Genomic DNA, 55910 nt, shown 5'->3' with positions numbered 1-55910 from the left:
CTGGGTTTCACTGGCCTGGCGATCCGTGAGTTCGACGGCGTGCCTTCGCGCTTGTCCGAACAGGCGTTGCGCTTTGCCCAGGCCAAGAAGTGGAGCCCGGACCTGTTGGCGTGCATGGCCGACAAAGATACCCCCGATGAACGCTTGTTCTGCCATTTCGGCCCCAAAGGCCAATCGGTTTCAGCGTTGGTATGGGGTGACAGCCACGCTACCGCGCTGATACCGGCACTCAAAGAAGGCGCTGATCGCCACGATATCAGCCTGGTCGAAGCCAGTTTTGCCGGCTGTATTCCCCTCGATGGCCTGGAAAATATTGCCCGCTGCGCGCATTTCAACCGTCGCGTCGAGAAGGCCATGGCCGAGCAGACATTCAGCGATGTGGTGTTGGCCGCCCGCTGGAGCCTGTATGTGTATGGGCAAATGTCCGGTGACAAGGAGCATGCGCTCAAGGACCCCGGCACCGGCCAGTACGTGCGTGCCGTCGCCGAACAACGCTTTGCTCAAGGCCTGCGCGAGCGCATCCAGGGCTTGCGCGCTGCTGGGCACAAGGTCTGGCTGGTCAAGGAAGTGCCGCTGCAGGAAATCATCGTGCCTTACCGTCTCAGCCGCCTGGCCATGATGAACCGCCCCGTGGACGGTGAAGGGCTCGCCGTGGCCGAGCATGTGAAGCGCCAGGCGTTTATCACGCAATTGTTTGATGAGTTGGCAGCGGCCGACAGCGGTGTCGCGGTGCTGGACCCTGCGCCATTACTGTGCGGCGCCGATGGGTTGTGCCGCGTCGAACTCAATGGCCGCGCACTGTATACCGACGATAATCACCTTTCAGACGTCGGCGCGCGACACATCGAAGCCTTCCTGGAGCCGTTGTTCAGTTCTTTGCAATCACGCGGTTTGACGGCCAATTAAGCTGCCAGCCGCCCTCAGAGCAGGTAGGATGTACGCCTATTTTACGGGTGGCATGGTTAATGAAATTCAAGGATCTTCGGGATTTCGTGCAGCAACTTGAGCAGCGCGGAGAGTTGAAACGTATCCAGATGCCGATTTCTCCGGTGCTGGAAATGACTGAGATTTGCGACCGTACCTTGCGCAACAAGGGCCCGGCGCTGTTGTTCGAAAACCCGACCGGCTTTGATATCCCGGTGCTGGGCAACCTGTTCGGCACTCCCGAGCGCGTGGCCTTTGGCATGGGCGCCGAGTCCGTCAGCGAGCTGCGTGAGATCGGCAAGCTGCTGGCCTTTCTCAAGGAGCCCGAGCCGCCCAAGGGCTTGAAGGACGCTTGGTCCAAGCTGCCGATCTTCCGCAAGATCATCGCCATGGCCCCCAAGGTGGTCAAGGACGCGGTGTGCCAGGAAGTGGTCATTGAAGGCGATGATGTCGACCTGGCCATGCTCCCGGTGCAAACCTGCTGGCCCGGCGACGTCGGCCCGCTGATCACCTGGGGCCTGACCGTCACCAAAGGCCCGAACAAGGACCGCCAGAACCTCGGTATCTACCGTCAGCAAGTCATTGGCCGTAATAAAGTGATCATGCGCTGGCTGAGCCACCGTGGCGGCGCCCTCGACTTCCGTGAGTGGTGCGAGAAGCATCCCGGCAAGCCATTCCCGGTTTCCGTGGCCCTGGGTGCTGACCCGGCGACCATCCTCGGTGCAGTCACGCCCGTACCTGACAGCCTCTCCGAGTACGCCTTCGCCGGCTTGTTGCGCGGCAATCGCACGGAGCTGGTGAAGTGCCGCGGTAATGACCTGCAAGTGCCGGCCACCGCCGAAATCATTCTTGAAGGCGTGATTCACCCAGGTGAAATGGCCGATGAAGGCCCGTACGGCGACCACACCGGTTACTACAACGAAGTCGACAGCTTCCCGGTGTTCACCGTCGAGCGCATCACCCATCGGGTCAAGCCGATCTACCACAGTACCTACACAGGCCGTCCGCCCGATGAGCCGGCCATCCTCGGCGTGGCGCTCAACGAAGTGTTCGTGCCGATCCTGCAAAAGCAATTCCCGGAGATCACCGACTTCTACCTGCCGCCCGAGGGCTGTTCGTACCGCATGGCCATCGTGACCATGAAGAAGTCGTATCCGGGGCATGCCAAGCGGGTAATGCTCGGTGTGTGGTCGTTTTTGCGACAGTTCATGTACACCAAGTTCGTTATTGTCACCGACGACGACATCAATGCCCGGGACTGGAACGACGTGATCTGGGCCATCACCACGCGCATGGACCCCAAGCGCGATACGGTGATGATCGACAACACGCCCATCGACTACCTCGACTTCGCGTCGCCGGTATCGGGCCTTGGCTCAAAGATGGGCCTGGATGCCACGCACAAATGGCCGGGCGAAACCACGCGTGAGTGGGGCCGGGTGATCGTCAAGGATGAAGCCGTCACGGCGCGGGTCGATGCGATCTGGAAAGAATTGGGAATAGATTGATGCGTGTAACCCTGCAACCTTCCGGTGCTGTGCTGGAACTGGCCCCTGGCGAGCGAATCCTCGAGGGCGCACGCCGCCTGGGCTATGAGTGCCCCCAAGCCTGCCGTAATGGCGTGTGCCATGTCTGCGCGGCGTTGTTGGTTGAGGGCCGCGTAAGGCAGGCCGGGGAGGAGCGCGATCATGGTGAGTTCTACACCTGTATCGCTGAGCCGCTGGAGGACTGCGTGGTGTTGTGGGATGGCGTTCTGGCGCCGGGAGAGTTGCCGTTGCGCCAATTGTCGTGCCAATTGATCGAGTGTGTGCAAGTGGGTGGCGATGTGTGGCGTGTGCGCCTGCGCGCCCCGGCAGGCAAGGCGGTGCGTTACCACGCCGGGCAATACCTGATGATCGAGCGGGACAGCGGCGAGAAATCTGCGTTCTCCCTGGCCTCGGCGCCCCATGCCGGACGGGAGTTGGAGTTGCATGTGCTGGCACGGGAAGCCAGTGCGCGCAGCCTCATCGAGCAGTTGCAGCGCAACCAGATGGCCCGCGTTGAGCTGCCGTTTGGTGACACTCACCTGGCCGAATTGCCGGATGGGCCACTGGTATTGATGGCAGCCGGCACCGGCATGGCGCAGATGCACAGCCTGATCGAGCATTGCCGCGCTTCAGGCTTCAAGCACCCGGTGCATCTGTACTGGGGCGTGCGCCTGCCGGAAGATTTTTACGAAATCGAGCATTGGGACCAATGGCTGCATTTACCCAACCTGTTCCTGCACAAAGTGGTCAGCGACCTGTGTGGTTGGGAAGGGCGCTGTGGTTTGCTGCATGAAGCGGTGTGCGAAGACATTGCCGACCTCAATAGCGTGTACGTCTACGCCAGCGGTTCGCCGGCGATGATCTACGGCACCCTGGACGCACTGGTCAACGCCGGCATGGATGCGCACCGGATGCGCGCCGACGTCTTCGCCTACGCCCCAAGGCCCTAATGTGGGAGCTGGCTTGCCTGCGATGACGGCCCCACAGCTGACGCCTATCTACCTGACGTCCTGCGAGCAAACTGTGTGAGCGGGCTTGCTCGCGAAGGCGGCCTGGCAGTCAACACGGTTGGATTGTGTGTGTATCCATTGCTGCGGTAACGGCCGCTTAGGGTTCCGCCCTGACGGCGGGTCACTTTGGAAAAGCCCCAAAGTAACCAAAGGGCTCTTGCCCCACCACTCGGCACCTCGCCTGGGCTCGGTGTGCCCGTAATCCGCCAGTGATTTGGGGGGCCGCCGCCACGCGCCATCCATGGCGCGGGGCGGCTAAACCGGCATCCCTGCCGGTTTACCCCCCCCCAAATCCCTGTCGAATTCCGGCCAGCGTGGTTTGACGGGGCGCCTGAGATCACAAGCAGATCAAGAGCAAGATCAAGAGCGACTCGCTTCGCATCGTGGTTACCGTCTGCTGTTAAAGCCCCACAAAGTTGTGTAGATACCTATGCTGCGATAGCGGTGGGTCAGCGCCTCATTTGATGACTGGCACACCGCTATCGCAGGCAAGCCAGCTCCCACCGGGGACTGTGCTGTGTCAGAAGCGCACTCCAGTTGTCACCATTGCCGCGTTGAACCCGAGCAATACCAACTCAGCCGCCACCGGCCCGTAATGCGTGCCCACCGATGGAATGATCACCGGCGCCACGCCGAATCGGTTCAACGGGATCTTGTCGCGGTACTCGCCGCGATAGCCCTGGAGCAGCCCGCCGGTCAATTTTGCATACACCGGATAGTCGGCCATGTCATAGCGCTTGCCCACATAGGCGTAGTACGAGCGCTGGCGGAACGAGTTGCGAAAAGTCACCCCGCCGTACAGCAGGCCCGATGCCTCGTTGCGTTCCAGGCCGATCAAGTCCTGATTGTTGTTGTGCTCTGGGTCTGGCGCGAAGTGCCGGGTGTAGACGCTGGTCTGGGCGTACCAGAAGCCTTTGTCGTCGTTGGCGGGTGGGGTTTCGCTCGCCAGGGCGGTGGTGGCTTGGGCCAGGAACAACAGCCCAGGCAATCGAAATTTTTTCATGGGGCGACCTCGATAGTCGATGTGATGAACGGCTAAGTGGGTCGTTGTGTGCGCGCTATTTTGACGGCTTGGCGCCCGCCCAGGCTGAACCGGGGCTGACAGTAGCGGGATTAACCGTGCAGATCCTGACGAGTGGTGGGCGTTGATTATGCCCAGTGGGACTTTTTCGCCGTACGGTTACAGCGCTGCGTTTTATTACGGTAAAGTCGCTTACAACTGGTAACACACAGGGGGCGCACCGCATTTCGCCATGACCGTCATTGAAACCGATCTTCTGCAATTGGCTTACCCTCCGCGACTCGATCTTGGGCCGCAACTCACCCACGAACAGTTAATGAGCTCGATGCAAGCCACCATGGCTCGGCATAAGGGTGGGCCGGTGTGGCTATTTGCTTATGGTTCGCTGATCTGGCGCCCTGAATGTTCATCCACCGAACGCGTACGGGCGCGGGTCCACGGTTATCACCGGGGCTTGTACCTGTGGTCCCATGAGCATCGGGGTACGCCGGAGTTGCCGGGGTTGGTGTTCGGGCTGGATCGCGGTGGTTCCTGCAGCGGGTTTGCCTACCGTTTGCCGGAAGACCAGTTGGAGGCCTCGCTGTATGCCCTGTGGCAGCGCGAGATGCCTTACCCCTCTTACCGGCCGCACTGGCTCAGCTGCCGATTGGAAGATGGCAGTACCGTGCAGGCGTTGGGGTTTGTGTTGGAGCGGCATTTGCCCAGCTATGCCGGCAACTTGCCCGATATCGTGCTTAACCATGTACTGCAAAGCGCTTGCGGGCGTTACGGCACCACTCGCGATTATGTCGAGCAGACCGTGAACGCCCTGCGTAGCCACGCCATGCCAGATAAAAACCTGGAGGCGCGGCTCAAGCGTTGTGCCAAGGATTGTCCGGGCGGTTAGCGCGCCGAGCTGACACTGTTGGTGTGCCACAGCGTAGGGATCAGGAATGCGATCGCCAGTACACAGGCGCTGATCAGCAGTACAAAACCGCCGTCCCAGCCGAAGTGGTCAACCGTGTAGCCCATGGCGGCACTTGCGGCTACCGAACCACCGAGGTAACCGAACAAGCCGGTGAAGCCTGCTGCGGTGCCGGCGGCTTTCTTCGGTGCCAGCTCCAGCGCCTGCAGGCCGATCAGCATCACCGGGCCGTAGATCAGGAAGCCGATGGAGAACAGCGCAATCATGTCGATCATCGGGTTGCCCGGCGGGTTGAGCCAGTAAACCAGGGTCGCCACGGTCACCAACGCCATGAACACGATGCCGGTCAGGCCGCGGTTGCCACGGAAGATCTTGTCCGACATCCAGCCGCATAGCAGCGTGCCCGGAATACCTGCCCACTCGTAGAAGAAGTACGCCCAGGACGACTTATCGACGGTGAAGTGCTTGGCTTCTTTCAAGTAGGTCGGCGCCCAGTCCAGTACGCCGTAGCGCAGCAGATAGACAAACACGTTGGCAAAGGCGATGTACCAGAGCATTTTGTTACGCAGCACGTATTTGACGAAAATTTCCTTGGCACTGAATTCGTCTTCGTGGCTGGCGTCGTAGCCTTCTGGGTAGTCGTTCTTGTATTTCTCGATAGGCGGCAGGCCCACCGATTGCGGGGTGTCGCGCATGGTGATGAAGGCAAACGCCGCCACTGCCAGGGCCACGGTGGCCGGCACGTAGAACGCTGCATGCCAGTCGTTGAACCACGCCATGCCCAGCAGGAACAGCGGGCCGATCAAGCCACCGCCGACGTTATGCGCCACGTTCCACACGGACACCACGCCGCCGCGTTCTTTCTGCGACCACCAGTGCACCATGGTCCGCCCACTTGGCGGCCAGCCCATGCCCTGGGCCCAGCCGTTGATGAACAGCAAAATGAACATCATGGTCACGCTGGACGTTGCCCAAGGTGCGAAACCGAAAATGAACATCACCCCCGCCGAAACCAGCAGGCCAAAGGGCAGGAAATAGCGTGGGTTGGAGCGGTCGGACACCAGGCCCATCAGGAATTTGGACAAGCCGTAGGCAATCGCAATCGCCGACATCGCCAGGCCCAGTTCGCCACGGGTGTAACCCTCGTCGATCAGGTAGGGCATGGCCAGGGAGAAGTTTTTACGCAGCAGGTAGTAGCCGGCGTAACCGAAGAAAATACCCGCGAAGATCTGCCAGCGCAGTCGTCGGTAGGTACTGTCTATTTTTTCTTCAGGCAGGGGCGCCTGGTGTGCGGCAGGACGAAAGAAAGCAAACATTCAAGAGCTCCAAATTTCTTGTTTTGACTGCGGATGCGAATATTACAGTTTCGTTACCGAAAATAGCATCGCCTCTTATCCGCAAACACAGGAAACGCGAGCAATTGCATGTTCTTTTACGAACATGTCGCTAATAGATAAGTTGTGGGCGTGATTAGGTCCTAAGACCACTGAGTAACCACTGTGGGAGCTGGCTTGCCTGCGATGGCGATCTTTCAGGTTCATCTGTAGCAGCTGACCCACCGCTATCGCAGGCAAGCCAGCTCCCACATGGATTGCATTTCAGGTGTGTTATCGGGTTTGGACAACTATTTTACCCACCGCCTTGCGCTGCCCCAGATCATTGATCGCCTGCGCAGCCTGCTCCAGCGGATACACCTGCGACACCAATGGCTTGAGCTTGCCCTCGCCATACCAGGTGAACAATTGCTGGAAATTCGCCGCATTGTCCTGTGGCTGGCGCTGGGCAAACGAGCCCCAGAACACCCCGACCACCGCTGCGCCCTTGAGCAACGCCAGGTTCACCGGCAGTTCAGGAATACGCCCACTGGCAAAACCTACCACCAACAGCCGACCGTTCCAGGCAATCGAACGGATGGCCTGGTCAAACAGGTCGCCACCCACCGGGTCGTAAATCACATCAGCGCCGTTGCCATCGGTCAGGCGCTTGACCTCATCCTTGAGGCTGGCTTCGCTGTAGTTGATCAGCTCATCGGCACCGGCGGCCTTGGCGACTGCGAGTTTGTCGGCGCTGCTGGCGGCGGCAATCACCCGGGCGCCCATGGCCTTGCCAATCTCTACGGCAGCCAGGCCCACGCCGCCGGACGCGCCAAGTACCAGTAAGGTCTCGCCGGGTTGCAGGTGGGCGCGTTGTTTCAGTGCGTGCATGGACGTGCCGTAGGTCATGCTGAAAGCGGCGGCGGTATTGAAGTCCATGCTCGGCGGGATTGGCAGCACGTTATAGCCGGGCACCGCGACCTGCTCGGCAAAGCTGCCCCAGCCGGTCAACGCCATCACGCGGTCACCGACTTTCAGGTGGCTGACTTTCTCGCCCACCTCGCTGACTACGCCCGCCGCTTCGCCACCGGGTGAGAACGGAAAAGGCGGCTTGAACTGGTATTTACCTTCGATGATCAGCGTGTCCGGGAAATTCACCCCGGCCGCATGCACGTCCAACAGGATTTCATTCTTCTTGATCGCCGGGCTGGCGATCTCTTCCAGCACCAGGGTTTCGGCGGGGCCGAAGGCTTTGCACAGCACAGCTTTCATCGGACTATTCCTTTTGGCGTCGTGGCCGATAAGTGTAGGAGGGTACGCCCGTGGGTCAACGAGCATGCCCACGCCTGATAAGCCCCCATAAGCTTGTGCTCAGCCTTGCTAGCGTTATGCTACCCGGCAACCGAATTCGAGGAATGAACTGTGAAAGCGTGGATCCTGTTGATGCTGGCCCTGACCTTGCCGATGGCAGCCCAGGCCGAAGAGGCCAAAGAGGGCGAGGCGCCGAAGGTCAGCTATATCAGCCTGAGCCCGCCGTTCGTGGGCAATTACGGCCTGGATGGCACCGCGAAACTCAAGGTCTACAAGGCCGACATTGCCCTGCGCGTGACCGGAGAAGAAGCGGCGAAGCTGGTCAAGGCCAACGACCCCTTGATTCGCAACCAACTGGTGGCGCTGTTTACCCAGCAGACCAATGAGACCATGAGCAGTGTGGAAGGCAAGGAGAAGCTGCGCCAAGAGGCGTTGAAGCAAACGCAGCAAGTGATGAACGATGAAACCGGCAAGCCGGTGGTGGAAGACCTGCTGTTCAACAACCTGATCATCCAGTAGGAGCGAGCTTGCTCGCGAAAAAACGTCAACGATAACGCGTGCTTCCTGAGTAAACGCGGCGCCTGTGAGTTTTTCGCGAGCAAGCTCGCTCCTACAAGAAGCCGGGGCCAGTTAAAGCAGATGAAGGACCGCTGCCCACTGCTCCGGTGTGACCGCCATGACAGAAAGCCGGCTGCCCTTCTGTACCAGCGGCATTTCAGCCAGCGCAGTTTGCTGCTTTAGATAGCCCAGGCCCAGCACTTTGGGGAAGGTCTGCACATGGGCGACATCGATCGCACTCCATGGGTTTTTCTCCGGCGTGGCCTTGGCGTCGAAATAGTGGCTTTCTGGTTCCAGCGCAGTGGGGTCCGGGTAGGCGGCCTGAATGATTTTGCCGATGCCGGCAATCCCAGGCTCCGGGCAACTGGAGTGGTAAAAGAAAAACTCGTCGCCCACGGCCATGGCGCGCAAAAAGTTGCGCGCCTGATAGTTGCGAACCCCGTCCCAGCGCGCTTCGCCGAGCTTTTCCAGGCCGTTGATGGAGAGTTCGTCGGGCTCGGATTTCATCAGCCAGTAGGCCATTTTTGGGCTCCTGAAATAGGCATTGGGCAAGTTGTCGGGCAATTGCATGACAAACCGACAGTCGGTTGGCGTCAAGGTTTGCGTGTTGGTTCACGTTACCGCAGAATGCGCGCTTTTAAGCTTGACGCAGCTGCAACGGACTACTTTGGAACGTTGTTGTCATCGTGTACGAGGTGCCTGAAAGGGGGGCAATCGATGCAACGTAAGCCGGATTTACTATGGATTTTGGTTATTTTGTTTGGTCTGGGCGTCGTGACCACCGGTTATGCCCAAAGCCTGTGGTCGAACAAGACCGATGCACCGGTTGAACTGGCTCAGCAGCAGCCACAACCGTTCAAGCGTTAACTCAAGCATTCACTAAGGCGCCGCTGTTTCCAGCGGCGTTTGTGCGACATACCACTGCTTATCGGTCACCGTCCCCGCCAACGGCACATCCCAGCTTGCCTGCGCCAGGCGTTCGACTTTCTGGCATTCATGGGCCAGCCCCAGCAGTGTTGGCTTGCGCCAGCTCTGGCGGCGGGCAAGATAGGCCAGGCTGCGGTCGTAAAACCCGCCGCCCATGCCCAGGCGGCCACCTGCATCATCGAACCCCACCAACGGCAACAACACCAGGTCCAGCGCCCAGACTTGGCGTTGGCGATGGGCATTGACCCGTGGCTCAAGGATGTGAAAACGGTTGGGCAGCAACTTATCCCCAGGCCGTACGCGCTGGAACACCATCTTGGTGCGCGGCCAGGCGCTGAGCACCGGTAGGTAAGTGGCTTTGCCGCGGCGCTGGGCTGCACGCAGCAGCAGGCGCGGATCGATTTCACCGTCCGTGGGCAGATATAAAGAGATATGTTTGGCCCGGCGAAACAGCGGGTGCTGTGCCAGTTGCCGGTACAGACCGTGAGCGGCCTGGCGCTGCTCGCTCGGCGTGAGGGCACGGCGGGCTTTGCGCAACATGCGTCGAAGTTGCGGACGGGAAAGCGGCGCAGGTTCGGTCATGGTTTTCCGGCTCATAAAACAATGCCAGTCCGGAGACTGGCATTGAGTTTGGGAATTCAGGCTCCCCGACAGAGCCGCTGTCGACTTAGCCCTTGAACCCGAAAGTTCAAGGTGGAAGAAGCAGTAGGCTTTAAGGCTTTCCGTCTAGCGGACATGCACACCAGCCCAACGTGCAACTTCCAGGGTAGTGCGAATCGGCTCAGGGACATCGCCGACTGGCAAACACGCCAGGGAGTGGGGCGAGTATACCTTAAACCTGCTCGGCAATCAGCCCTTGGGTGTGTCTGAATCGGTGGAAAGCACCAGATCCACGCGATCGAGCAGGTCACGCACCTGCTCGCGCGTCGAGCCGCTGGCCTGTACGTCAGGGCGCTCCTGCTTATGCAGCAGGTCGTGGGTGATATTCAGCGCGGCCATCACGGCGATGCGGTCGGCGCCGATCACTTTGCCGCTGCTGCGGATTTCGCGCATCTTGCCATCCAGGTAGCGGGCAGCGCTCACCAGGTTGCTGCGTTCTTCCTGAGGGCAGATGATCGAATATTCTTTGTCGAGGATCTGCACGGTAACGCTATTGCTTGAACTCATGAGTCTTGCTCCAGGGCCTTCAGGCGCGAAATCATCGATTCGACCTTACGCCGGGCGATTTCGTTTTTTTCAATGAGGTGAGCGCGTTCCTCGCGCCAGGTCTTTTCCTGAGCTAATAGGAGTCCGTTTTGACTCTTAAGTTGCTCGACCCGATCAATTAGCAGTTCGAGTCTGGCCATCAGCGCTTGCAGGTCGGTGTCTTCCATTGGGTTCCACTGGATTTGTCTGATGAATGGCAACTGCAGGATAAACGATCTGACGCCCTCGATAGTCTTGGTGCGTCTGCCGGTGCTAGGATACAGCGCTCCATTCTAGACATTGCGCCGTCTGGCGCCTAGCTCACCATGCCCATTCAGAACTCCCCGTACGATGCTTTTTCCAAACTGCTGAGCGCCAGCGGCCATCCATGCTCGCCTGCTGAACTGCATGGCGTGCTGTTGGGCCGCAGTTGCACCGGTGTCGGCTTTGATGCCGACACCTGGTTGGCCGATGTGGCCGAGCTGCTGGAAACCGAACCCACCGACAATGTGCGCAACGCATTGATCGGCCTGCAAGAAATGGTCAAGGGCGAGCTGACCGGTGATGACGTCACCGTGGTCCTGCTGCTGCCTACCGACGACGCCCCGCTGGCTGACCGCGCCGCTGCGCTGGGCCAATGGTGCCAGGGTTTCCTCCACGGTTTCGGCGTGAATGCCGGCGGCCTGGAGCTGAGCACCGACGCCAAGGAAGTGCTACAGGACCTGGCGGCCATCTCCCAGGTGCAAGACGCCCTGGAAGAATCCGAAGACGGCGAAGGCGACTACATGGAAGTCATGGAATACCTGCGCGTCGCGCCGCTGCTGCTGTTCACCGAGACCCGCAAGTCCGCTGAGCCCGCCGCGCCCAAGCCGTCGCTGCACTGAGAAAGGAAGCCCATCTGCCCATGATCCATATCCCCAAAGCGGAATACACCCGGCGTCGCAAGGCGCTCATGGCGCAGATGGAACCCAACAGCATCGCGATCCTGCCGGCCGCCGCCGTGGCCATCCGCAACCGCGATGTCGAGCATGTCTACCGCCAGGACAGCGACTTCCAGTACCTGAGCGGTTTCCCCGAGCCCGAAGCGGTGATCGTGCTGATGCCCGGTCGCCAGCACGGCGAGTACGTGCTGTTCTGCCGCGAGCGCAATGCCGAGCGCGAGTTGTGGGACGGCCTGCGTGCCGGCACCGAGGGCGCGATCCGCGACTTTGGCGCGGACGACGCATTCCCCATTACCGATATTGACGACATCCTGCCCGGCCTGATCGAAGGTCGCGACCGCGTGTACTCGGCCATGGGCAGCAATGCCGAGTTCGACCGGCATGTGATGGAGTGGATCAACGTGATCCGTTCCAAAGCGCACCTGGGCGCCCAGCCGCCGAACGAATTCGTTGCCCTGGATCATTTGCTTCACGATATGCGCCTGTATAAATCGGCGGCAGAAGTGAGGGTGATGCGCGAGGCGGCGCGAATTTCCTGTGCGGCCCATGTGCGGGCGATGCAGGCCAGCCGTGCCGGTTTGCATGAGTTCAGCCTGGAAGCCGAGCTGGATTACGAGTTTCGCAAAGGCGGCGCGAAGATGCCGGCCTATGGCTCCATCGTCGCCGCCGGGCGCAACAGCTGCATCCTGCATTACCAGCAGAATGACGCGGTGCTCAAGGACGGCGACCTGGTGCTGATCGACGCCGGATGCGAGATCGACTGCTACGCCAGCGACATCACCCGTACCTGGCCGGTCAATGGCAAGTTTTCGCCCGAGCAGAAGGCGATCTACGAGATTGTGCTGGCCTCCCAGGAAGCCGCCTTCAAGCAGATCGCGCCGAACAAACATTGGAACCAGGCCCACGAGGCGACCGTGCAGGTCATCACCGCCGGCCTGGTGAAGCTGGGGTTGTTGCAAGGTGACGTTGACGAGTTGATCGCCAGCGAAGCCTACCGCGCCTTCTACATGCACCGTGCCGGCCACTGGCTGGGTATGGATGTGCATGATGTGGGCGAGTACAAAGTGGGCGGTGAATGGCGCGTGCTGGAAGTGGGCATGGCCTTGACCGTGGAGCCGGGCATCTATATTTCCCCGGACAACCAGAACGTGGCAAAGAAATGGCGCGGCATTGGCGTGCGCATCGAGGACGACGTGGTAGTGACCAAGCAAGGCTGTGAAATCCTGACCGGCGGGGTGCCCAAGACCGTTGCCGAGATCGAAGCGTTGATGGCGGCTGCCCGATGAGCCGGGTTCACCTGGCGATTATCGGCGGCGGCCTGGTGGGCGCCAGCCTGGCTCTGGCATTGCAAGCGGGGGCCAAGGCGCGGGGCTGGAAGATCGTGCTGATCGAACCCTTTGCACCGGGCGACAGCTACCAGCCGAGCTACGATGCGCGCTCTTCTGCGCTGTCGTTTGGCGCACGCCAGATTTACCAGCGGCTGGGCCTGTGGCAAGCCATTTCCCGGCGCGCCGAGCCGATCAAGCAGATCCACGTGTCAGACCGTGGGCGTTTCTCCACCGCGCGCTTGTCCGCGATGGAGGAGGGCGTGCCGGCCCTGGGTTATGTGGTGGAAAACGCCTGGCTCGGCCAATGCCTGTGGCAAGGCTTGGAAAAGGAGGTGGTGAGCTGGCGCTGCCCGGCAGAAGTCACGCGCATGGAGCCGCTGCCCGATGGCTATCGCCTGACCCTCAACGATGAAACCGTGCTGGAATGCGACCTGGCGGTACTGGCCGATGGCGGCCGCTCCGGCTTGCGTGAGCAATTGGGCATTGGCGTGAAAACCCGGCCCTACAACCAGAGCGCGCTGATCGCCAACATCACCCCGAGCGAAGCCCACAATGGCGAGGCGTTCGAGCGCTTTACCGATGAAGGCCCCATGGCCTTGCTGCCGCTGCCGGACAACCGTTGCGCGCTGGTCTGGACCCGCATCGGCATGGACGCCCAGCGCCTGGCCAGCCTCGACGAGCGTAGCTTCCTGAGCGAATTGCAGGGCGTGTTCGGGTATCGCCTGGGCACCCTCAAGCAAGTGGGCGCGCGTCACCTGTACCCGTTGACCCTGGTGGAAGCCGAGGAACAAGTGCGCTCGCACCTGGCGGTCCTCGGCAATGCCGCCCACAGCCTGCACCCGATTGCCGGGCAGGGGTTCAACCTGTCCCTGCGCGATGCCAATGCCTTGGCCGAAGCCCTGTTGGCCGGGCCGGCGGTGCCGGGTGACTTGGCGACGTTGCAAGGCTATCGCGAGCGTCAGCGCCTGGACCAGCAACTCACCGTAGGCTTCTCCGACCAGGTCACGCGCCTGTTCGGCAGTGCTCAGCCATTGGTGGCGCTGGGCCGCAATATGGGCTTGCTCGGCCTCGACCTGTTGCCCCCGGCCAAACGCTGGTTCGCCCGCCAGGCCATGGGCCTGGGTACGCGTTCCGATGTTTGAAGCGGACCACACCTTTACTTGCGGCCTGTGCCGCACACGAGACAAGGCTTGAATATGGACATGCGCGCAGATGTGCTGATTGTCGGGGCCGGAATGGTCGGAAGCGCCCTGGCGCTGGCGTTGCAGGGCAGTGGCCTGCAGGTGTTGCTGCTCGACGGCAGCCCATTGAGCGTCAAGCCGTTTGAGCCGGCTGCGGCGTTTGAACCGCGGGTGAGCGCATTGTCGGCGGCCAGCCAGCGCATTCTTGAGCGCCTGGGCGTGTGGGACGGCATCGTCTCGCGGCGTGCCAGCCCCTATGGCGAAATGCAGGTATGGGACGGCAGCGGCACCGGGCAGATCCACTTCTCGGCGGCCAGTGTGCATGCCGAGGTGCTTGGGCATATCGTCGAAAACCGCGTGGTGCAGGATGCCTTGCTCGATCGCCTGCATGACTGCGACCTTGGCCTGTTGGCCAATGCGCGCCTGGAACAGATGCGCCGCTCTGGCGATGACTGGTTGCTGACCCTGGCCGACGGCCGCAAGCTGCGTGCACCGCTGGTGGTGGCCGCCGACGGTGCCAACTCCGCCGTACGCCGCCTGACCGGTACACCTACCCGCGAATGGGATTACCTGCATAACGCCATCGTCACCAGCGTGCGCAGCAGCCAGCCGCACCAGCGCACCGCGTGGCAACGCTTCACCGACACCGGCCCGCTGGCGTTCCTGCCGCTGGTACGCGATGGGCAGGAAGACTGGTGCTCGATTGTCTGGTCGACCACGCCTGCTGAGTCCGAGCGCCTGATGGCGCTGGATGATGAACGCTTCTGTCGCGAACTGGAACGTGCCTTCGAAGGGCGCCTGGGCACCGTGGTCAGTGCCGACCCGCGTGTGTGCGTACCGTTGCGCCAGCGCCATGCCAAACGCTATGTGGCCGAAGGCTTGGCGTTGATCGGCGACGCCGCCCACGTCATCCACCCGTTGGCGGGGCAGGGCGTCAACCTGGGCTTCCTCGATGCGGCCGTGCTGGCCGAAGTGCTGCTGGCAGCGAACGAGCGCGGCGAGCGCCTGGCCGATGTGAAAGTGCTGAGCCGTTATGAGCGACGTCGCATGCCCCACAACCTGGCGCTGATGGCGGCAATGGAAGGTTTTGAGCGCTTGTTCCAGGCCGATCAACTGCCGCTGCGCTGGTTGCGCAACGCGGGTTTGAAAATCGTCGACCAGATGCCCGAAGCCAAGGCAGTGTTCGTGCGCCAGGCACTGGGTTTGACCGGCGATCTCCCCGAACTCGCTAAACCCTGACCTGACAATACAACCCTCTGTGGGAGCCGGGCTTGCCCGCGATGAGGCCGTCAGCGCCAGCGCATATTCTGGCTGTGCAACATCTGGTAACGCCTCCACCAAGCGTTACCAAATGTGAGTCCTTATCATTTGCCCTCCATTTGCAAATGAGAGACCGCACCCATGTTGGCACCCAAGCGCCTCCTGACTGCCCTGGCACTCACCCTGATCGGCAGCACCACCGTGCAGGCGGCCGACGAAGTCGTGGTCTACTCCTCGCGTATCGACGAGCTGATCAAGCCCGTATTCGACGCCTACACCAAAAAGACCGGCGTGCAGGTCAAGTTCATCACCGACAAGGAAGCCCCGCTGATGCAGCGCATCAAGGCCGAGGGCGAGAACGCCACTGCCGACCTGCTGCTGACCGTTGACGCCGGCAACCTCTGGCAGGCCGAACAGATGGGCATCCTGCAACCCTTCACCTCCCCTGTCATCGACAAGAACATTCCTTTGCAATATCGCTCATCGGCCCACGCCTGGACCGGTTTGAGCTTGCGTGCGCGGACGATCGCCTATTCCACCGACCGGGTAAAACCGGGCGATCTGACCACCTACGAAGCTCTGGCCGACAAGCAGTGGGAAGGCCGCCTGTGCCTGCGCACGGCGAAAAAAGTCTACAACCAGTCGCTGACCGCCACCTTGATCGAAACCCATGGCGCGGCCAAGACTGAAGAAATCATCAAGGGTTGGGTGAATAACCTCTCCACCGACGTGTTCTCCGATGACATCGCCGTGCTGGAGGCCATCAACGCCGGGCAGTGCGACGTGGGTATCGTCAACACCTATTACTACGGTCGCCTGCACAAGCAGAAGCCAGACCTGGCCGTGAAGTTGTTCTGGCCGAACCAGGGCGATCGCGGTGTGCATGTGAACCTCTCCGGCATCGGCCTGACCCAGCACGCACCGCACCCGGAAGCGGCCAAGGCGCTGGTGGAGTGGATGACCACGCCTGATGCACAGAAGATCTTCGCCGACGTCAACCAGGAGTTCCCGGCCAACCCGGCGGTACCGCCATCGGCGGAAGTGGCGACCTGGGGCAAGTTCGTGGCCGATACCTTGCCGGTGGAAGTGGCAGGCAAGCGCCAGGCCGAAGCGATTCGCCTGATGGATCGCGCTGGCTGGAACTGAGTACAATTTGTAGGGGCAAGCCCTAATACCTGTAGGAGCGAGCTTGCTCGCGAAAAACTCACAGATACCGCGTTTATTCAGGAAGCACGCGGTATCGTTGACGTTTTTCGCGAGCAAGCTCGCTCCTACAGGCATCAGGGTCTTCCCCTCCCACACTGTTTTTTGTCTGCCTTCAGATAGCCTGTTTACAGAGAGTTTGCTCTTGGCCCACCCCGCCCAACGTCGCTGGTACCTGCCGGTCTTCAGCGTCGCCGCCCTGGTGCTGTTGCCGCTGAGCGTGCTGCTGCTGTCCTGGCAAAGCATCGACCCCCAGATATGGGCGCACCTCTGGGACACCCAGATGCCCCGCTTGCTGGGCAACACCTTGACCCTGGTGCTCGGTGTCGGCCTGGGCGTGACGCTGCTGGGCGTCAGCCTGGCCTGGCTGACCAGCCTGTGCGAGTTCCCCGGGCGGCGCTGGCTCGATTGGGCATTGATGTTGCCCTTTGCAATCCCTGCCTATGTGCTGGCCTTCGTGTTCGTGGGCCTGCTGGATTTTGCCGGGCCGGTGCAAACCCTGCTGCGCGAGTGGTTCGGCACCGGGCTGCGTTTGCCACGGGTGCGCTCCACCAGCGGCGTGGTCATCGTATTGGTGCTGGTGTTCTATCCCTATGTCTACCTGCTGGCGCGCAGCGCATTCCTGGCCCAGGGCAAAGGCTTGATGGAAGCGGCGCGGGTACTGGGGCAATCGCCATGGCAAGCGTTCTGGCGCGTGGCATTACCAATGGCGCGGCCAGCGATTGGTGCCGGTGTGGCCCTGGCGTTGATGGAGACGCTGGCGGATTTTGGCGCGGTCTCGGTGTTCAACTTCGACACCTTCACCACCGCTATCTATAAAACCTGGTACGGCTTTTTCAGCCTGTCCAGCGCCGCGCAACTGGCCAGCCTGCTGCTGCTGGTGGTGATGCTGGTGCTGTATGGCGAACGGCGCGCGCGCGGGGCCAGCCGACCGAGCAATGAGCGCCCGCGGGGCAAGGCGTTGTACCACTTGCGCGGGTTCAAGGCCGTGGCGGCCAGCGCCTGGTGCAGTCTGGTTTTCGCCTGTGCATTCGTGATTCCGATGCTGCAACTGGTGGCGTGGTTCTGGCAGCGTGGCCGCTTCGACCTGGATGAGCGTTACACCGGGCTGATCGTGCATACCCTCTACCTGGGCGGGATCGCAGCGCTGATCACGGTCAGCGTGGCGCTGATACTGGCCTTTGCAAATCGTCTGGCGCCGACCCGCGCGATTCGCTCCGGTATCAGCCTGGCCAATGTCGGCTATGCCTTGCCGGGCTCGGTGCTGGCGGTGTCGATCATGCTGGCGTTCAGTTACCTGGACCGCGAGCTGGTGGTGCCGGTCTCCGGCTGGTTGGGCGGGGCGGGCAAGCCTTTGCTGTTGGGCAGCCTGTCGGCACTGGTGCTGGCGTATCTGGTGCGGTTCCTGGCGGTGGCCTACGGGCCGCTGGAAAACAGCCTGGCGCGCATCCGTCCGTCATTGCCCGAAGCGGCACGCAGCCTTGGGGTGAGCGGCCCACGACTGTTTTGCAAAGTGTATCTGCCGTTATTGCTGCCGGGCGCGTTGAGCGCAGCGCTGCTGGTGTTCGTGGATGTGCTCAAGGAAATGCCGGCCACCTTGCTGATGCGCCCGTTTGGCTGGGACACCCTGGCGGTGCGGATCTTTGAAATGACCAGTGAAGGCGAATGGGCGCGGGCGTCTTTGCCGGCGCTGACCCTGGTGCTGGTCGGCTTGTTGCCGGTCATCGGGCTGATCCGCCGCTCGGCTCGGCAAATCGGTTAGGTGCCAGTCCTACGGCTTGAGGCTACAATGCGCGGCATTCGGTGCGCTCCGTCTTTCGGATCGACCTGCTGTATGTGGCTGCGGGCCTTGTAATACAAGGTGTTCGGCGCAAGTGGCAGCTCTGCGCGCCTTCGCCAAGCCCGGAAGGAGAAACCCATGGGACAGCGTACGCCTCTGTATGACCTGCATCTCGCCCTCGGCGCGAAAATGGTCGATTTTGGCGGTTGGGATATGCCTTTGCATTACGGTTCGCAAGTTGAAGAACACCATCAGGTGCGACGCGACTGCGGGGTCTTCGATGTATCTCATATGACCGTGATCGATGTCACCGGCCCCCAGGCCAAGGAATGGCTCCAGTACCTGCTGGCCAATGATGTCGACCGACTGCACGGCTGTGGCCGAGCGTTGTACAGCGCCATGCTCAACGAGCAGGGCGGGGTGGTGGATGACATGATCGTCTACCGCACCGAAACCGGTTACCGCCTGGTGGTCAACGCCGCCACGCGCGATCAGGACATGGCCTGGATGCAGGCGCAACTGGGCAGCTACTCAGTGCAACTGCATGAGCGCTCCGAGTTGGCCATGCTCGCCATCCAAGGCCCCCACGCCCGGCAGAAAATCGCCGAACTGGTGACCCAGTCCCGTGGCATCCTGATCCATCAGCTCAAACCGTTCGAAGGCCGGGCCGACGGCGACTGGTATATCGCCCGCACCGGCTATACCGGCGAAGACGGCCTCGAAATAGTGCTGCCGGCCGATCAGGCTCCGGGCTTTTTCAACGACCTGGTAGGCGCTGGCATTTCCCCCATCGGCCTCGGTGCGCGCGACACCTTGCGCCTGGAGGCCGGCATGAACCTGTATGGCCAGGATATTCACCAGGCCGTCTCGCCCCTGGCGGCCAACATGGCTTGGAGCATCGCCTGGGAACCTGTCGAGCGTAACTTCATTGGCCGCGCCGCGCTGGAAGCAGAAAAAGCAGCCGGCGTGCAGTTCAAACTGGTCGGGCTCGTCCTCGAAGAACGGGGTGTGCTGCGTGCTCATCAGGTGGTTCGTATCGCCAATGTTGGCGAAGGAGAGATCACCAGTGGTAGTTTCTCGCCTACGCTAAGCAAATCCATTGCACTGGCGCGTGTGCCGACGGCGACTGCCGACCGGGCCGAAGTGGAAATCCGCGGCAAGTGGTATCCGGTTCGAGTGGTCAAGCCGACCTTCGTGCGCCATGGCAAAACCTTGATCTAACCAATTCCGGCAGGCCAAAGGCCGCTGACATTTCATCTTGAGGACACAGACTATGAGCAATATCCCTGCCGACCTGCGTTTTGCCGAAAGTCACGAATGGGCCCGTCTGGAAGCTGACGGCACCGTGACCGTCGGGATCTCCGACCATGCACAGGAAGCTTTGGGTGATGTGGTGTTTGTTGAGTTGGCGGAAGTGGGTGCCAATTTTGAAGCGCAAGGCCAGGCGGGTGTGGTTGAGTCGGTGAAAGCAGCCTCGGATATCTACTCGCCGGTTGCCGGCGAAGTGATTGCTGTCAACGAAGAGCTGAGTGGCAGCCCTGAGCTGCTGAACTCGGACCCGTACGGCGCCTGGATCTTCAAGCTCAAGCCAAGCGACAAGGCCGACTTGGACAAGTTGCTGGATGCCGCCGGCTACAAAGCCGCCATCGGCGAATAAACCCCATAGTTGCAACGACACAAATCAATGTGGGAGCTGGCTTGCCTGCGATTGGATCACCCGGGTATCACCGATACACCGAGGTGCCAGCATCGCAGGCAAGCCAGCTCCCACAGTTGATTTGTTGTGATCAGTCTCTTTTCAATACAGCTTTAACCGCCGCAACAGCCCGCTCCACATCCGCCTCTGTCATCGCCGTGAACATCGGCAACGACACGATCAAACGCCCAACACGCTCCGCCACCGGGAACATGCCTTCCTTGAAACCCTGTGCCCGATACAGGCTCAGCAGGTGGATCGGCGGGTAGTGGTAGCCGATACCCACCCCGTGGGCCTGCATCTGCTCCATGAACGTTGCACGGGCCGGCAGGCCATCCTGGCGCTCTGGCAACACCAGTTGGAACAGATGCCAGTTGCTGTTTTCGAAGTCGGCCGGCGGCAGTTGCGCGCCGTATTGGGCTTCGAAATCGCTGCCCAAGCATTTGAAGTAGTGACGTGCCAGGTTCTGACGATGGGTGGTGATCTTCTCGATGTGTGCGAATTGCCCCAGGCCGATGGCGGCGGCAATGTCGGTCATGTTGAACTTGCCCCCCAGCACATCCACATCCAGGCCATCGAAGCCGCTGCGGGTGACGCCTTGCAGGCGGTACTTCTCGGCCAGACGGGCCTCCTCGGCATTGTTCAACACCAGGCAGCCGCCTTCGGACGACGTGATGTTCTTGTTCGCCTGGAAGCTGAAAGACACGAAGTCGCCGGTTGCGCCGATACGCTCCCCATCCCAGCTGGAACCCAGGGCCTGGGCAGCATCTTCGACAATGCGCAGGTTGTACTTGTTGGCCAGCGCATAGAGCATCGGCATATCCAGGGGCAAGCCGGCCAGGTAGACCGGGATGATCGCCTTGGTGCGCGGGGTAATGGCGGCTTCCACCTGGGCCAGGTCGATATTGCGCGTCACCGGGTCGATGTCGGCAAAGACGGGAGTGGCGCCGACTTCGAGAATCACGTTGGCCGTGGCAACCCAGGAAATTGGCGTGGTGATGACTTCATCCCCAGGCCCGATCCCGGCGATGCGCAAGGCGATCTCCATGGTGCAGGTGCCCGAGTTGAAGGTGCGCACCGGACGGCCGCCAAAATACTCCGACAACTGTGCTTCGAACGCCTGCACCTTTGGCCCGCTGGTGATCCAGCCGGAACGCAGAACATCGCCGACCGCCGCGATGGTGGCTTCATCAATGGTCGGTTTGGAAAACGGCAGGAAAGGCTGTTGGCTCATGACGAAGAAGGCATCCGTTTCAGGTAGGCGATGAAAAATACACGTGTCAGTGGGGCATGTTTGCACGCTGAGACTGAATATAGCCTGTCATCCATGAACGATTCGTCATGCCGCAGGCAAAAAAATGCCGCTTGAAAAAGCGGCATTTTTTATGAGGGCAGTTGTTACTCGGTGACAGCATTCTTCGCCAGGATGGCGTTAGCCAGTTCCATGTCCGTGGCTTGGAGGCCAGGGTTATCGGCGCGGACCTTCTGCATGGCCGCTTCCAGGTACGGGCCGCGAATGCCGCCATCGCTGGCGACGAAGCTGCCCGCGTCGTCCTGGGCGGCGACCACCAGCTTGTGGTCCTTGAACGTCAGGTAAGTCGAGCCAGTGGTGGCGCCCGACGAGATGACATTACGCCAGAAGCTATCGGCCATGGCTGAGCCGACAGGTAGGGAAAGCACAGCGAGGGTGGCGACAGCATATTTGAGACGCATGATGGGTGACTCCGGTGGGTTATCTGTACGTTTTGATTGTAGTTAACCCGATCCAGTTCCATCACTGACTAAACAGTTTCAACCTTTAAAATCACCCCATCCTGCCCAACCACGCGGACTTGAGCGCCCACGGGGGCGTCGGCACCGGTGACCATCCACACGCCATCGCCGACTTTGACCTTGCCGCGACCATCCACAATGGCTTGATGCACCACGAAAATGCGCCCCACCAACTCTGAACCGCGCTCGTTCAACCCCGGTTGATCGCTGGCCTTGGCGCTGCTGCTCTGGCGTTTCCACCAGTACACGGCGGTCAGTATCGACAACATCGCAAACAGCAGCAGTTGCCATTCCAGCCCCAGCGGTGGGAACAGGAACTTGATCACGCCCACGGCAGCGGCGGCAATGCCCATCCACAGCAGGTAGCCTCCGGCACCGAACACCTCGAGAATCAACAGTACGGTGCCCAGTGCCAACCAGTCCCAGAACGACAAATGCAGCAAAAAGTCCCACATGGTGTTGGCCTCAGCCTTTCTGGTTGCCGAAGGTTGCCTTGACGATTTCGCCGATACCGCCCACGGCACCAATCACCTGGCTGGCTTCCAGCGGCATCAAAATGACCTTGCTGTTGTTGGCCGACGCAAGCTTGCCCAGGGCGTCGATGTATTTTTGCGCGACGAAGTAGTTCACCGCCTGCACGTTGCCCGACGCAATGGCTTCGGACACCACTTGTGTTGCGCGCGCTTCGGCTTCGGCCTGGCGCTCGCGTGCCTCGGATTCCAGGAACGCAGCCTGGCGGCTACCTTCGGCTTCAAGGATTTGCGCCTGCTTTTTGCCTTCCGCTGTCAGGATCGCCGATGCCCGCAGACCCTCTGCTTCGAGGATCTGTGCACGCTTGATTCGCTCGGCTTTCATCTGGCCGGACATGGCGGCCATCAGGTCGGCGGGCGGGCTGATGTCCTTGATCTCGATACGGGTGATCTTGATGCCCCATGGCGCGGTGGCTTCATCCACGGTGCGAAGGAGTTTCTCGTTGATGCCATCACGCTGGCTCAGCATGGCGTCCAGCTCCATGGAGCCGAGTACGGTACGGATATTGGTCTGCAGCAGGTTGCGGATAGCATGTTCGAGGTTGTTGACCTCATAGGCGGCCTGGGCGGTGTTGACCACCTGGAAGAAGCACACGGCATCGATCTGCACGGTGGCATTGTCGGCAGTGATGACTTCTTGAGGCGGGATATCCAGCACGCTTTCCATCACGTTGATCTTGCGACCGATTCGGTCCATGACCGGGATGATGATATTCAGGCCGGGTTTCAAGGTGTTGGTGTAGCGGCCGAAACGCTCGACGGTCCATTGGTAGCCCTGGGGCACCACTTTGAACCCCATGAACAGGATGGCGATGGCCAAGCCCACGAAAAGAAGCAGTACGGTTCCGATCTGCATAGCGATTCCCTATCTGAAGGTGTCAGTAAACGACATTAGGCCGATTGTAACGGTCTGGTCACGGATAAAGACGGTTTCATGGCCCAACAAACAAAGGATTTGTTTCTGAATCCCCTGGCGTGACCCGTAATACCTCCGTCATCGTGGTCAGCCCGGCCTTCACTTTCTCGATGCCGGCCATGCGCAGGCTGCTCATGCCCTGCGCCAGTGCCCCACGGCGCAGGGCTTGCACGTCCGCTCCCGGGGTGACCAGCGCCTGGAGGGCTGGGTCCATGAGCATGATTTCATACAGCCCAGCCCGGCCTTGATAACCGCTGTCACGGCATTGCGCACAGCCGACAGCATCAAAGCCGCCAGCGTCCTCCTGGCCCACGGGGCGCTTGCAGTGGCTGCACAGAACCCGCACCAGGCGCTGCGCCATCACGCCTATGAGCGTGGCTTTGATCAAATAGTGAGCAATGCCCAGCTCCTGCAGGCGGCTGATGGCGCTGGGCGCGTCGTTGGTGTGCAAGGTCGAGAGCACCAGATGCCCGGTCAGTGCGGCCTGGATAGCCATCTCTGCGGTTTCCTGGTCGCGGATTTCGCCGATCATGATGATGTCCGGGTCTTGGCGCAGCAGGGCGCGGATGCCGCTGGCGAACGTGAGGTCGATGTTGTGCTGGACCTGCATCTGGTTGAAGGCCGGCTCGACCATTTCAATCGGGTCTTCCACCGTGCACAGGTTGACCTCCCGGGTCGCCAGTTGCCTGAGGGTGGTGTAGAGGGTGCTGGTCTTGCCTGAGCCGGTGGGGCCGGTGACCAGGATGATGCCGTGAGTGCGTCGCGTCATGGCGTGCCAGCGTTGCTGGTCGGCGTTGGACAAACCCAACTGGTCAAAATCCTTGAGCAGCACCTGCGGGTCAAAAATTCGCATCACCAGCTTTTCGCCGAATGCCGTGGGCAGGGTCGAAAGCCGCAATTCCACCTCGATACCCGCAGGGTTTCGGGTCTTGACGCGGCCATCCTGGGGTTTGCGTTTCTCGGCCACGTTCATGCGCCCCAGGCTTTTGAGGCGGCTGACCACGGCCATGGTGACCTGCGGCGGAAGTTGATAGACGTCATGCAGCAGCCCATCAATGCGAAAGCGCACCCGGCCCTGGTCGCGGCCGGGCTCAATATGGATATCGCTGGCCCGTTGGCCAAAGGCGTATTGCAGCAGCCAGTCGACGATGTTGACGATATGCGCGTCGTTGGCATCCGGCTCCTTGTCACTGGCGCCGAGGCTGAGCAAGTCGACATTGCCAGGCACCGTCATCTTTTGATCCGCACCGCTGACGGACTTGGCCAAGCGGTAAAACTCGTTGATACAGCGCTGGATATCCCGGGGGTTGGCAACCACGCGCTTGATTGTGCGTTTGAGTACCTGGCACAGCCCGGCTTCCCAGGTGGTGATATGGGGTTGGGCACTGGCGACCGTCACGCTGTGGGCATCCACGGCGACTGCAAGAATGCCGTGGCGCTGGGCAAAGGCGTGGGACATCAAGGGCACCACGGCCGCCACGTCGATCTTCAACGGGTCGATGCGCAGGTAAGGCTGGCCGACCTGGCGGGCCAGCCATTGGGTCAAGGTCTCCAGGCAAGGGCCCTGGGCTGCGATGCATTCCAGGGGATGCTGGCTGCCGGACGCTGGCGCAACCTTTTGCGCCACCTGCGCCGTGATCAGCCCTTGCTCGACCAACGCCGGCAACAATTGCTGCAGTTCCAAGGGGTGATCGTGAGCGGCGACGGACATGCAGGTTTTCCTGGGCGGCTTGGGGTGTAATCCCAGGCTAGCCAACCGCTGAAGATCTGGCGCGCGCGTGTATTGCAGGTTTTTACTGCGCCATCGCCGCCAGCGCTTGGGGCCGCTCGGAATCAGCCGACCACAGCTCCAGGGTGCAGACGCTGATCAGGTTTCGAATCTTTTCACCGATCACCTGGGCGCGGTGCCAGCTCAGGCCGGTCATCACGATATCGATGCTCAGCAGGTCGGCTTCCCGGTTCACGCTGACCTGGGTGGGCGTGAGCAATTGCAGCGCGAAGTAGTTGAGCACCCGGCACAGCACGTCCGGTTCGGCCTCGGCGACGATGTGATAGTGCGCCTGGCAGTGGCTGCTATTGGCCGCCCACGCATCGACGCGGGTGGCAGGGTAGGCGGTTTCGACGGCGTGCATGCTGACTCTCCAAATTCGACTGGAGGAATTTTTACATTCGCCTCGGGAGATTTCTTATCTAAGATGAGCCTGTTTGGCGATAAATCGACTCAATCAATTCAAGATCAGCCTATTAACAGGTACGTTTATGCACAGTGAGTTGGACGCCTACGACCGCCGCATCCTGGCCTTGCTGCAAGAGGATGCCTCGCTCTCCAGCGCACAGATTGCCGAGCAGGTCGGCCTGTCGCAGTCGCCGTGCTGGCGGCGCATTCAGCGGCTCAAGGAAGAGGGCGTGATCCGCGGCCAGGTCACGCTGCTGGACCGCAAGAAAATCGGGCTCAACACGCAGATTTTCGCCGAGGTCAAACTCAACGCTCACGGTCGCTCCAATTTCACCGAGTTCACCGAGGCGATTCGCGGGTTTCCGGAAGTGTTGGAGTGTTATGTGCTGATGGGGGCGGTGGATTTTCTGCTACGTATCGTCACCTCGGATATCGAGGCGTATGAGCGGTTTTTCTTCGAGAAGTTGTCGATGGTGCCGGGGATTCAGGAGGTCAACTCGATTGTGGCGCTGTCGGAGATCAAGTCCACCACCAGCCTGCCATTATTGCGCTTGTAGGAGCGAGCTTGCTCGCGAAGATCGTTAACGATAACGCGGGAAGCCTGGCTCCCCACATCGTTCTCGGGTTTTTCGCGAGCAAGCTCGCTCCTACAGGTAGAGGGACTTACAGGCGCAGAAGTGTCTTCCAGGCACGATTCTGATACACCGCAATCGCCTGGTGCATACGCGCATCCAGGGATTCATCGGTAATCGGCTGGTTGGCCAGGTGCGCCAGCTTGTTCAGCTCGCCGTACAAGCGGTCCAGTTCAGGAATGTCCACCACGTGGCGTGCATGGTGCAGCCAGGCCTGGATGCGTTCGATGCGCGGCAGTTGCTCGGCAAGATCTTCCGGCTGCTGCTGGTAGCGCTGCAGTTGCAGGGCGACGGCGTCGTCGGCCAACAGGCGTGGCAGCCAGTTGGTGATTTGCGCAGCGCCCTGGCGGTTGCCACGCACGTTACGCTCGGCCGTCCAGGTACGGGCCAGCAGCCAGCGCGAGAGATTGAGTGAGAACAGGCCCCAGCGCACGTCTTGCAGCTCTTCGATGAACTGTTCCGGCGCGGCTTTGCGAATGTCTTCATCGTCGTCACCGGCCTGGACCAGCGGGCGCCAGTCTTCCAGCAACGCATCCAGGGCGCTGCGCAGCTCGCTGGTGGATTGGCGCGGCGCGGCCTGACCGAGGCTGCCGATCAGGGCGCGCAATTCACCGAGGTTCTCGACCCAGTCTTGCAGCAGGCGCCAGTGGCCGTTGAAGCGGTACTGCTCGGCGAGGCGCTGGCTGCTGCCCAGCAGGTGCCACAAGATCGCGGCGAAGGCATCGTCCAATGGCATTTCGGCGTGGATCTGTGGCGCCGGCAGGCTCAGGGAGTAGCTGCTGGCGTCATACAGGCGGTAGCCGCGTTCGGCCTTGCTGATGTCGCACGGCATCAGGGCCAGGGTCGCGGCCAGCTCGGCGGCCAACTCCAGCAGGGCTGCCGGTTCGCCTTCGCGCAGTTCCAGTTCCAGCTCGCAGATTTCTTCTTTCTGCTTGCCGACCACCACGTGGCCCAGGTCCAGGGCGGCTTCGATCACCACCTTGGCCTTGCCGCGGCCCCAGGCGATTTCGGCGCGTTCACGCACGAAGTCGGTGGTGAAGATCGGCTTGAGGGTCTTTTTGTCCAGCTCGGCCAGTTGCTCGGGCCAGCACTCGCCATCGAGTTTCTTCACATCGAGCTTGGCTTTGGGCAGGTCCCAGTTGTATTCGTTGCGTTCCGACAAGCCGGCGACGCTTTGGCCACGGGTCTTGAGGGTCTGGATGATGTCGTCACCGTCCTTGCGCAGGCGCAGGGCAACCTTGGCCTGGGCCAGGTCGCGCTCGGGGGTGTCGAAGTACTGGTTCATCAACTCACGGCGTTCCCAGCCACTCTTGTTGCGTTTTTTCAGTAACGGGTGCTCACGCAGCGCGGCGAGTGTTTCGCGGCTGACGCGTAGCTTGATTTCGGTTTCTTTCTGCATGGCCGGAAAATCCAGGATCGGGAGCGCAGCCGGGGAAAAGTGTGGCTGCCAAGGTCGTGCAGTGTACAGGACTGAGCCCGGCAACGCGCCGCAACGGTTTATTGTGTTGCGCAGATGCCTCTATAGTGAGGTTCATCCGGGAAGTTGGGAGACCGCGCATGCCGTTACCGTCCATGAAAGAGCAGTTCGCCGCCTTGATCGCCGCACCGTCGGTGAGTTGCACCCAGGCGTCTCTCGACCAGAGCAACCGCCCGGTGATCGACCTGCTCGCCGCTTGGCTGGGCGACCTGGGCTTTGCCATCGATATCCAACACGTCAGCCCTGGTAAGTTCAACCTGTTGGCCAGCTTCGGCAGCGGCCCCGGTGGCCTGGTACTGGCGGGGCATAGCGATACCGTGCCGTATGACGCGGCGCTGTGGAAAACCGACCCGCTCAAGCTGACGGAAGTCGATGGCCGCTGGGTAGGGCTGGGCAGTTGTGACATGAAGGGTTTCTTCGCCTTGGTCATCGAAGCGGTGTTGCCGCTGCTTGACCAACCCTTCAAGCAACCGCTGTTGATCCTCGCCACCTGTGACGAGGAAAGCTCCATGTCCGGTGCCCGTGCGCTGGCCGAGGCGGGGCGCCCGCTGGGTCGTGCGGCAGTGATCGGCGAGCCGACCGGGCTCAAGCCAATCCGCCTGCACAAAGGCGTGATGATGGAGCGCATCGACATCCTCGGGCGCAGCGGCCACTCGTCGGACCCAAGCCTGGGCCACAGCGCCCTGGAAGCCATGCATGACGCCATCGGCGAACTGCGGGGCCTGCGCCTGGCGTGGCAGCGCGAGTACCGCAACGCACAATTCAGCGTGCCGCAGCCAACGATGAACTTCGGCTGCATTCACGGCGGCGACAACCCCAACCGCATCTGCGGCCAATGCTCCCTGGAATTCGACCTGCGACCTCTGCCGGGGATGGACCCCGAGGTACTGCGCGCAGCCATCCGCCAGAAGCTCGAGCCCGTGGCCGAGCGTCATAAGGTCAAGATCGACTACGCGCCGTTGTTCCCCGCAGTGCCACCCTTTGAGCAGCCCGAAGACGCCGAGCTGGTGCGGGTGGCGGAACGTTTGACCGGTCATCGTGCCGAAGCAGTAGCGTTCGGCACCGAAGCGCCTTATCTTCAGCGCCTCGGTTGCGAAACCCTGGTGCTCGGGCCTGGCGACATTGCCTGCGCTCACCAGCCGGGCGAATACCTTGAAATGTCACGCTTGACGCCTACAGTGCGTCTATTGCGGGAACTGATCGAACACTACTGCCTGAAACCTGCATAAATTTACCCCTGCCCATTCGTACATAAGGAGAGTGAGCGTGTCGCCAAGCCTGTTCCGACGATAACCATCAGCCGCTGTGCGCTTTCACGATTGATCCTTTATTTGGCTGCTTTTTATTACAGGCCCAGGTGTTATGCCCGAATACGTCAACTGGCTTCGTCACGCTTCGCCCTACATCAACGCCCACCGCGACTGCACCTTTGTGGTCATGCTGCCCGGCGATGGTGTGGACCACCCCAACTTCGGCAATATCGTCCACGACCTGGTGCTGCTCCACAGCCTGGGTGTGCGCCTGGTGCTGGTGCACGGCTCGCGCCCGCAAATCGAAACCCGCCTTGAAGCACGCGGCCTTACCCCGGCTTACCACGAAGGCTTGCGCATCACCGATGCCGCGACGCTGGAGTGTGTGATCGACGCGGTGGGCCATCTGCGCATCGCCATCGAGGCGCGCTTGTCCATGGACATGGCGTCCTCGCCGATGCAGGGCTCGCGCCTGCGTGTGGCCAGCGGCAACCTGGTTACCGCACGGCCAATCGGCGTGCTTGAAGGCGTGGACTACCACCACACCGGCGAAGTGCGCCGGGTCGACCGCAAGGGCATCAACCGCCTGTTGGACGAACGCTCCATCGTGCTGCTGTCGCCCCTGGGTTATTCGCCTACCGGCGAGATCTTCAACCTGGCCTGCGAAGACGTCGCCACCCGCGCCGCCATCGACCTGGGTGCCGACAAGTTGCTGTTGTTCGGCGCCGATCCTGGTCTGATCGATGAGAACGGCCGCCTGGTGCGTGAATTGCGCCCACAACAAGTGCCTGCGCACTTGCAACGCTTGGGCAGCAACTATCAAGCCGAACTGCTCGATGCTGCTGCCGAAGCCTGCCGGGGTGGAGTAGGGCGCAGCCACATCGTCAGTTACGCCGAAGATGGCGCCTTGCTCACCGAGCTGTTTACCCGCGACGGCGGCGGTACGCTGGTGGCCCAGGAACAATTCGAACTGGTGCGCGAAGCGGCGATTGAAGACGTCGGCGGTTTGCTGGATCTGATCAGCCCGCTGGAAGAGCAGGGCATTCTGGTGCGCCGCTCGCGGGAAGTGCTGGAGCGTGAGATCGAGCAGTTCAGCGTGGTTGAGCGCGAAGGCATGATCATCGCGTGCGCAGCGCTGTATCAGATCGCGGATTCGGATGCGGGCGAGCTGGCGTGCCTGGCAGTGAACCCGGAGTACCGCCACGGCGCGCGCGGCGATGTGTTGCTTGAGCGTATCCAGACCCGGGCACGCGCCCAGGGCTTGAAAACCCTCTTTGTACTCACCACCCGTACGGCACACTGGTTTCGCGAACGCGGCTTTGTGCCGAGCAGCGTGGATCGCCTGCCTTCGGCGCGTGCGTCGCTGTACAACTATCAGCGTAATTCCAAGATCTTCGAAAAGGCTCTGTAAAAGATTACTGCTCTGTGTGGGAGCTGGCTTGCCTGCGATAGCGGCGCCTCGGTTTATCTGAAGGACCGAGTTGCTGGCATCGCAGGCAAGCCAGCTCCCACCGATGACTGTATTTATTCTGTGACGAATTTATCGGTCACATAGGCCGAATAATCCGGCAGCACCGTCTCTACCTTCCCCTGTGCCTTCAAGAACTTCGCCGTCTCCCCAATCGCCTTCGCCGTGCCGCCCTTGAGCAACGCAGCGGTTTGCTGTGACTGCGCATCCGGAAACGTTGTGCCCGCCAACAGCTCCGGAATGTCGTCGGCATTGGAACCTGTCAATTTGGCGATTTTCTGCACCGGCTCCGAATCCACCGTCCAGCTGTCTTTGTGGGCGGCATAGTCGGCAAAGGCATCCAGGGTGACCTTGGCAAATTTGGCCACGACGTCAGGATGTTTTTGCGCAAAATCCTTGCGCGCCACCCACACCTCAAATGTGGGTGCGCCCCATTGGCCCACTTGCGCCGCATCTGTGAGGGTTTTGCCGGTCTTGCGGATTTCGCCCAAAGCCGGCGACCACACGAAAGCCCCATCAATATCGCCACGTTTCCAGGCGGCGGCGATTTCGGCCGGTTGCAGGTTCACCACTTTGACTTGCTGGGTGTTCAGCCCCCAGTGTTTCAGCGCGCCGAGCAGGCTGTAATGGGAGGTCGAGACGAACGGGGTGGCGATGGTTTTGCCGATCAGGTCTTGGGGGCTGTCGATGCCACTGCCGTTGCGCACCACCAGGGCTTCAGAAGCGTTGATCTGTGCCGATACGATAAACGCCACAATCGGCAGGTTGCGCGACGCCGCCGCCGCAAGCGGGCTGGAGCCGAGATTGCCGATTTGTACATCACCCGAAGCGATGGCCGTGACCACCTCTGGCCCGCTGTTGAAGCGGCGCCAGGCGATTTTTTCGCCAATGGCTTTTTCGTAGAGGCCGTCGGCCTGGGGAACCTTGCTGGGATCGATGCCGGTCTGGTAGCCCACCGTCAGGTCGGCGGCGTTGACACCAAAAGAAAGTAATAGCGATACAAAAACTGTAACAAATTGACGGGAGGATGTGCGTTTGGCCATGATGGCGTCGCCTTTTTGATCGTGAGTGACGTATGCAACCGTACGGCCACACTAATCGATCTAAAAAAGCACCAGTAAATACCCTTTAGGAATTAGCTTATGGAGCGGCGCGTCTATCCTGACCGGCCAGCTTCACGGAAAGACTTATTCCTGGATCGTATGAAAAAGAATGAAATAATTCTTTTTGGGTGTATGAAAAACTCATTACCCTGCAGGGACCAAATCAACTGCGATTAGACGAAGGTAGTAGACACACAAGGTTACGATTGACTTGGTAGTCACTATCTGGCGCTAATCGCGCATCTGTGGATCGAGGGCGTCAGACCCGAGACCAAAGAAATACAAAAATTAGAAATGAGAGGAGCGGTACATGAAGAAGTCCACCTTGGCTGTGGCTGTAGCGTTGGGCGCAATCGCTCAGCAAGCAGGCGCTGCCGGTTTCATCGAAGACAGCAAGGCCACACTGGGCCTGCGCAACTTCTACATCAACACCGATAACCGCGAAGGCGCTGGTGCGAACAAGAACGAAGAGTGGGGCCAAGGCTTCGATCTGCGTTTCATCTCGGGTTACACCCAAGGCACCGTTGGCTTCGGTCTTGACGCAATCGGCCTGCTGGGCGTTCGCCTGGATTCGGGTGGCGGTACCAACGGCGCGACTGCCAGCTCCTACGGCGGCACCATCTTCCCGAGCAAGTCCAATGGCGAAGCCGTTGATAACTACTCGAGCCTGGGCCTGACCGCCAAGGCCAAGATCTCCCAGACCGAACTGAAGCTGGGTACCTTGCAGCCTAAGCTGCCGGTCATCGTCACCAACGATGGTCGTATGCTGCCGCAGACCTTCCAGGGTGGCCAGATCACCTCCAGCGACATCAAGGACCTGACCCTGGTTGCCGGCCAGATCGAAAAAGCCAAGGGCCGTAACTCCAGCAACAACGAAAGCCTGTCCATCTCCGGCGCCAACAGCCGTGGCGTGAACTGGCGTTCGAGCAACAAGTTCTACTACGCCGGTGGCGACTACAAGATCACCAAGGATCTGACCGCCCAGTACTACTACGGCAACCTGGAAGATTTCTACAAGCAACACTTCCTGGGTCTGACCCACAACTGGGCTATCGGCCCTGGCGTGCTGAAGTCTGACCTGCGCTACTTCAACAGCTCCGACGATGGTAACAACGGTAACCAGTCCGCTTACTTCTCGACGGGCAACTACAGCGGCGTGAACTCTGGCCGTGGCAAAGTCGACAACAACCTGTACAGCGGCCTGTTCCTGTACTCGGTGGCCGGTCACACCTTCGGTGGCGGTTACCAGGTCAGCAACGGCAGCAGCGACTTCCCTTGGCTGAACCAGGGTGACGGTTCGTCGGCTTACATCACCACCGACATGCAGATCCAGAAGTTCGCCCGTGCCGGCGAGCGTACCTGGCAAGCTCGCTACTCCTACGACTTCGCCAAAGTCGGCGTACCTGGCCTGACCGCGGGTGTGGTTTACCTCAAGGGCGACCATATCGACACCGTCGCCAGCAACCGTACCGAGTTCACCGGCCAGTCCGAGTGGGAACGTGACATCACTGTTGCCTACGTCGTACCGGAAGGTCCGCTGAAGAACGTCGGCGTGGCATGGAAAAACGCTATGTGGCGCAGCGACATCGCCAACGCGCGTAACCAGGACGAAAACCGCTTGATCGTCAGCTACTCGATCCCGCTGTTGTAAGACTGTAAAGCCTTGCCCGGCGCAATGCCGGGCAAGGTGTCTTGCTGTTCAAGTCGGGCTCAACCCCCGCAAGCCCTTCCTGAACCCCTCTTTTTTACAGCGTCTCAAGGCCTTCTCGAACCTTGTAAGCGATGTTGGCCTCAGGCCGTTCCCAAGTCCAATGAACTGATTTTTAATATTCTTTTATCGTCTAGATAAATCGATATTTATTCTTTTTAAATCACCAGAAATCCATGCACAGTGGGCTCCATAAGCACTCACCAGGAGCCATACCCATGAGCCTAAGACTGGGCGACATCGCCCCCGACTTCGAACAGGATTCCAGCGCCGGCAAGATTCGTTTCCATGAGTGGCTGGGCGACAGCTGGGGTGTGTTGTTTTCCCACCCGGCGGACTTCACGCCGGTGTGCACTACCGAACTGGGTTTCACCGCCAAACTCAAGGATGAATTCGCCAAGCGTGGGGTCAAGGCCATCGCCCTGTCGGTAGACCCGGTGGATTCGCACCACAAGTGGATCGAAGACATCAACGAGACCCAGAACACCGTGGTCAACTTCCCGATCCTGGCCGACGCCGACCGAAAGGTCTCGGACCTCTACGACCTGATCCACCCGAATGCCAGCGATACCCTCACCGTGCGCTCCTTGTTCGTGATCGACCCGAACAAGAAGATCCGCCTGACCATCACCTACCCGGCGAGCACCGGGCGTAACTTCCATGAAATTCTGCGGGTGATCGACTCGCTGCAGCTGACCGACAACCACAAGGTGGCGACGCCGGCCAACTGGCAGGATGGGGACGACGTGGTGATCGTGCCGTCGCTCAAGGACGAGGAAGAGATCAAGAAACGCTTTCCCAAGGGCTATCGCGCGGTGAAGCCGTACCTGCGCCTTACCCCGCAACCTAATCGTTAAGGCATCACGGACCATCCCTCTGTAGGAGCGAGCTTGCTCGCGAAAAACGTCAACGATAACGCGTGGTTTCTGGATGAGCGCGGCGCCTATGAGTTTTTCGCGAGCAAGCTCGCTCCTACACAGCAGGGGTTTTCAGGCCGTTTCGACGGCCTTTTTTTTCGCCTGGCGATTGATTAAACACTTATGCATTTGTGGAATAAACAAATGAATAAATAAGATTTATAGATATATAAATCTGCTGATAAGGTCTATCCCATCTTGGCGCCATCGCCGTACAGCGAACCGCCGACACTTGCTCAAGGAATCTCCTGCATGCTGGTCGTAACACTTGGAGGCAGCCCCAGCCAGCGTTCCCGCTCTGGGGTCTTGCTGGATAAAACCCGTCAGTGGCTGCAACAGCAAGGCGTGGAAGTGGTGAGTTACCAGATACGGGACTTCCCGGCTGAAGACTTGCTGCACGCGCGCTTCGACAGCCCCAAGGTCATCGACCTGCTGCAACAAGTCGCCAATGCCGACGGCTTGGTAATCGCCACGCCGGTGTACAAGGCGTCGTTTTCCGGGGCGTTGAAAACCGTATTGGACCTGCTGCCGGAGCGTGCTTTGGCCCATAAGGTGGTATTGCCGATGGCGACCGGCGGCAGCATCGCCCACATGCTGGCGGTGGACTACGCCCTGAAGCCGGTGCTGTCGGCCCTCAAGGCCCAGGAATTGCTCCACGGTATTTTTGCCGAAGACAGCCAGATCGCTTATGGCGAAGGCAGCGTGCAGGCGCAACTGGTGCCGGTACTCGAGCAGCGTCTGCACGAAGCCCTGGAGCAGCTCTACAGCGCCATGGCGCGCCGGCCAAAACCGCTGGACCCTGACGTATTGAATGAACGTTTGTTGAGTGCTCGCTGGAGCATCTGAGCCTCACCCCGAAAAGCTGGAAACCCTCACCTTACTCAGCCGACAACGGCCAAGCAGGTGCAGCCAAAACCCTAATCGCACAGTTGGAGAGAGCGCCATGCGCACTGTCATCTTGCGTCGTGGTCTGGTCGCACTCTTTGCTGCGGCTGTGTCCTTCGGCGCCATTGTTCAAGCTCAAGCCGCCGAGACCTTGCGGATCGGTTATCAGAAGTACGGCACCCTGGTGCTGCTCAAGGCCAAGGGCACCCTGGAAAAACGCCTGGCCGCCCAAGGTGTGCAGGTGCAGTGGACCGAGTTTCCCGGTGGCCCGCAATTGCTTGAGGGCCTGAACGTCGGCTCCATCGACTTCGGCGTTACCGGCGAAACCCCACCGGTGTTTGCCCAGGCGGCTGGCGCCGATCTGCTCTATGTCGCCTACGAACCACCCGCACCTACCAGCGAAGCGATCCTGGTGCCCAAGGACTCGCCGATCAAATCGGTGGCCGAACTCAAGGGTAAAAAGGTCGTGCTCAACAAAGGCTCCAACGTGCACTACCTGCTGGTGCGTGCCCTGGAAGACGCCGGCCTCAACTACACCGACGTGAAGACCGTATTCCTGCCGCCCGCCGATGCCCGTGCCGCGTTCGAGCGCGGCAGCGTGGACGCCTGGGTGATCTGGGACCCGTACCAGGCCGCCGCCGAGAAGCAACTGCAAGCGCGCACCCTGCGAGACGGCACCGGGATTGCCGACAACCATCAGTTTTACCTGGCCACCAAGCCCTACGCCGAACAACACCCGCAAGTGATCAAGGCGCTGGTGGAAGAAGTGCGTGCGGTAGGCGAATGGTCCAAGGCCAACCCCCAGGAAGTGACTGACCAGGTCGCGCCACTGCTCGGCCTGCCGGCAGATATCACCCTCACGTCGGTGAAACGCCAGGGCTATGGCGCGCTGTTTTTGACCCCGGCAGTGGTCGCCGCCCAGCAGAAAATCGCCGACAGCTTCTACCAACTCAAATTGATCCCCAAGCCCTTGAGCATCAAGGACGTGATCTGGACGCCACCCGCCGCGGTTGCCAAAGCGCCGTAATCCGACTTCATTCAGGAGACAACTCCATGAGCCTCAATATTTTCTGGTTCCTGCCCACCCACGGCGACGGTCATTACCTTGGCACCGCCGAAGGCGCCCGCGCTGTCGACCACGGTTACCTGCAACAGGTGGCTCAGGCCGCTGACCGCCTGGGTTTCGGCGGGGTGTTGATCCCTACGGGTCGCTCCTGCGAAGACTCCTGGTTGGTGGCCGCTTCGCTGATCCCCGTGACCCAGCGCTTGAAATTTCTGGTTGCCCTGCGCCCCGGGATCATCTCCCCGACCGTGGCCGCGCGCCAGGCCGCGACCCTGGATCGCCTGTCTGGTGGTCGTGCGCTGTTCAACCTGGTCACCGGTGGCGATCCGGAAGAACTGGCCGGCGACGGTTTGTTCTTGAGCCATGAAGAACGCTACCAGGCGTCGGTGGAGTTCACCCGCATCTGGCGCCGTGTGCTGGAAGGCGAGACCGTGGACTACGACGGCGAGCACATCAGCGTCAAAGGCGCAAAATTGCTCTACCCACCGATCCAGCAGCCACGCCCGCCACTGTATTTCGGCGGCTCCTCCGAGGCCGCCCAGGACCTGGCGGCCGAACAGGTGGAGATGGTGCTGACCTGGGGCGAGCCGCCGGCAGCCGTTGCGGAAAAAATTGCGCAAGTACGCGCCAAGGCCGCAAAACTGGGGCGCACGGTGCGCTTTGGCATTCGCTTGCATGTGATCGTGCGCGAAACCAATGACGAAGCCTGGAAAGCCGCCGACAAACTGATCTCCCACCTGGACGACGAGACCATTGCCCGCGCCCAGGCGTCCTTGGCGCGCTTCGATTCGGTGGGCCAGCAACGCATGGCAGCCTTGCACGGCGGTAGCCGTGACAACCTGGAAGTCAGCCCCAACCTGTGGGCCGGCGTCGGCCTGGTACGTGGCGGCGCAGGGACGGCGCTGGTCGGCGATGGCCCAACGGTTGCGGCGCGGGTCAAGGAGTACGCGGACCTGGGTATCGATACCTTTATCTTCTCCGGTTATCCACACCTGGAAGAGTCGTATCGGGTGGCGGAGCTGTTGTTCCCGCACCTGGATATCGAACGTCCCGAGCTGCCCAAAAGCGCCGGCTACGTCAGCCCGTTCGGCGAGATGGTCGCCAACGACATCCTTCCCAAAGCTGCGTCACAGAGCTGAGGCGCCGTTATGGACTTAGAAAAAATCAGCCATCGCGTGGCGCCCTGGGTGCTGCCGATCTTATTGCTGGCGGTGTGGCAGTTGTCGGTGTCGGCGGGTTGGTTGTCGACGCGCATTCTGCCAGCGCCGAGTGCAGTGATCGAAGCCGGGGTTAACCTGGTGGTCAGCGGCGAAATCTGGACGCACCTGGCCATCAGCGGCTGGCGCGCCGGCCTGGGTTTTGTGATCGGTGGCAGCATCGGCTTGGCCCTGGGCTTTATCACCGGGCTGTCGAAGTGGGGCGAACGCTTGCTCGACAGCTCCGTGCAGATGATCCGCAACGTGCCGCACTTGGCGCTGATTCCGCTGGTGATCCTGTGGTTCGGCATCGATGAGACCGCGAAGATTTTCCTGGTGGCTCTGGGGACCTTGTTCCCGATCTACTTGAACACCTACCACGGCATCCGCAATGTCGACCCGGCACTGGTAGAGATGTCGCGCAGCTATGGCTTGTCCGGTTTCAGCCTGTTCTGGCAAGTGATCCTGCCGGGCGCGCTGCCGTCGATTCTGGTGGGGGTGCGCTTCGCCCTGGGCTTCATGTGGTTGACGCTGATCGTGGCGGAAACCATCTCGGCCAGTTCCGGCATCGGTTACCTGGCGATGAATGCCCGTGAATTCCTGCAAACCGACGTGGTGGTGCTGGCCATCGTCATGTACGCCATCCTCGGCAAACTGGCCGACCTCGCAGCCCGTGGGCTGGAGCGTGTGTGGCTGCGCTGGCACCCGGCGTACCAAGTCAAAGGAGGTGCAGCATGACCGCTCAACAACCTCCGCGCTTGTTGAAGGGCATCCCGCTGGCGGTGCGCAAATTGCGCAAGGCCTTTGGTACCCGCGAAGTGCTCAAAGAGATTGACCTGCATATTCCCGCAGGGCAGTTCGTGGCTGTGGTTGGCCGCAGTGGTTGCGGCAAAAGTACCTTGCTGCGCCTGTTGGCGGGGCTGGACAACGCCAGTGGCGGCGAGCTGCTGGCCGGCTCCGCGCCACTGCACGAAGCGATTGAAGATACGCGGTTGATGTTCCAGGAAGCGCGCTTGCTGCCCTGGAAAAAGATCATCGACAACGTCGGCCTGGGACTCAGCGGTGACTGGCGCCCCAAAGCGCTGCAAGCGCTGGAAGCGGTCGGCCTGGCCGAGCGCGCCAATGAATGGCCGGCGGCGTTGTCCGGCGGCCAGAAACAGCGCGTGGCACTCGCCCGGGCGTTGATCCACCAGCCGCGCCTGTTGCTGCTCGATGAGCCGCTGGGCGCACTGGATGCCCTGACCCGCATCGAGATGCAGCAACTGATCGAAAACCTGTGGCGCAAGCACGGTTTCACGGTGTTGCTGGTGACCCACGACGTCAGCGAAGCCGTGGCGATTGCCGACCGCGTGATTCTGATCGAAAACGGCGAAATCGGCCTGGACCTGACCATCGACCTGCCACGCCCACGGGCCCGTGGCTCACACCGCCTGGCGGCGCTGGAAGCCGAAGTGCTCAACCGCGTGCTGTCGCTCCCCGGTTCCCCACCGGAACCCGAACCTGTTTCACCGCTGCCGACGCAATTGCGTTGGGCTCAATAACCCACACAGGAAAAACACCATGACGATTAAAGCCATCAACGTGCGTAACCAGTTCAAAGGCACCATCAAGGAGATCGTGGTCGGTGACGTGCTGTCGGAAATTGACGTGCAGACCGCGTCCGGCATTGTCACTTCGGTGATCACCACCCGTTCGGTCAAGGAGTTGGAGTTGGTGATCGGCAGTGAGGTGATTGCCTTTGTGAAGTCCACTGAGGTGTCGATTGCCAAGTTGTGATTTTCACCGCCCTTGAGAGCGCTATCGCAGCGATGCGGCGACCCGACAAGCCAGCTCCCACATTTGAATGTATTCACATATCAAAATGTGGGAGCTGGCTTGCCTGCGAAGACGGCCTAACAGTCAATATAGTTGGACCGTGTACATATCCATTCCTGCGGTAACGGCCACCTAGGGTTCCGCCCTGACGGCGGCTCACTTTTGAAAAGCGCAAAAGTAAGCAAAACGCTCTTGCCCCACCACTCGGCACCTCGCTTAGGCTCGGTGTGCCCGAACACAGGCTTGAATCCGTGGGCCGCCGCCACGCGCCATCCATGGCGCGGGGCGGCTAACCCGGCGTCCTGCCGGGTTACCCACGAATTCAAGCCTGCGTTCGGCCAGCGTGGTTTAACGGGGCGCCTAAGATCAAAAGCAGATCAAGAGCGGCTCGCTTCGCATCGTGGTTGCCGTTGAACGCTACAGAGTTGTGTCGATACCCATGCTGCGATGAGGCCGGCCCAGACAACACCGCATTCAGCGCTTGGGCAGGTAGGCCGGCAAATAAAGCCCCACATACGCATCAAACACCCGCATCCCTTCCTCCGCCATGCGCGGCGTAATCAGCCCATGCTGATGCACCGAACGCGCGTACACGCGGTCGCTCAACTCCAACGCCAGGGCAAACACATCCACGTCGCTCGGTAGCGTTGGCACTTCAAAGTGGCGATTGAACACCGCCAGCATCAAGTCGCCCAATTCAAGATCATGCTGGCGATCAGCCTGGGTCACTTCGGTCAACCCATGCTGGGCCAGGATCAACTGGCGTGCCGCGGCATCGTTGCTGTAGATGCTGAGCATGCGTTGTTCGACGATGTAGGACAGGTCGCGCCAATGCTTGAGCGATTCATGCTCGATGGGCGCCTGGATGGCAGCGCGAAAGGCCGCGTGAATGTCAGCGGTCAACGCCTCCAGCAACGCCGGCACACTGGCGAAAAAGTGGTACACCGACGACGGCGGAATCTGTGCCCGTTCGGCCACGCTGTAGATCGACAAACTCGCCACGCCTTCGGCGGCCAGCAAGGTGCGGGCGGCGTCGAGGATCGCGTCGATCCGGGCCTGGCTGCGGGCGCGGGGTTTGCGAACAGTGGCGGGGCGGGTGGTCATGGATGTCTCCTACAAGGCAGTGGGCATTGTATGAGTAGGAAGGTTGTGTTGTCTGCCAAGCCGCCTTCGCAGGCAAGCCAGCTCCCACAGTGGATCGCATTTCAAGGTTGGAACTCGGTCAAAGGTGGGAGCTGGCTTGCCTGCGATGAGGCCAACCCGGTTTCCCAAAATAAACCCATAAAAAAACGCCACTGACCAAAATCAGCGGCGTTCTTTTATTGCAGCAACCGCTTACACGGTATGCAGGTACCAGTTGTACTCAAGGTCGGAGATGGAGTGTTCAAACTCCTCCAGCTCACTTTCCTTACAGGCGACGAAGATATCGATGTATTTAGGATCGATGTACTTGGCCATCACCTCGCTGTCGTCCAACTCGCGCAGGGCATCGCGCAGGTTGTTCGGCAAGCTCTGCTCGTTCTGCTCGTAGCTGTTGCCTTCCACCGGAGCGTTCGGCTCGATCTTGTTGGTCAGGCCGTGGTGCACGCCCGCCAATACCGAGGCCATCAGCAGGTAAGGGTTGGCATCGGCGCCGGCCACGCGGTGTTCGATACGCACGGCATCGGACGAGCCGGTGGGTACGCGAATCGCCACGGTGCGGTTATCCAGGCCCCAGCACGGCGAGTTCGGCACGTAGAACTGTGCGCCGAAACGACGGTAGGAGTTGACGTTAGGGCACAGGAACGCCATTTGGGCGGGTAGGGTCTCCAGCACACCGCCGATCGCGTGACGCAATGCGGCGTTCTGCTCGGGATCCTCGCTGGCAAAGATGTTCTTGCCGTCCTTGTCCAGAATGGAGATGTGTACGTGCAAACCGTTGCCTGCCTGGCCTGGGTAAGGCTTGGCCATGAAGGTGGTGTCCATCTCATGGTCGTAGGCGATGTTCTTGATCAGGCGCTTGAGCAGTACCGCGTAATCGCAGGCCTTGATCGGGTCGGCAACGTGGTGCAGGTTCACTTCGAACTGCGCCGGGGCACTTTCCTTGACGATGGCGTCCGCCGGGATGCCTTGCTCCTTGGCACCTTCCAGAATGTCCTGGAGGCAGTCGACGTATTCGTCGAGGTCGTCGATCAGGTAGACCTGTGTCGAGTGCGGGCGTTTGCCGGAGATCGGCGAGCGGGGCGGTTGTGGGCGGCCGTTCACGTTCTCCTGGTCGATCAGGTAGAACTCAAGCTCGAAGGCGGCGCAGATGGTCAGACCGAGGTCGTCAAACTTGGTAACAACTTGGCGGAGCACTTCGCGCGGATCGGCGAAGAAAGGTTCACCTTCAAGTTCGTGCATGGTCATCAGCAGTTGCGCGGTAGGGCGCTTTTGCCAGGGTTCATTGCACAGGGTGTCGGGGATTGGATAACAGATTCGGTCAGCATCACCGATGTCCAGGCCCAGGCCGGTGCTTTCCACCGTAGAGCCGTTGATATCCAGGGCAAATAAAGAGGCAGGCAGGTTAATGCCCTTCTCGTAAACCTTGTGGAGGCTGGTGCGTTCGATGCGCTTACCGCGCACCACACCATTCATATCCGCAATTAGAAGGTCTACGTACAGAACCTCAGGATGATCCTTAAGGAACGCGTTCGCTTCGTTAAGCTGAACGGCACGCGGGGGTACCGACATGATGCAACACCTTTGTTGTTAAAAATATCAATCATTGATCTTTTCTGGTTTCAGTCAACCCGAACGGCCTGCCGAAGTCAAGCGAGGCATTTTTTGCCCTAAAAAAGCGCCATGAAGGCTTTTTTGCGGGGTTTTGGGGCGGTTTTTTGGGTTTGAGGGGCTTGGGACCTGCAGGCTTGAGCGGGCCGTGTAGGATTTTTTACGGGGGTGTTGTGTAAAAAAATGAACAAGGCTAAGCTCGATTCAAACCCATAACAGCAATAATACCGGGGTGCTTCATGTTTCACCTGCCGCCAATCGGCGTCTGCGCCTGCTCCAGCCAGGCTTTGTCCGCAGCTCGTTCGCCCCGTGTGAATGCCCAGGCACCGGCCAATATTCTTGACGGCCCTGCCGATCTCCTTTTTGCCATCTCCTACGCCACTGACCGGGCCTCATCCGCCGTGCCGATCATAATTGCGCACAACTTTGGCCTGAGGAATGCAACCCATGAGCAAATGGCAGGTAAGCTCCTACCCTGAATGAAAAAACGACGCGGATGCTGCGTCAACCAACGCCTGGCCTTTAATGGATGCCAGGAAACCCAGCCCAGAGGCATTTATGAGTAACAACCTCGACCAGCTCACCGATTGGTTGAAAGACCACAAGATCACAGAAGTCGAATGCATGATTGGCGACCTCACCGGTATTACCCGGGGCAAGATCTCGCCGACCAACAAGTTCATTGCCGAAAAAGGCATGCGCCTGCCCGAGAGCGTTCTGTTGCAGACCGTGACCGGCGACTATGTCGAAGACGACATCTATTACGAATTGCTCGACCCGGCCGACATCGACATGATCTGCCGCCCCGACCAGAACGCGGTATTTCTGGTGCCGTGGGCCATCGAGCCGACCGCCCAGGTGATCCACGACACCTACGACAAGCAAGGCAACCCGATCGAGCTGTCGCCGCGCAACGTGCTCAAGAAAGTCCTCAAGCTCTACTCCGATCGCGGCTGGCAGCCCATCGTGGCGCCAGAGATGGAGTTCTACCTGACCAAACGCTGCGAAGACCCGGACTTCCCGCTGCAACCGCCGATTGGCCGCTCCGGCCGCCCGGAAACCGGTCGCCAGTCCTTCTCTATAGAAGCGGCCAACGAATTCGACCCGTTGTTCGAAGACGTCTACGACTGGTGCGAACTGCAGGAGCTGGACCTGGACACGCTGATCCACGAGGACGGCACCGCGCAGATGGAAATCAATTTCCGTCACGGCGACGCCCTGTCCCTGGCCGACCAGATCCTGGTGTTCAAGCGCACCATGCGTGAAGCCGCGCTCAAGCACGACGTGGCCGCCACCTTCATGGCCAAGCCCATGACCGGCGAGCCCGGCAGCGCGATGCACCTGCACCAGAGCATCATCGACATCGCCACTGGCAAGAACGTCTTCTCCAATGAAGACGGGACCATGAGCCAGCTGTTCCTCAATCATATTGGTGGCCTGCAGAAATTCATCCCTGAATTGCTGCCTTTATTCGCCCCCAACGTGAACTCGTTCCGCCGCTTCCTGCCCGACACCTCGGCGCCGGTAAATGTGGAATGGGGCGAAGAAAACCGCACCGTCGGCCTGCGCGTACCGGATGCCGGCCCGCAGAACCGCCGCGTGGAAAACCGCCTGCCGGGCGCCGACGCCAACCCGTACCTGGCGATTGCCGCCAGCCTGTTGTGCGGCTACATCGGCATGGTCGAAGGCCATAACCCGAGCGCGCCGGTGGTGGGCCGTGGTTACGAGCGGCGCAACCTACGCCTGCCGTTGACCATCGAAGACGCCTTGGAACGCATGGAAAACAGCAAGACCATCGAGAAATACCTGGGGCAAAAATTCATCACAGGCTACGTCGCGGTCAAGCGGGCCGAGCATGAAAACTTCAAGCGCGTGATCAGTTCGTGGGAGCGGGAATTCCTGCTCTTCGCCGTCTGATGCGCCGGGCGCGCCCTTGGAGGGCGTGATCCCCGTAAATGACGGCCGTCATTTACGGGGATCACGCCCTCCAGGCGCGCCCTTCACTGAAAAGTCTAGGAGATTGGTATGTCCAGCAACAACCCGCAAACCCGTGAATGGCAAGCCTTGAGCAATGATCACCACCTGGCGCCGTTCAGCGACTTCAAGCAATTGAAAGAGAAAGGCCCAAGGATCATCACCAAAGCCCACGGCGTTTACCTGTGGGACAGCGAAGGCAACAAGATCCTCGACGGTATGGCCGGCCTGTGGTGTGTGGCGATCGGTTACGGTCGCGATGAACTGGCCGATGCCGCCGCCAAGCAAATGAAAGAACTGCCGTACTACAACCTGTTCTTCCAGACCGCACACCCGCCGGTATTGGAGTTGGCCAAGGTCATTTCCGATGTCGCGCCGGCCGGTATGAACCACGTGTTCTTCACCGGCTCTGGCTCCGAAGGCAACGACACCATGTTGCGCATGGTCCGCCACTACTGGGCGATCAAGGGCCAGCCCAACAAGAAAACCATCATTGCCCGCAAGAATGGCTACCACGGCTCTACCGTGGCCGGCGCGAGCCTTGGCGGCATGACCTATATGCACGAGCAGGGCGACTTGCCGATCCCGGGCATTACCCACATCGCCCAGCCGTACTGGTTTGGCGAAGGCGGCGACATGAGCCCCGAGGAATTCGGTGTGTGGGCCGCCAACCAGTTGGAAGAGAAAATCCTGGAGCTGGGCGTGGACAACGTCGGCGCCTTTATTGCCGAGCCGATCCAGGGCGCCGGTGGCGTGATTGTGCCGCCTGCCACGTACTGGCCGCGCATCAAGGAAATCCTCGCCAAGTACGACATCCTGTTTGTCGCCGACGAAGTGATCTGCGGTTTCGGCCGTACCGGTGAGTGGTTCGGTAGCGATTTCTACGACCTCAAGCCGCACATGATGACCATCGCCAAGGGCCTGACCTCGGGCTACGTGCCCATGGGTGGCCTGATCGTGCGCGACGAAGTAGTGGCGGTGCTCAACGAAGGGGGCGATTTCAACCACGGCTTTACCTACTCCGGTCACCCGGTCGCTGCGGCCGTGGCCCTGGAAAACATCCGCATCCTGCGCGATGAAAAAATCGTTAACCGTGTGCACGAAGAAACGGCACCGTATTTGCAGAAACGTCTGAGGGAACTGGGCGATCATCCACTGGTGGGTGAAGTACGCGGCGTCGGTATGCTCGGTGCGATCGAGCTGGTGCAGGACAAGGCCACGCGCAAGCGTCATGAAGGCAAAGGCGCCGGCATGATCTGCCGAACCTTCTGCTTCGAAAATGGCCTGATCATGCGCGCCGTAGGCGACACCATGATCATTTCGCCGCCACTGGTTATCAGCAAGGCTGAAATCGACGAGTTGGTGACCAAGGCCCGTCACTGCCTGGACCTGACTTTGGCTGCCTTGCAGGGCTAAGTGCTAGGCTCAGTGCGCGGTGTACTGGGCAGTTACAAATGCAGGGGCTTTGGTTGAAAGCCGGCCCCTGAACTTGCCAGACTGTCGCCCTGTTTTGTTGCCCTTCGGTTGGGCCGTAAAACATACAACGCTTGTGGCCCAAAAAAGAAAAAATTGGAGCATCACCAAATGAAGGCATTAGGTTTAAAGAACGCTGGCAAGACCCTCCTCGCCTTGTCGCTGATGGGCGCAATGGCGGGCGCGGCCCAGGCAGACAGCAAAGTGCTGCACGTCTACAACTGGTCCGACTACATTGCACCGGACACCATCGCCAACTTTGAAAAAGAGTCGGGCATCAAAGTGGTGTACGACGTTTTTGACAGCAACGAAACCCTGGAAGCCAAGTTGCTGGCAGGCAAGTCCGGCTACGACATCGTCGTACCGTCGAACAACTTCCTCGCTAAGCAGATCAAGGCCGGTGTCTATCAGGAGCTGGACAAGTCCAAGCTGCCTGCCTACAGCAACCTGAACGCCTCCCTGCTCAAAGCCGTGTCGGTCAGCGACCCGGACAACAAGCACGCCTTCCCGTACATGTGGGGTTCGATCGGCATCGGCTACAACCCGGAGAAGGTCAAGGCTGCGCTGGGCGTGGACAAGATCGACTCGTGGGATGTGCTGATGAAGCCAGAGAACATCGCCAAGCTGAAAAGCTGCGGCGTGAGCTTCCTCGATTCGCCGACCGAAATGCTGCCGATTGCTTTGCACTACCTGGGCCTGCCGACCGACACCCAGAAGAAAGCCGAGCTCAAGCAGGCTGAAGACCTGTTCTTGAAGATCCGTCCTTCGATCGGCTACTTCCACTCCTCCAAGTACATCTCCGACCTGGCCAACGGCAACATCTGCGTGGCCGTGGGTTACTCGGGTGACATCCAGCAGGCCAAGTCCCGCGCGGCTGAAGCCGGTGGCAAAGTCAAAGTTGCCTACGACATTCCGAAAGAAGGCGCCGGCAGTTTCTTCGACATGGTTGCCATCCCTAAAGATGCCGAAAACGTCGACGCTGCCTATGCATTCATGAACTACCTGCTCAAACCTGAAGTGATGGCGAGCATCACCAACAGCGTGCGTTTCCCGAACGGTAACGAGAAGGCCACCGCACTGGTAGACAAAGACATCACCAGCGACCCGGGCATCTACCCGGCCGCTGATGTGCAGGCCAAGCTCTACGCAATTGCTGACTTGCCGGCCGCTACTCAGCGTGAAATGACCCGTAGCTGGACCAAGATCAAATCCGGTAAATAACGCACAAACCTGTAGGAGCGAGCTCGCTCGCGAAAATCGTCAACGATAACGCGGGGCCTCTGATAGCCCGCGTTGCCTGTGAGTTCTTCGCGAGCAAGGGCTAGCCGCCCGCCTCGCTCCTACAAACAGCGGCAGCCGTACAGAAAATAAATGACAGAAAGTTTTGCCGGATCGGTTTATCGACGGTAAGTTGCGCGCCGGTTTTGTTGCCGGGCAACAACTTCAAGGCCCCAACTATTTAAGAGGACCTCCACTTGCCAATTTCTTTATTTCGCAAAGCCATGCTGGTGGGTGCAGGTATCACGCTGGCCGCCAGCGTGCAGGCCGCACCGACGGTGCATATTTATAACTGGTCGGATTACATCGGCCCCGACACCCTGGCCAACTTCGAAAAGGCCAGCGGTATCAAGCCCGTGTATGACGTGTTTGACTCCAACGAAACCCTGGAAGGCAAGTTGCTCGCCGGGCGCACCGGCTATGACGTTGTGGTGCCGTCCAACCACTTCCTGGGCAAGCAGATCAAAGCTGGAGCGTTCCAGAAGCTCGACAAGTCACTGCTGACCCACTACGCCAACCTCGACCCGGTACTGCTCAAACGCCTGGAAAAGAACGACCCGGGCAACCAGTACGCGGTGCCGTACCTGTGGGGCACCAACGGCATTGGCTACAACGTCGACAAGGTCAAAGAAGTGCTGGGTGTCGACAAAATCGACTCCTGGGCTGTGTTGTTCGAACCGGAAAACATGAAGAAGCTGGCTTCTTGCGGCGTGTCGTTCATGGATTCGGCCGATGAAATGCTGCCTGCGGTACTCAACTACATGGGCCTGGACCCCAACAGCACCAACCCGGCCGACTACAAGAAGGCCGAGGAAAAACTGCTGAAAGTGCGGCCCTACGTGACCTACTTCCATTCCTCCAAATACATCTCGGACCTGGCCAACGGCAACATCTGCGTGGCGGCCGGTTTCTCCGGCGATGTGTTCCAGGCCAAGGCTCGCGCAGCAGAGGCGGGCAAAGGCGTGAACATCGCCTACACGATTCCCAAAGAAGGCGGCAACCTGTGGTTCGACGTGCTGGCGATTCCCAAGGATGCCAGCAACGTCAAGGAAGCCCACGCCTTCATCAACTATTTGCTGCAGCCTGAGGTGATCGCTCAGGTCAGCGATCAAGTCGGTTACGCCAACCCTAACCCAGGGGCGGACAAACTGATGGAGCAGTCGATACGCACCGACGCAGCGGTTTACCCACCGCAGGCGGTTCTCGAGCGGACATTCGTCAACTTTGAGCTACCCCCGAAAGTGCAGCGTTTAATGACCCGTAGCTGGACCAAGGTCAAGACGGGCAAGTAAGGCTCAAACTATCCAAGGCTGGCCCGCATTGGGCCGGCTGCACAGTTTTTTTTGGGAGTTTCGTAAATGGCAGTTGCCTCCGGCGCCTATAAGAAAGCCCTCGAGGGCGACCAGACACCGAAGAAGGTGCTGGTCAAAATCGACCGGGTCACGAAGAAGTTCGACGAGACGATTGCCGTGGACGATGTGTCCCTGGAAATCAAGAAAGGCGAGATCTTCGCCTTGCTCGGCGGTTCGGGTTCGGGCAAATCCACCTTGCTGCGCATGCTTGCAGGTTTCGAGCGCCCAACCGAAGGTCGCATCTACCTCGACGGCGTGGACATCACCGACATGCCGCCCTACGAGCGGCCGATCAACATGATGTTCCAGTCCTACGCCTTGTTCCCGCACATGACCGTGGCGCAGAACATCGCCTTCGGCCTGCAACAGGACAAGATCCCCAAGGCTGAAGTCGACGCACGCGTGGCCGAGATGCTCAAGCTGGTGCAGATGAGCCAGTACGCCAAGCGCAAGCCGCACCAGCTGTCCGGCGGCCAGCGCCAGCGTGTGGCCTTGGCCCGCTCCTTGGCCAAGCGCCCGAAACTGCTGCTGCTCGATGAGCCGATGGGCGCACTGGACAAGAAGCTGCGCTCGCAGATGCAACTGGAGTTGGTGGAGATCATCGAGCGCGTTGGGGTGACCTGCGTGATGGTGACCCACGACCAGGAAGAGGCCATGACCATGGCCGAACGCATTGCGATCATGCACCTGGGCTGGATCGCCCAGATCGGCAGCCCTATCGATATCTACGAAACCCCCACCAGCCGCCTGGTGTGCGAGTTCATTGGCAACGTCAACATCTTCGACACCCAAGTGGTGGACGACGCTGAAGGCCACGCGGTGCTCAAGTGCCCGGACCTGGACCGCGACATCTACGTGGGCTACGGCATCGCCACCTCGGTGGAAGACAAGTCGGTGACCTACGCCATTCGCCCGGAAAAGCTGTTGGTGACCACCGAGATGCCGACCTGCGAGCACAACTGGTCCAGCGGCAAGGTCCACGACATCGCCTACCTGGGCGGCCACTCGGTGTTCTACGTGGAGCTGCCGAGCGGCAAGCTGGTGCAGTCCTTCGTCGCCAACGCCGAACGCCGTGGCCAACGCCCAACCTGGGGTGACCAGGTTTACGTGTGGTGGGAAGACGACAGCGGCGTGGTACTTCGCTCATGAACATGAAGAAATTCAAGCGGCGCTTGGATCGCATCGTGCCCAATGGCAAGCAGGTGGTCATCGGGATTCCCTTCCTCTGGCTGTTCCTGTTTTTCGCACTGCCGTTTTTCATCGTGCTGAAAATCAGCTTTGCCGAAGCCGATGTGGCGATCCCGCCCTATACCGAGATCTATACCTACGTTGAGCAAAAGCTGGAGGTGGTGCTGAACCTGGCCAACTACAGCTTGCTGGCCGGCGACGAGTTGTATATTGCCGCCTACCTGGGCTCGCTGAAGATGGCGTTTTTCAGCACGCTGCTGTGCCTGCTGATCGGCTACCCGATGGCCTACGCCATCGCCACCGCGCGCAAAGAGATGCAGACCGTGCTGGTGCTGCTGATCATGATGCCGACCTGGACCGCGATCCTGATCCGGGTGTATGCGTGGATGGGCATCCTCAGCAACAACGGCTTGCTCAACGGCTTTTTGATGTCCATGGGCTTGATCAACGAGCCGCTGCAGATCCTCAACACCAACATCGCGGTGTACATCGGTGTGGTCTATTCGTACCTGCCGTTCATGATCCTGCCGCTCTACGCCAACCTGGTGAAGCACGACCAGAGCCTGCTGGAAGCCGCTTCCGACCTGGGGTCGAGTACTTTCAACAGCTTCTGGAAAATCACCGTGCCGCTGTCCAAGAACGGCATCATCGCCGGTTGCATGCTGGTGTTTATCCCGGTGGTGGGCGAGTTCGTGATTCCTGAACTGCTCGGCGGCCCGGAAACCCTGATGATCGGTAAGGTGTTGTGGCAAGAGTTCTTCAACAACCGTGACTGGCCGGTGGCGTCTGCCCTGGCGGTGGTGATGCTGGCGATCCTGATCGTGCCGATCATCCTGTTCAACCGCAGCCAAGCCAAAGAGTTGGAGGGCAAGATATGAAGCGCTTTCGTTTCTCCAGCTTCATGCTGGTCGCAGGTTTGTTGTTCATCTACCTGCCGATGTTGATCCTGGTGATCTACTCGTTCAACGAATCCAAGCTGGTGACAGTGTGGGGCGGTTGGTCGATCAAGTGGTACGTGGGCCTGTTGGACAACACCCAGTTGATGGGCTCGGTGGCCCGCTCCCTGGAAATCGCCTGCTACACGGCGGTGGCGGCGGTGGCGTTGGGTACGCTGGCAGCCTTCGTGCTGACGCGTATCAGCCAGTTCAAGGGCCGCACGCTGTTCGGCGGCCTGGTGACGGCGCCGTTGGTGATGCCCGAAGTGATCACCGGTCTGTCGCTGTTGCTGCTGTTCGTGGCCATGGCGCAGATGATCGGCTGGCCCCAGGAGCGTGGCATCGTCACCATCTGGATCGCCCACACCACCTTTTGTGCGGCGTATGTGGCGGTGGTGGTGTCGGCGCGCTTGCGTGAGCTGGACCTGTCGATCGAAGAAGCGGCGATGGACTTGGGCGCACGGCCGTGGAAGGTGTTCTTCCTGATCACCATCCCGATGATCGCGCCGTCGCTGGCGGCGGGCGGCATGATGTCGTTCGCGCTATCGCTGGACGACCTGGTACTGGCCAGCTTCGTGTCGGGCCCCGGTTCTACTACCTTGCCGATGGAAGTGTTCTCGGCGGTGCGCCTTGGGGTTAAACCCGAGATCAACGCCGTGGCCAGCCTGATTCTGTTGGCGGTGTCGCTGGTGACCTTCCTGGTGTGGTTCTTCAGCCGTCGGGCCGAAGAGCATCGCAAGAAGGCCATTCAGCAGGCGATTGAAGAAGCGGCGGCGGATGGCTGGCAACAGCCGGACAAGCGCCGGGCGCCAGCCCCGGTCTAACTGCCGGAATAGGGTGAAAATGTGGGAGCTGGCTTGCCTGCGATGGCGGTGTATCAGTCACTTATTAGGTGCTGACCCACCGCCATCGCAGGCAAGCCAGCTCCCACAGTAGTTTTGCGGTGCTTATAAAATCGGGTTTCAGTCAGCCCACGGCGACGTGCGGATCACCTGCACAAAATTCATCGGATTGAACCCCGGTTCCTGGTCCACCAGCACATCGGTCTTCACGTTGCCAAACGTGGTCTGCGGGCGATGGCGCAAGCCGTCGGCGAATGCGCAGATGATGCACTCCTTGAACCCTTCACCCCGTGGATGCGCATGCACCACCGCTTCGCGCTGCACGCTGCTGAAGGCGGTGTAGTCCATGCCCAGCACGTCCATCTCCACACCAGCGGTCACCAATGCCACCGTGGGGCGCAGGTGTTTCGGCACGCCCGGCGTGGTGTGCAGGGCGATGGACAACCACACTTGTTCAATATCGTCATCGCTCAACCCATAAGGCTTGAGGAACGCAGCGGCGGCGTTGGCGCCGTCCACTTCGAAACGCTCGTCGTCACTGCGGTGGCCTTCCATCAGGCCCAGGTCATGGAACATTGCGCCGACGTAGAGCAACTCCGGGTTGTAGGCCAACTGCTTGCGCTCACCGCTCAAGGCGCCGAACAGGAAGACGCGGCGCGAATGGTGGTAGAGCAGGTCGGACTCGACGTCGCGAATGTATTCGGTGGTGGCCCGGGCCAAGGCGCTGTCAGGAATCTGGATACCGGCTATGTTGGTGCTCATGGTGGATCTCCTCTGGAAAGATTCCAGTCTGGTCCCATGGCCCAGGAGCGGCTATCGCCACAGGGAGGCGATCCCGGCCAATGTGCCGCCACATCGTGCCAAGTGGAGTAGCCCTTTCAGGCCTAAGGAGATCAAATGTGGGAGCGGGCTTGCTCGCGAAAGTGGCCTGTCAGTTGATGCATGTGTCGGCTGGGCCACCGCCTTCGCGAGCAAGCCCGCTCCCACAGGGGATTTGCGCTCATTCAGTGAGAGAGGTGTTTGTGAGTATGGGCAAAACCGTCGCCATCCTGATCTTTCCCGGTGTCCAGTCGCTGGACGTGACCGGGCCGATGGATGTGTTCTGCGAGGCCAACCGCTTCCTGGCGCCCGAGGATCACTATCGGCTGGAAGTACTCGGCTTCGGCCACGGCGCCATGGCGGCCTCCAACGGTTTGTCATTGCAGGCGCACAAGCACTACAGCGAAGCCCGACAACCCTACGACCTGCTGCTGGTCGCCGGTGGCCCGCAGTTACCCTTCGAAGATTTCGGCCCCGAGTTTGACGCCTGGCTGCGCGCGGCCGCCGCGAAGGCGCAGCGCTTCGGCTCGATCTGCAACGGTGCCTTCATGCTGGCTCGCGCGGGCCTGCTGGACGGCAAGACCGTCACTACCCATTGGAATGACGCCGCCAGCCTGGCGCGCCTGTGCCCCTCGGCCCAGGTCGAAGCCGACCGCCTCTATGTGCAGGACGGCAAGCTCTACACTTCCGCCGGGGTCACGGCAGGTATCGACCTGTCGTTGTACTTGCTGGCCCAGGATCACGGCCCGGAAGTCGCGCTGAGCGTGGCCAAGCGCCTGGTGGTGTTCACTCAGCGCTCGGGCGGGCAATCGCAGTTCAGTCCGTTCCTCACGCCCCATGCCGAAACCACCTCGGCGGTGGCGCTGGTGCAACTGTACGTGCTGGCCAATCTGACGGGAGACTTGACCATTGCCGACCTGGCCAAGGCGGCCAATATGAGTGCGCGCAATTTCTCCCGGGTGTTTGCCCGTGAAGCGCGGATTACGCCAGCGGAGTTTGTCGAGAGGGCGCGTGTGGATGCGGCGCGGGTGATGCTTGAAAGCAGCCACGCACCGCTTAAAACCGTGGCCTATCAATGCGGCTTTCGCGACGCCCAGCACATGCGCAGTGTGTTCAACCGCCGGCTGGGCGTCACGCCGCAACAGTTCAGGCTTAACTTTGCGGCGCCGGTTTGAGCGTGTCGTAGGCTTCCAGAGCGCGCAGCGAGTAGATGTAGGCCGCGCCTGCATTCATCGAGATCGCGGTGGCCAGCGTGGCCGCCACTTCTTCGCGGGTTGCCCCGGCCTTGATGGCGGCGTCGGCATGTACGCCGATGCAACCGTCGCAGCGGGTGGTGATCGCCACGGCGATGGAAATCAGTTCACGGGTCTTGGCGTCGAGTACATTGTTTTCCTCGGCAGCTTCCCCCAGCGCCATGTAGGCTTTGACCATTTTCGGGTTGCTCTTGCCCAGTGAGCCAAAGGCTTTCTTCACGGTAGGCAGCAAGTCGGACCAGTTATTGAACATTGCAGTAACTCCTGAACAGGTTGGGTGTGAAGCCAGTCTGCGCCGTTCGGGGCTGGGGCTATTGTTCAATCCGCTCATCTTTTTGACCGATACTCGCAAATGAATGCCATCGACACCCTTATCGCGCTGGCCAACCTGCGCGGCAGCCTGGATTTGCGTTGCCAGTTCCAAGGGGACTGGGCGCTGGACCATGCGCCGGAAAACCTCGGCGTGGCGCCGTATCACATCGTGCTCAGCGGCACCTGCCGCGCCGAGTTGTCTGGCGGGCAGTGTGTGACGCTGGAGGAGGGCGATATCCTGCTGATGCCCGGTGGCGGTACCCACTTGCTGCGCAGCCAGGGCGCGCGGATCCGCCCGATGCAGCCTCGCGTTATTGACGGTGGGGTGCTGACCGTGCACCGTTTGGGCGGCGAACAGCCGGATGTGGATATGCTGTGTGGCAGCTTTCACTACAACCGCCAGTCGCTGTTGTTTGATGCGTTGCCGGACTATCTGGTGGTGTCCAGCCGCCAGTGGCAGGGCGATGGGCAATTGGCGGCGTTGATAGCGTTGCTGCGCAGTGAAGCCGACGGGCAGCAAGTGGGCGCCCGTTCGTTTATCAATGCGCTGTCGTCGGCCCTGTTCACCTTGATCCTGCGCAGTTGGCTGAGCGACCAGGCACCGGTGGCGGGTACCTTCGCCTTGCTCGCTGACAAGCGCTTGAGCAAGGCCTGGCAAGCCATGCTGGCTGAACCTGGGTATGAGTGGACCATCGACAGCCTGGCGTTGGCGGCCAGCATGTCCCGCGCCACCTTTATGCGTGCGTTCGTCAAAGTGGCAGGCGTATCGCCCTGGGTGTTGCTCACCCAACTGCGCATGGAGAGGGCGTTCAACCTGCTGCGTCAGTCACGCCTGAGCCTAATCGATATCGCCGCCCAGGTGGGTTATCAGTCCCAGGCGGCGTTCAGCAAGAAATTCAAGGACACCTACGGCCAAGCGCCAGGGCGCATGCGGGCAGGCTAGCCCCAATACCTGTAGGAGCGAGCTTGCTCGCGAAAAACTCACAGGCGCCGCGTTCATTCAGGAAGCACGCGTTAGCGTTGACGTTTTTCGCGAGCAAGCTCGCTCCTACAGACAGGGGGTCGGATAGGTTGGTCCTTATCGGGCGGGCAGCAGTTTCAAGGTGCCGCGGGTATTGGCCGTCACTTCCTCATCACTGAAGTGCGCCTGCTCGTACCTTCCCTCGATATAGCTCTGCGCCTGGTCGCCATAGTGCGTATCAAACGGCACGCCGCTTTGCCCCACCGGGTTGATGGTGAGGGCGTGGGTCGGGTCGGCGAAGTCGATCAGGCGTCGTGTCGACGGGCCGTAGGTCACCGGCCACGGCGCCGGGCCAATCGGGGCGGTCTGGTTGTTTGGCACTTCGTGGCTGCCCGGTGCCGGGAACGGACCGACGTTGAAGATCTTATCCAGCGGCTTTTGCAGGCCCAGCGGGTGGCCGTGGGTCAGGGTGTGCGCCTTGCCCCACTGCCACTGCGCCGGGTCATCGCCGAACGTCGCCTTGAGGTGGGCCAGGCTGTTGTCCCAGGCGAGCTTGACGGTATCGGCGCGGTTGCCGTTCCACCAGGGCGAGTCTGCCGATGCGGCCAGGCGGGGCAAGGCGGCGTCGATCACGCGGGTGCCGAGCAAAGTCTTGAACAAGGCATCGCCCAGTTTGGGGTGAAAGGTCGCGTCGCTGAGGTTGAACAGCAACTGGTTGAACAGCGTGGCACTGGTGGAGTCCAGCGGGTAGTCACCCTTCCAGTTGGCAAGCTGTTCAACCAATTTGAGTTGCGCCGGGTCCTTGACCACCTCGCGCAGCACCGGCAACAGCGGCGCCAGCAGGCGCGGGCCATAGGCGGTGGTGGTGCCCAGTTGCAGGGCCTGGCTGTTGGTCACATCCCACTTAACGCTTGGGTCGCTCAACTGCGCGTTCAACTGCTGGCCACGGTCAGCCAGGTTGTAATAGCCGGGGATCGGCATACCGGTGGGCGATGCCGGCTGGGCATTGGCGGACACCACGTAGCCGCGCGGCGGGTTTTCTTCCTGGGGGTTGGCACTGAAGGGGTAGAAACCCAGCTTGTCGGCCTGGGCGGTACTGCCGTCGAGGACGAACGCCGGGTTGACGCCAGCCGGGCGGATCGGCAACTGCGCCGCTGCCCACCAGCCGATATCGCCCTTGGCATTGGCCCACACGATGTTCAGGCCCGGCGCCGAGACCTTCGCGGCCGCGGCACGCGCCTTGGCCAGGGTATCGGCACGGTTGAGCTGATAGAAACCATCGAGGATCGGGTTTTCACTGTCCAGGAACGCCCACCACATGGCAATCGGTGTGCTGCCGGCGTTCTCACCGAGCACATCGTTGATGATCGGGCCGTGGGGCGAGCGGCGCAGGGTGAGGGTCACCGGCGCCTGGCCCTTGACCTGGATCTGCTGCTCGCTGCTGCTCATGTCCACCCATTGGTCGTGGTACCAGACCTGGTTGGGGTTGTCTGGGTTGACCTTCTCGGCGACCAGGTCGAGGTCGTCGTTCTGGAACATGGTCAGGCTCCAGCCGAAGTCCAGGTTGTGCCCCAGGAACGCCACCGGTACCAGCGCGTTGTGGTAGCCGTACAACTCAAAGCCTGGCGCCGACAACTGCGCTTCGTACCACACCGAAGGCACCGAAAAACGGATATGCGGATCACCCGCCAGCAACGGCTTGCCGCTTTGGGTATGGCTGCCGCTGACGGCCCAGGCATTGCTGCCTTCGAACTGCGGCAGGCCGTTGTCGGACAGGGCCTGTTCGCTCAGGGCG

55 protein-coding genes and 1 other RNA gene (2 of these 56 running past the window's edge) are annotated in these 55910 nt (G+C 60.5%); 35 read left to right on the top strand and 21 right to left on the bottom strand.

From position 1 onward, the window contains the following. The 3 genes in view from ACWHXD_RS30010 to ACWHXD_RS30000 are tightly spaced (at most 59 nt apart) and all read left to right on the top strand, a layout consistent with a single transcriptional unit that may run on beyond the window. Positions 1-906, top strand: the final stretch of a protein-coding gene (locus tag ACWHXD_RS30010; protein ID WP_138762023.1) for an acyltransferase family protein. 1077 nt of this gene lie to the left of the window's left edge; only the last 906 of its 1983 coding nucleotides appear in the window; the start codon falls outside the window, past its left edge; the stop codon is at positions 904-906. A 59-nt stretch (positions 907-965) separates the two neighbouring features. Then, positions 966-2432, top strand: a complete 1467-nt coding sequence (ubiD, locus tag ACWHXD_RS30005) for a 4-hydroxy-3-polyprenylbenzoate decarboxylase (RefSeq protein WP_003195329.1) — start codon at positions 966-968, stop codon at positions 2430-2432. Continuing rightward, positions 2432-3400, top strand: a complete 969-nt coding sequence (locus ACWHXD_RS30000) for a CDP-6-deoxy-delta-3,4-glucoseen reductase (protein ID WP_138762024.1) — start codon at positions 2432-2434, stop codon at positions 3398-3400. Before ubiD ends, ACWHXD_RS30000 begins: the two co-directional genes overlap by 1 nt. A gap of 580 nt (positions 3401-3980) precedes the next feature. Here ACWHXD_RS30000 and ACWHXD_RS29995 read toward each other — a convergent pair. Beyond that, the gene (locus ACWHXD_RS29995; RefSeq protein WP_032894600.1) at positions 3981-4463 is read right to left on the bottom strand and encodes a hypothetical protein; all 483 of its coding nucleotides are present in this window, start codon (positions 4461-4463) and stop codon (positions 3981-3983) included. A gap of 250 nt (positions 4464-4713) precedes the next feature. Between ACWHXD_RS29995 and ACWHXD_RS29990 the strand changes: the two genes are divergently transcribed. Then, positions 4714-5367 carry a gamma-glutamylcyclotransferase gene (locus ACWHXD_RS29990; protein ID WP_098950073.1) on the top strand — a complete coding sequence of 218 codons (654 nt, stop codon included), beginning with the start codon at positions 4714-4716 and terminating at the stop codon, positions 5365-5367. Here ACWHXD_RS29990 and glpT read toward each other — a convergent pair. Both glpT and ACWHXD_RS29980 read right to left on the bottom strand, forming a co-directional pair. Continuing rightward, complete coding sequence (gene glpT, locus ACWHXD_RS29985) at positions 5364-6701, bottom strand: glycerol-3-phosphate transporter (protein ID WP_032894604.1); 1338 nt, start codon at positions 6699-6701, stop codon at positions 5364-5366. The two genes, ACWHXD_RS29990 and glpT, sit on opposite strands and share 4 nt — an antisense overlap. Positions 6702-6992: 291 nt before the next feature. After that, positions 6993-7970 carry an NADPH:quinone oxidoreductase family protein gene (locus ACWHXD_RS29980; protein ID WP_032894606.1) on the bottom strand — a complete coding sequence of 326 codons (978 nt, stop codon included), beginning with the start codon at positions 7968-7970 and terminating at the stop codon, positions 6993-6995. Positions 7971-8120: 150 nt separating this feature from the next. Here ACWHXD_RS29980 and ACWHXD_RS29975 point away from each other — a divergent pair, with 150 nt between their 5' ends. Beyond that, positions 8121-8528 carry a flagellar basal body-associated protein FliL gene (locus ACWHXD_RS29975; protein ID WP_003195317.1) on the top strand — a complete coding sequence of 136 codons (408 nt, stop codon included), beginning with the start codon at positions 8121-8123 and terminating at the stop codon, positions 8526-8528. A 111-nt stretch (positions 8529-8639) separates the two neighbouring features. On the opposite strand, the gene ACWHXD_RS29970 is transcribed toward ACWHXD_RS29975, so the two are convergent. Then, a complete protein-coding gene (locus tag ACWHXD_RS29970; RefSeq protein ID WP_044269738.1) occupies positions 8640-9089 on the bottom strand; it encodes an EVE domain-containing protein in 450 nt (149 codons plus the stop codon). A gap of 195 nt (positions 9090-9284) precedes the next feature. On the opposite strand from ACWHXD_RS29970, the gene ACWHXD_RS29965 reads away from it, so the two are divergent. Then, complete coding sequence (locus ACWHXD_RS29965; RefSeq protein WP_010207387.1) at positions 9285-9434, top strand: hypothetical protein; 150 nt, start codon at positions 9285-9287, stop codon at positions 9432-9434. Positions 9435-9446: 12 nt separating this feature from the next. Here the strand turns inward: ACWHXD_RS29965 and ACWHXD_RS29960 are convergent, their stop codons facing one another. The 4 genes from ACWHXD_RS29960 to ACWHXD_RS29945 all read right to left on the bottom strand — a co-directional run bounded on the left by ACWHXD_RS29960 (position 9447) and on the right by ACWHXD_RS29945 (position 10867). Then, positions 9447-10076: a 5-formyltetrahydrofolate cyclo-ligase gene (locus tag ACWHXD_RS29960; RefSeq protein ID WP_138762090.1), complete on the bottom strand. Its 630-nt coding sequence runs from the start codon at positions 10074-10076 to the stop codon at positions 9447-9449. 58 nt (positions 10077-10134) lie between these two features. Beyond that, positions 10135-10313: non-coding RNA, 6S RNA (ssrS, locus tag ACWHXD_RS29955), on the bottom strand. Positions 10314-10343: 30 nt separating this feature from the next. Beyond that, positions 10344-10661: a cell division protein ZapA gene (locus ACWHXD_RS29950; RefSeq protein ID WP_014720410.1), complete on the bottom strand. Its 318-nt coding sequence runs from the start codon at positions 10659-10661 to the stop codon at positions 10344-10346. Continuing rightward, a complete protein-coding gene (locus tag ACWHXD_RS29945) occupies positions 10658-10867 on the bottom strand; it encodes a TIGR02449 family protein (RefSeq protein WP_003177365.1) in 210 nt (69 codons plus the stop codon). Before ACWHXD_RS29945 ends, ACWHXD_RS29950 begins: the two co-directional genes overlap by 4 nt. A 138-nt stretch (positions 10868-11005) precedes the next feature. On the opposite strand from ACWHXD_RS29945, the gene ACWHXD_RS29940 reads away from it, so the two are divergent. The 8 genes from ACWHXD_RS29940 (at position 11006) to gcvH (ending at position 20029) form a co-directional block, all read left to right on the top strand. Beyond that, positions 11006-11563 (top strand): YecA/YgfB family protein, encoded by a 558-nt coding sequence (locus ACWHXD_RS29940; RefSeq protein WP_098950076.1) that lies wholly within the window; start codon positions 11006-11008, stop codon positions 11561-11563. A gap of 20 nt (positions 11564-11583) precedes the next feature. Continuing rightward, entirely contained in the window at positions 11584-12906 is a 1323-nt protein-coding gene (gene pepP, locus ACWHXD_RS29935; protein ID WP_003195303.1) for a Xaa-Pro aminopeptidase, read from the top strand. Continuing rightward, the gene (gene ubiH / locus ACWHXD_RS29930) at positions 12903-14090 is read left to right on the top strand and encodes a 2-octaprenyl-6-methoxyphenyl hydroxylase (protein ID WP_138762026.1); all 1188 of its coding nucleotides are present in this window, start codon (positions 12903-12905) and stop codon (positions 14088-14090) included. The genes pepP and ubiH overlap by 4 nt, the downstream gene beginning before the upstream one ends. A gap of 60 nt (positions 14091-14150) precedes the next feature. Then, positions 14151-15368 carry a 2-octaprenyl-3-methyl-6-methoxy-1,4-benzoquinol hydroxylase gene (locus ACWHXD_RS29925; RefSeq protein WP_192901636.1) on the top strand — a complete coding sequence of 406 codons (1218 nt, stop codon included), beginning with the start codon at positions 14151-14153 and terminating at the stop codon, positions 15366-15368. 162 nt (positions 15369-15530) lie between these two features. After that, a complete protein-coding gene (locus ACWHXD_RS29920; protein ID WP_138762028.1) occupies positions 15531-16535 on the top strand; it encodes an extracellular solute-binding protein in 1005 nt (334 codons plus the stop codon). 202 nt (positions 16536-16737) lie between these two features. Then, complete coding sequence (locus ACWHXD_RS29915; protein ID WP_032894617.1) at positions 16738-18354, top strand: ABC transporter permease; 1617 nt, start codon at positions 16738-16740, stop codon at positions 18352-18354. 156 nt (positions 18355-18510) lie between these two features. After that, positions 18511-19593, top strand: coding sequence for a glycine cleavage system aminomethyltransferase GcvT (gene gcvT, locus ACWHXD_RS29910; RefSeq protein WP_003195295.1), 1083 nt, complete (start codon positions 18511-18513; stop codon positions 19591-19593). Positions 19594-19645: 52 nt separating this feature from the next. Then, a complete protein-coding gene (gene gcvH, locus ACWHXD_RS29905) occupies positions 19646-20029 on the top strand; it encodes a glycine cleavage system protein GcvH (protein WP_032894619.1) in 384 nt (127 codons plus the stop codon). Between the two features lie 130 nt (positions 20030-20159). Here the strand turns inward: gcvH and ACWHXD_RS29900 are convergent, their stop codons facing one another. The 6 genes from ACWHXD_RS29900 to ACWHXD_RS29875 all read right to left on the bottom strand — a co-directional run bounded on the left by ACWHXD_RS29900 (position 20160) and on the right by ACWHXD_RS29875 (position 25419). Beyond that, positions 20160-21302 carry a DegT/DnrJ/EryC1/StrS family aminotransferase gene (locus tag ACWHXD_RS29900; protein ID WP_138762029.1) on the bottom strand — a complete coding sequence of 381 codons (1143 nt, stop codon included), beginning with the start codon at positions 21300-21302 and terminating at the stop codon, positions 20160-20162. A gap of 164 nt (positions 21303-21466) precedes the next feature. After that, on the bottom strand, positions 21467-21781 hold the full coding sequence (locus ACWHXD_RS29895) for a DUF2388 domain-containing protein (RefSeq protein WP_003176799.1): 315 nt from the start codon (positions 21779-21781) through the stop codon (positions 21467-21469). A gap of 68 nt (positions 21782-21849) precedes the next feature. Further along, positions 21850-22296 (bottom strand): NfeD family protein, encoded by a 447-nt coding sequence (locus tag ACWHXD_RS29890; RefSeq protein WP_138762030.1) that lies wholly within the window; start codon positions 22294-22296, stop codon positions 21850-21852. Between the two features lie 10 nt (positions 22297-22306). After that, complete coding sequence (locus ACWHXD_RS29885) at positions 22307-23227, bottom strand: SPFH domain-containing protein (protein WP_003195285.1); 921 nt, start codon at positions 23225-23227, stop codon at positions 22307-22309. A gap of 76 nt (positions 23228-23303) precedes the next feature. Beyond that, positions 23304-24998, bottom strand: coding sequence for a GspE/PulE family protein (locus ACWHXD_RS29880; RefSeq protein WP_138762031.1), 1695 nt, complete (start codon positions 24996-24998; stop codon positions 23304-23306). Positions 24999-25080: 82 nt separating this feature from the next. Beyond that, positions 25081-25419, bottom strand: coding sequence for an ACT-like domain-containing protein (locus ACWHXD_RS29875; RefSeq protein WP_032894623.1), 339 nt, complete (start codon positions 25417-25419; stop codon positions 25081-25083). Between the two features lie 127 nt (positions 25420-25546). On the opposite strand from ACWHXD_RS29875, the gene ACWHXD_RS29870 reads away from it, so the two are divergent. Next, positions 25547-26020, top strand: a complete 474-nt coding sequence (locus ACWHXD_RS29870; RefSeq protein ID WP_138762032.1) for an Lrp/AsnC family transcriptional regulator — start codon at positions 25547-25549, stop codon at positions 26018-26020. A gap of 106 nt (positions 26021-26126) precedes the next feature. Here the strand turns inward: ACWHXD_RS29870 and ACWHXD_RS29865 are convergent, their stop codons facing one another. Beyond that, positions 26127-27494 carry a CYTH domain-containing protein gene (locus ACWHXD_RS29865; RefSeq protein ID WP_020301821.1) on the bottom strand — a complete coding sequence of 456 codons (1368 nt, stop codon included), beginning with the start codon at positions 27492-27494 and terminating at the stop codon, positions 26127-26129. Between the two features lie 158 nt (positions 27495-27652). Between ACWHXD_RS29865 and argE the strand changes: the two genes are divergently transcribed. Further along, entirely contained in the window at positions 27653-28801 is a 1149-nt protein-coding gene (gene argE, locus ACWHXD_RS29860; protein WP_032894625.1) for an acetylornithine deacetylase, read from the top strand. Positions 28802-28934: 133 nt separating this feature from the next. Further along, positions 28935-30233, top strand: a complete 1299-nt coding sequence (gene argA, locus ACWHXD_RS29855) for an amino-acid N-acetyltransferase (RefSeq protein WP_003195273.1) — start codon at positions 28935-28937, stop codon at positions 30231-30233. A 113-nt stretch (positions 30234-30346) separates the two neighbouring features. On the opposite strand, the gene tauA is transcribed toward argA, so the two are convergent. Next, positions 30347-31333 carry a taurine ABC transporter substrate-binding protein gene (gene tauA, locus ACWHXD_RS29850; RefSeq protein WP_186932428.1) on the bottom strand — a complete coding sequence of 329 codons (987 nt, stop codon included), beginning with the start codon at positions 31331-31333 and terminating at the stop codon, positions 30347-30349. Between the two features lie 370 nt (positions 31334-31703). Between tauA and ACWHXD_RS29845 the strand changes: the two genes are divergently transcribed. The 9 genes from ACWHXD_RS29845 (at position 31704) to ACWHXD_RS29805 (ending at position 38938) form a co-directional block, all read left to right on the top strand. Then, entirely contained in the window at positions 31704-33044 is a 1341-nt protein-coding gene (locus ACWHXD_RS29845; RefSeq protein WP_032894627.1) for an OprD family porin, read from the top strand. Positions 33045-33319: 275 nt separating this feature from the next. After that, entirely contained in the window at positions 33320-33958 is a 639-nt protein-coding gene (locus tag ACWHXD_RS29840; protein WP_032894628.1) for a peroxiredoxin, read from the top strand. 33 nt (positions 33959-33991) lie between these two features. Further along, positions 33992-34135, top strand: coding sequence for a hypothetical protein (locus ACWHXD_RS29835; RefSeq protein WP_177345157.1), 144 nt, complete (start codon positions 33992-33994; stop codon positions 34133-34135). Between the two features lie 135 nt (positions 34136-34270). Beyond that, positions 34271-34864: an NADPH-dependent FMN reductase gene (ssuE, locus tag ACWHXD_RS29830; protein WP_020301824.1), complete on the top strand. Its 594-nt coding sequence runs from the start codon at positions 34271-34273 to the stop codon at positions 34862-34864. A gap of 97 nt (positions 34865-34961) precedes the next feature. Beyond that, complete coding sequence (locus ACWHXD_RS29825; protein ID WP_138762034.1) at positions 34962-35930, top strand: sulfonate ABC transporter substrate-binding protein; 969 nt, start codon at positions 34962-34964, stop codon at positions 35928-35930. 26 nt (positions 35931-35956) lie between these two features. Continuing rightward, positions 35957-37105, top strand: a complete 1149-nt coding sequence (ssuD, locus tag ACWHXD_RS29820) for an FMNH2-dependent alkanesulfonate monooxygenase (RefSeq protein ID WP_003195260.1) — start codon at positions 35957-35959, stop codon at positions 37103-37105. Positions 37106-37114: 9 nt separating this feature from the next. Beyond that, positions 37115-37900 carry an aliphatic sulfonate ABC transporter permease SsuC gene (gene ssuC / locus ACWHXD_RS29815; RefSeq protein ID WP_003195258.1) on the top strand — a complete coding sequence of 262 codons (786 nt, stop codon included), beginning with the start codon at positions 37115-37117 and terminating at the stop codon, positions 37898-37900. Then, positions 37897-38703 carry an aliphatic sulfonates ABC transporter ATP-binding protein gene (gene ssuB, locus ACWHXD_RS29810; protein WP_032894631.1) on the top strand — a complete coding sequence of 269 codons (807 nt, stop codon included), beginning with the start codon at positions 37897-37899 and terminating at the stop codon, positions 38701-38703. Before ssuC ends, ssuB begins: the two co-directional genes overlap by 4 nt. 19 nt (positions 38704-38722) lie before the next feature. Continuing rightward, complete coding sequence (locus ACWHXD_RS29805; protein WP_003176783.1) at positions 38723-38938, top strand: TOBE domain-containing protein; 216 nt, start codon at positions 38723-38725, stop codon at positions 38936-38938. Between the two features lie 513 nt (positions 38939-39451). On the opposite strand, the gene ACWHXD_RS29800 is transcribed toward ACWHXD_RS29805, so the two are convergent. Further along, positions 39452-40081, bottom strand: a complete 630-nt coding sequence (locus tag ACWHXD_RS29800; protein ID WP_003195254.1) for a TetR/AcrR family transcriptional regulator — start codon at positions 40079-40081, stop codon at positions 39452-39454. A gap of 231 nt (positions 40082-40312) precedes the next feature. Beyond that, positions 40313-41689 carry a glutamine synthetase family protein gene (locus ACWHXD_RS29795; RefSeq protein WP_003195252.1) on the bottom strand — a complete coding sequence of 459 codons (1377 nt, stop codon included), beginning with the start codon at positions 41687-41689 and terminating at the stop codon, positions 40313-40315. A gap of 597 nt (positions 41690-42286) precedes the next feature. Here ACWHXD_RS29795 and ACWHXD_RS29790 point away from each other — a divergent pair. The 7 genes from ACWHXD_RS29790 (at position 42287) to ACWHXD_RS29760 (ending at position 50752) form a co-directional block, all read left to right on the top strand. After that, positions 42287-43645, top strand: a complete 1359-nt coding sequence (locus ACWHXD_RS29790; RefSeq protein ID WP_003195249.1) for a glutamine synthetase family protein — start codon at positions 42287-42289, stop codon at positions 43643-43645. 108 nt (positions 43646-43753) lie between these two features. Then, positions 43754-45118, top strand: a complete 1365-nt coding sequence (locus ACWHXD_RS29785) for an aspartate aminotransferase family protein (protein ID WP_003195247.1) — start codon at positions 43754-43756, stop codon at positions 45116-45118. Positions 45119-45286: 168 nt separating this feature from the next. After that, positions 45287-46396: a polyamine ABC transporter substrate-binding protein gene (locus ACWHXD_RS29780; protein WP_138762036.1), complete on the top strand. Its 1110-nt coding sequence runs from the start codon at positions 45287-45289 to the stop codon at positions 46394-46396. Positions 46397-46650: 254 nt separating this feature from the next. Then, on the top strand, positions 46651-47745 hold the full coding sequence (locus tag ACWHXD_RS29775) for a polyamine ABC transporter substrate-binding protein (protein WP_138762037.1): 1095 nt from the start codon (positions 46651-46653) through the stop codon (positions 47743-47745). 66 nt (positions 47746-47811) lie between these two features. Further along, positions 47812-48954 (top strand): ABC transporter ATP-binding protein, encoded by a 1143-nt coding sequence (locus ACWHXD_RS29770; protein WP_003195240.1) that lies wholly within the window; start codon positions 47812-47814, stop codon positions 48952-48954. Then, on the top strand, positions 48951-49871 hold the full coding sequence (locus ACWHXD_RS29765) for an ABC transporter permease subunit (protein WP_003195238.1): 921 nt from the start codon (positions 48951-48953) through the stop codon (positions 49869-49871). The genes ACWHXD_RS29770 and ACWHXD_RS29765 overlap by 4 nt, the downstream gene beginning before the upstream one ends. Continuing rightward, entirely contained in the window at positions 49868-50752 is an 885-nt protein-coding gene (locus ACWHXD_RS29760) for an ABC transporter permease subunit (RefSeq protein WP_003195236.1), read from the top strand. Before ACWHXD_RS29765 ends, ACWHXD_RS29760 begins: the two co-directional genes overlap by 4 nt. A gap of 138 nt (positions 50753-50890) precedes the next feature. Here the strand turns inward: ACWHXD_RS29760 and ACWHXD_RS29755 are convergent, their stop codons facing one another. Next, positions 50891-51532: an HD domain-containing protein gene (locus ACWHXD_RS29755; RefSeq protein ID WP_138762038.1), complete on the bottom strand. Its 642-nt coding sequence runs from the start codon at positions 51530-51532 to the stop codon at positions 50891-50893. Positions 51533-51798: 266 nt separating this feature from the next. Here ACWHXD_RS29755 and ACWHXD_RS29750 point away from each other — a divergent pair, with 266 nt between their 5' ends. Beyond that, a complete protein-coding gene (locus tag ACWHXD_RS29750) occupies positions 51799-52764 on the top strand; it encodes a GlxA family transcriptional regulator (RefSeq protein WP_138762091.1) in 966 nt (321 codons plus the stop codon). Here the strand turns inward: ACWHXD_RS29750 and ACWHXD_RS29745 are convergent. Then, on the bottom strand, positions 52742-53095 hold the full coding sequence (locus ACWHXD_RS29745; protein ID WP_032894639.1) for a carboxymuconolactone decarboxylase family protein: 354 nt from the start codon (positions 53093-53095) through the stop codon (positions 52742-52744). The two genes, ACWHXD_RS29750 and ACWHXD_RS29745, sit on opposite strands and share 23 nt — an antisense overlap. 99 nt (positions 53096-53194) lie before the next feature. On the opposite strand from ACWHXD_RS29745, the gene ACWHXD_RS29740 reads away from it, so the two are divergent. Continuing rightward, entirely contained in the window at positions 53195-54097 is a 903-nt protein-coding gene (locus ACWHXD_RS29740) for an AraC family transcriptional regulator (protein ID WP_032894640.1), read from the top strand. A gap of 135 nt (positions 54098-54232) precedes the next feature. Here ACWHXD_RS29740 and ACWHXD_RS29735 read toward each other — a convergent pair whose 3' ends face one another. After that, positions 54233-55910, bottom strand: the 3' portion of a protein-coding gene (locus ACWHXD_RS29735; protein WP_138762039.1) for a penicillin acylase family protein. The gene runs 677 nt beyond the window's last position; the window shows 1678 of its 2355 coding nt (coding positions 678-2355); its start codon lies off the right edge, out of view; its stop codon occupies positions 54233-54235.

It is taken from the genome of Pseudomonas fjordensis (assembly GCF_976987115.1).
Note: the sequence above shows the minus strand (reverse complement) of the source record. Positions and strands in the feature narration are given on the sequence as shown.

Bases quoted from the DNA above. Each gene is read 5' to 3' on its own strand.
- ubiD (WP_003195329.1), top strand. From the start codon at position 966: ATGAAATTCAAGGATCTTCGGGATTTCGTGCAGCAACTTGAGCAGCGC.
- glpT (WP_032894604.1), bottom strand. From the start codon at position 6,701: ATGTTTGCTTTCTTTCGTCCTGCCGCACACCAGGCGCCCCTGCCTGAA.
- ACWHXD_RS29800 (WP_003195254.1), bottom strand. From the start codon at position 40,081: ATGACCACCCGCCCCGCCACTGTTCGCAAACCCCGCGCCCGCAGCCAG.
- ACWHXD_RS29825 (WP_138762034.1), top strand. From the start codon at position 34,962: ATGCGCACTGTCATCTTGCGTCGTGGTCTGGTCGCACTCTTTGCTGCG.
- ACWHXD_RS29995 (WP_032894600.1), bottom strand. From the start codon at position 4,463: ATGAAAAAATTTCGATTGCCTGGGCTGTTGTTCCTGGCCCAAGCCACC.
- argA (WP_003195273.1), top strand. From the start codon at position 28,935: ATGCCCGAATACGTCAACTGGCTTCGTCACGCTTCGCCCTACATCAAC.
- ACWHXD_RS29875 (WP_032894623.1), bottom strand. From the start codon at position 25,419: ATGCACGCCGTCGAAACCGCCTACCCTGCCACCCGCGTCGATGCGTGG.
- ACWHXD_RS29790 (WP_003195249.1), top strand. From the start codon at position 42,287: ATGAGTAACAACCTCGACCAGCTCACCGATTGGTTGAAAGACCACAAG.
- ACWHXD_RS29965 (WP_010207387.1), top strand. From the start codon at position 9,285: ATGCAACGTAAGCCGGATTTACTATGGATTTTGGTTATTTTGTTTGGT.
- ubiH (WP_138762026.1), top strand. From the start codon at position 12,903: ATGAGCCGGGTTCACCTGGCGATTATCGGCGGCGGCCTGGTGGGCGCC.
- ACWHXD_RS29925 (WP_192901636.1), top strand. From the start codon at position 14,151: ATGCGCGCAGATGTGCTGATTGTCGGGGCCGGAATGGTCGGAAGCGCC.
- ACWHXD_RS29950 (WP_014720410.1), bottom strand. From the start codon at position 10,661: ATGAGTTCAAGCAATAGCGTTACCGTGCAGATCCTCGACAAAGAATAT.
- ACWHXD_RS29900 (WP_138762029.1), bottom strand. From the start codon at position 21,302: ATGAGCCAACAGCCTTTCCTGCCGTTTTCCAAACCGACCATTGATGAA.
- pepP (WP_003195303.1), top strand. From the start codon at position 11,584: ATGATCCATATCCCCAAAGCGGAATACACCCGGCGTCGCAAGGCGCTC.
- ACWHXD_RS29795 (WP_003195252.1), bottom strand. From the start codon at position 41,689: ATGTCGGTACCCCCGCGTGCCGTTCAGCTTAACGAAGCGAACGCGTTC.
- ACWHXD_RS29865 (WP_020301821.1), bottom strand. From the start codon at position 27,494: ATGCAGAAAGAAACCGAAATCAAGCTACGCGTCAGCCGCGAAACACTC.
- ACWHXD_RS29870 (WP_138762032.1), top strand. From the start codon at position 25,547: ATGCACAGTGAGTTGGACGCCTACGACCGCCGCATCCTGGCCTTGCTG.
- ACWHXD_RS29940 (WP_098950076.1), top strand. From the start codon at position 11,006: ATGCCCATTCAGAACTCCCCGTACGATGCTTTTTCCAAACTGCTGAGC.
- ACWHXD_RS29840 (WP_032894628.1), top strand. From the start codon at position 33,320: ATGAGCCTAAGACTGGGCGACATCGCCCCCGACTTCGAACAGGATTCC.
- ssuE (WP_020301824.1), top strand. From the start codon at position 34,271: ATGCTGGTCGTAACACTTGGAGGCAGCCCCAGCCAGCGTTCCCGCTCT.
- ACWHXD_RS29845 (WP_032894627.1), top strand. From the start codon at position 31,704: ATGAAGAAGTCCACCTTGGCTGTGGCTGTAGCGTTGGGCGCAATCGCT.
- ACWHXD_RS29920 (WP_138762028.1), top strand. From the start codon at position 15,531: ATGTTGGCACCCAAGCGCCTCCTGACTGCCCTGGCACTCACCCTGATC.
- ACWHXD_RS29750 (WP_138762091.1), top strand. From the start codon at position 51,799: ATGGGCAAAACCGTCGCCATCCTGATCTTTCCCGGTGTCCAGTCGCTG.
- ACWHXD_RS29960 (WP_138762090.1), bottom strand. From the start codon at position 10,076: ATGACCGAACCTGCGCCGCTTTCCCGTCCGCAACTTCGACGCATGTTG.
- ACWHXD_RS29980 (WP_032894606.1), bottom strand. From the start codon at position 7,970: ATGAAAGCTGTGCTGTGCAAAGCCTTCGGCCCCGCCGAAACCCTGGTG.
- ACWHXD_RS29770 (WP_003195240.1), top strand. From the start codon at position 47,812: ATGGCAGTTGCCTCCGGCGCCTATAAGAAAGCCCTCGAGGGCGACCAG.
- ssuC (WP_003195258.1), top strand. From the start codon at position 37,115: ATGGACTTAGAAAAAATCAGCCATCGCGTGGCGCCCTGGGTGCTGCCG.
- gcvH (WP_032894619.1), top strand. From the start codon at position 19,646: ATGAGCAATATCCCTGCCGACCTGCGTTTTGCCGAAAGTCACGAATGG.
- ACWHXD_RS29885 (WP_003195285.1), bottom strand. From the start codon at position 23,227: ATGCAGATCGGAACCGTACTGCTTCTTTTCGTGGGCTTGGCCATCGCC.
- tauA (WP_186932428.1), bottom strand. From the start codon at position 31,333: ATGGCCAAACGCACATCCTCCCGTCAATTTGTTACAGTTTTTGTATCG.
- ACWHXD_RS29895 (WP_003176799.1), bottom strand. From the start codon at position 21,781: ATGCGTCTCAAATATGCTGTCGCCACCCTCGCTGTGCTTTCCCTACCT.
- ACWHXD_RS29785 (WP_003195247.1), top strand. From the start codon at position 43,754: ATGTCCAGCAACAACCCGCAAACCCGTGAATGGCAAGCCTTGAGCAAT.
- gcvT (WP_003195295.1), top strand. From the start codon at position 18,511: ATGGGACAGCGTACGCCTCTGTATGACCTGCATCTCGCCCTCGGCGCG.
- ACWHXD_RS29805 (WP_003176783.1), top strand. From the start codon at position 38,723: ATGACGATTAAAGCCATCAACGTGCGTAACCAGTTCAAAGGCACCATC.
- ACWHXD_RS29945 (WP_003177365.1), bottom strand. From the start codon at position 10,867: ATGGAAGACACCGACCTGCAAGCGCTGATGGCCAGACTCGAACTGCTA.
- ACWHXD_RS29990 (WP_098950073.1), top strand. From the start codon at position 4,714: ATGACCGTCATTGAAACCGATCTTCTGCAATTGGCTTACCCTCCGCGA.
- ACWHXD_RS29760 (WP_003195236.1), top strand. From the start codon at position 49,868: ATGAAGCGCTTTCGTTTCTCCAGCTTCATGCTGGTCGCAGGTTTGTTG.
- ACWHXD_RS29780 (WP_138762036.1), top strand. From the start codon at position 45,287: ATGAAGGCATTAGGTTTAAAGAACGCTGGCAAGACCCTCCTCGCCTTG.
- ACWHXD_RS29880 (WP_138762031.1), bottom strand. From the start codon at position 24,998: ATGTCCGTCGCCGCTCACGATCACCCCTTGGAACTGCAGCAATTGTTG.
- ssuD (WP_003195260.1), top strand. From the start codon at position 35,957: ATGAGCCTCAATATTTTCTGGTTCCTGCCCACCCACGGCGACGGTCAT.
- ACWHXD_RS29890 (WP_138762030.1), bottom strand. From the start codon at position 22,296: ATGTGGGACTTTTTGCTGCATTTGTCGTTCTGGGACTGGTTGGCACTG.
- ACWHXD_RS30000 (WP_138762024.1), top strand. From the start codon at position 2,432: ATGCGTGTAACCCTGCAACCTTCCGGTGCTGTGCTGGAACTGGCCCCT.
- ssuB (WP_032894631.1), top strand. From the start codon at position 37,897: ATGACCGCTCAACAACCTCCGCGCTTGTTGAAGGGCATCCCGCTGGCG.
- ACWHXD_RS29740 (WP_032894640.1), top strand. From the start codon at position 53,195: ATGAATGCCATCGACACCCTTATCGCGCTGGCCAACCTGCGCGGCAGC.
- ACWHXD_RS29745 (WP_032894639.1), bottom strand. From the start codon at position 53,095: ATGTTCAATAACTGGTCCGACTTGCTGCCTACCGTGAAGAAAGCCTTT.
- ACWHXD_RS29755 (WP_138762038.1), bottom strand. From the start codon at position 51,532: ATGAGCACCAACATAGCCGGTATCCAGATTCCTGACAGCGCCTTGGCC.
- ACWHXD_RS29765 (WP_003195238.1), top strand. From the start codon at position 48,951: ATGAACATGAAGAAATTCAAGCGGCGCTTGGATCGCATCGTGCCCAAT.
- ACWHXD_RS29970 (WP_044269738.1), bottom strand. From the start codon at position 9,089: ATGGCCTACTGGCTGATGAAATCCGAGCCCGACGAACTCTCCATCAAC.
- argE (WP_032894625.1), top strand. From the start codon at position 27,653: ATGCCGTTACCGTCCATGAAAGAGCAGTTCGCCGCCTTGATCGCCGCA.